A 56,483-nucleotide genomic window follows, 5' to 3' on the forward strand; every position below is an offset into this window, starting at 1 on the left:
CGGAAGCCGGGCGCCTGGTCGGCTATCGCCGCCCGAGGCGCCGGATCGGTCGCTGTCAGGCTTCGGCGTCGTCGACGTCGCGGCGGTGGACCTTCATCCATGCCTCGACGTCCTCGGTCATCCAGACCTTGCCCTGCGCGAGGTCGGCGACGGGCGCGGGGAAGTCCGCCCTGCTCGTGATCTGGTATGCGCGCTGGCGACTCACCCCGCCCAAGCGGACGCGGATCTCGTGCGCACCCATCAGTCGGATCGGCTTAGCTGCCACATGATCGACCGTAGACGCATGACTATTAGTCATGGGTCAACTTGTTAAGAGACACCTAGTTACACGACAACTACGGTGGTCGCATGACTATCCCTCGTAGACGGTGCCAGAGACCGGTGCCGCACGAGCCGTCCCACAGGCGCATGTGGCGCTCACTGTGGCGGCGATGCTCGTGCGGCTTGCCGGCCCCGTGCGTGGACCGGCTGGTCCCGGCACCGCCACTCCCCTACCCACCGAACAGGGCCTCGCCCGCCGGCGGCCGGTCGATCACGGCCGACGCCGCCAGGCACTCGATGCCCACAAGCGCACCGATCCCGGCACCACGGGCGAGTCCCATCCGCCCGGCCCGACCGGGCCACGACACCGCCGCGATCGCCCGGATCAGCCCGATCGCCTACCTCGAAGCGACCAGGGCCGCCTGTACACGAGATTCGGCCTGGCCGATCGTCGACAGCGCCGAGACGCCGAGCGGACGACACCGACTCCACCCGAACACCAGCGGACGAGCCCGCGCACGCGAACCAACCAGGCCGACCGCAGGCCGCGCCGACCTGGCGAAGGGACGCTACCGATCCCACACCAACACCGACAGAGCAGCGTGCACACGCGAACCAATCACGCCGACCGCACGCCACACCGACGTGCCGAGCACACGCCACCGACCCCACTTCGACACCGGCACAGCAGCCCGCGCACGCGACCCGGCGACGCCGATCGACGACACGGCAACGCTGGGTGACAGCACGGCGGGCGGTGCCCACGCCGGGCTCAGCGACCGCTGTCAGGCTGCGAGCGCCGACTCGGCTGGCATCCCGGCCGGGCCGAGCGGCTTCATCCGGGCAAGCGGCATATCGGCACCATCCGCCGGGGTCGGTCCGGGCGGCTACCTCCCATTGCCCAACCCGCACGGGTCCAGAGATGGGCCCAGGCCAGCCGGCTACACCCGAACGCCCGACCCCGGAGACATGGCCGGGCTGAGCAACCACACCCAAACGCACGAGCCCAGAGACGGACACGGACCGCGCGGGCACGCCCAAACACACAAACCCAGAGACAGCCCCGGGCCGAACAACCACACCTGGACACACGAACCCAGAGACCGACTGGGACCGCGCAGGCACACCCAAACACACAAACCCAGAGACAGCCCCGGGCCGAACAACCACACCTGGACACACGAACCCAGAGACGGACCCGGACCACGCAGGCAGGACCGGACCGACTGTGGGGGTGCCGCCGATGTGGACCGGGCAGGGTCGCCTGTGTGGGCCGCGCCTACCGTGCTGCTTTCGCAGGTCGGCCGTGCCGGCGACCTCACTCCGGCCCAGGCTTACCGGGCCAGTCAGGGTCACCGGCGGTGAGCGCTCAGGAGAGAGCCGAGCATCTCGGCGCTCGACCGACGTGGGACTGCCTCGCCTGCGGGCGTCCCTGGCCGTGCGAGCACGCGAAGGAGGAGCTGCTGACCGAGTTTCAGCGGCATCCGTCTAGTTTGACGATCTACATGTCGGCCTACATGTGTGAGGCGATGAACGACCTCATCACCCAGGACGTAGCACCGTCTCCGGATCTCTACGAGCGTTTCCTCTCGTGGGTGCGGCCGAGCCTCACCGGGCTGCCGATCCGGAAACTCTTGGAGGATCAATAGTGGCCATCGAAGTAGCCGATCCCGCCGCCGTGGTTGAGGCCACGCGGGCCGGGGCGGCTCGGTGGGTTGGTGCCCTGGATTCCAGTCGACGTTCGGCATGATCGCTCCCGGATGTCGCAATTAGGGCAGACGGCGGCCGGGACCTCGCAGGGACCGCCGACCGCCGCCGCCTTGCACCACCCGATCGAGCTCGGCCTTCTCAGCGTGGCTGTAGGAGCGTACCGACAATCGAACATACGTACAATGCTATGGAGCATCGTGACCACGTACGGTGTGAGCCATGATCGATCCCTCGGCCGACCGCGCGGTCTTCCGCCAGCTAGCCGATCTTTTGCGCGACCAGATCGAGTCCGGCGGCCTCGCCCCCGGTGAGCCGCTGCCCAGCGAGCTGCGTCTGGCCCAGGAGTACGGCATCAGTCGCACCACCGTGCGCCAGGCCATCGGCCAGCTGCGCACGGAGGGACTCGTCACGGTCGACCGGCCACGTGGGACGTTCGTCCGGGTGCCGGAGCCGACCGAGACAGTGACCCTCGGCCGGGGCGAGCGCGCGGGCGCCCGCATGCCGACCGACGCGGAACGCCGGCAGTACCGCCTGGGCGAGGGCGTCCCGGTGCTGGTCATCACGGCGACCGACGGCACGAAGACGGTGCACCCGGCAGACCGGGTCCAGCTCACCCGCCCCTGATCACCGCCCACTGCCCGCAGCCGTAACGACCCGACACCACACAGATCGACCACGCCGCGCGTGACCACACACCCAAGGTCGACACCCGCCCGCGGCCGCGACGATGGGACACCACCCGGACCGGCCACCCCACGCACGACCAAACACCGAACACCAGCACCTGGCTGAGGCCGCGCCGATCCGCCACCGCGCGAACCAGCCACCCCACGCACGACCAAACACCGAACACCAGCACCCGCTGAGGCCGCAGCCGCGGCCGCGCCGATCCGCCACCGCGCGGATCGGCTGCGCCGCGCATGACCGTGCGCCGAAGGTCGGCGCCGGGCTGCGGTCGCGGAATGCCCACCTACTCGCGGGTGCGGCGGCGGTAGCCGTGATCGACGTCCCAGGACTCGATGACCAGGTGGTCCGCGGGCTCGCCCACGTATGTCAATGCCACCTCCGTGATGTCGACGCGGAAGAACCCCGCGCCGGCGAAGGGCGTGTCCGGCGGTGGCGGGACCTCCACCGCCGTTCCCGCCAGCTTCGCGTCACCCGGCCAACTTTCGGGGTGTTCGGCCGGCGGCTCCAGAGTGGGGCTGTGTATCGCGATCCGGGGGTCACGACGCACGTCCAGCAGCTTCATCGAGCCGCCCATCATGCCGAAGGTGACCTGGCCGTCGTCGAACTTCATCTCGCTTGCGCTGATGCGAGGGGACCCGTCGCGACGCAATGTCGCGATGGTCTTGTTGGTGCCCGCCTCGAACCGCGCCTTGACCTTCGCCGCGAACTCGCCGAAGTCCCTCTCAAGGTCCTGCCAACTCGCCATGCCAAGACCCTAGAAGCCGGGTCCGACGAAAATCAGCCCAACAGCACGACCAGAACCGGCCCAACCCGCGCGTACAGACAACTTCCGTGTCGCTCGCGGCTCGCCGGACCTGGGATTCGAACCGGCGACAAACCGGTTGCGCGGTGCTGCCAGGCCGGACAGCATGGCCGTTCACCCAAGGAGGGCTGCCCATGACGCGGGTGTTCCTGGCGGCGGACGATCTACGCGACCTCGTGGCAGATCAACTGGGCACCGACCGCCGACTCGCAGCCCTGGACCGGCTGACCGGCGGCACCAAGAAGGGCGTCTACCGTCTTCGGCTGGACGACCGAACGACGGTGATCCTCTACGTGTGGGCGGCCGACGAGAACTACCGGCCACCCTCCCCCACGATTCCGGACGACCCGTTCACCGACGCATCCGGCGCGGACCTGTTCGCCGCCGCCCACGCGGCCCTGACCGCCGCAGGCGTGCGCGTCCCGCACCTGCTGATGCTCGACTGCAGCGCGAGATATCTCGGCGCCGACATCGCCCTGGTCGAGGACGTCGGCGGTCTGACCCTCGAGACGCTGATGGAACGCGATCCGGCCGCGGCCGCGGCACCCCTGTCCTCCCTCGGCGACGCACTAAAGCGCATGCACACCACATTCGGCCCGCACCACGGCAAGCTGGCCGCCGTCGAGCAGGGAACGGCCAGGCGCACCGAGGACATCATCGTGGACCGGGCGCTCGGCCACCTCGGCGCGACGGCGGCCCGCGATGACCGGCTCGCCGACGCGGCCGAGCGGATCGCCGCACACATACACCGCCTGCGGGACACGGTCCCGGCACGCGAGGAGTACGCCCTGGTACACGGCGAACTCGGACCGGATCACGTGCTGGTCACACCGTCCGGGGAGGCCGCCGTGATCGATATCGAAGGGCTGGCGTACTTCGACGTCGAGTGGGAGCACGCCTGGCTCGAGATGCGCTTCGGCGACGCGTACCCGGCGCTGGGTTCGGTCGACCTCGACCCGCACCGGCTGGAGCTGTACCGCTACGCGCAGGTGCTGTCGCTGATCGAGGGCCCGCTACGGATCGCGGACACCGACTTCCCGAATCGGCAGTGGATGCTGGACCTGGCCGAGTGGAACATCGCCAAGGCGCTCGACGCGGTCAGAACATGGAGTACTGCTCCACCGACAGCGTGAAGCCGTGCCCGGACGCCGTGTTCTCGCAGCGGATCGCCGCAGGGTCGCTGCCGCAGGTGAAGTCACCGACCCGCACCGCGCTCCCGTACTTCAGCGTCTCCTTCGCACCCATCGCCGTGTCTCCGGTGCAGGTGAACGCCGCCTTCTCCGCCTTGTACACGGAGATTCCGCCGGCCCAGTCCAGCTCGCAGTCGGCCGGCGCCGGCGGGGGCTGCCAGCTTCGCTTCACGATGTCGCAGCGCGCGCCGTCCTTGTCCACGTGGCAGCCGATGTTGCCCGAGGGGGACAGAAAGTCGACCGTCGACAGGGCCGGCGCGTCGCCGAGGCCCGCGTTCGCCGGGGTCGAGGGCGACGGGTCCCGGTGGCTCGTGCACGCCCCGAGCGCCAGTGCCACGACGACCGCCGCACAACCTCGTCCGAAAGCCATCTCCACCCCCGAGCCGCAAAGACGGAATGATAGGAGCGTGGAGCAAACCCGCGGGGCGCACGAGGCGCTTCCGCCTGCCATGCGCCAGGCGGTCGACGACTTCGGCCTGCATCTCGCCCGCGTCGACAACCGCTCGGCGCACACGGTGCGCGCCTATGTCGGCGACGTCGTCTCCCTGCTCGATCACGCCGCCCGGCAGGGTTGCGCCGCGCCCGCGGATCTCGACATCGCCGTGCTGCGGGGCTGGCTCGCGCAGCGGATGGCCGAGGGCGCCGCGCGCAGCTCGCAGGCGCGGCGGGCCGCGGCCGCGCGCACCTTCACCGCCTGGGCGCACCGGTCCGGGCTGGCCCCGGCCGACGTCGGCGCCCCGCTGTCCAGCCCGCGGGCGCATCGCGATCTTCCGTCGGTGTTGCGCGCCGACCAGGCGGCGGACCTGGTCGTCACCACGGGCGACCACCATGCCGTACGCGACCGAGCGGTCCTCGAGCTGCTCTACGCGACCGGGGTACGGGTCAGCGAGCTCTGCGGCCTGGACGTGGCGGACCTGGACGAGGGGCGCCGGGTCGTCCGCGTCTTCGGCAAGGGCGCCAAGGAGCGGGTGGTCCCCTACGGCATCCCCGCGCAGCGGGCGCTCGACGACTGGCTGCTGCGGGGCCGGGCCGCCGTCGCGCACGCCGGCAGCGGTGACGCGCTGTTCCTGGGCGCCCGGGGCGGCAGGCTCCAGCAGACCGTGGTCCGCCGCATCGTCGCCGCCGCGGCGCAGGCCGCCGGGCTGCCGCACACCAGCCCGCACGACCTGCGCCACTCCGCCGCGACGCACCTGCTGGACGGGGGTGCCGACCTGCGCGCCGTGCAGGACCTGCTCGGGCACGCCTCGTTGTCGAGCACCCAGATCTACACCCATGTCTCGACCGAACGCCTGCGCGCCGCCTTCAAACAGGCTCATCCGCGCGCCTGACCACGGCCGAACCGGCGGATCCGGGACCGCGGGCGGATCGACCCGTACGATCAGATCGTGAGCGCCGGAGATCCGCCCCCGCCCATCCCGGGAGCGCGGCTCCTGTTCTCCCTGGATGCGGCCGTCGCCTATCTCAACCACGGCTCGTTCGGTGCCGTCCCGATCGGGGTGCAGCGCGCGCAGCAGCGGCTGCGGGACGAGGCCGACCGCAATCCGATGTCGTTCTTCGGCCATCCCGGGCTGCCCGACCGCATCGTCCACACCCGACGGCACCTGGCCGCCTTTCTCGGCGCCGATCCGGACGGCAGCGCCCTGGTGCCCAACGCCACCGCCGCGGTCTCGCTCGTGCTGCAGTCGGTGCGGCTCACCTCGGGCGACGAGGTGCTGCTCACCGACCACGGCTACGGCTCGAACGGCTTCGCCGTGCGGCGGCAGTGCCGGCGGGACGGCGCCAGCGCGCGGACCATCGCGCTCGCGCTGGACGCGTCCGACGCCGAGGTCGTCGCCCGGGTCCGGGGCGCGCTGCGGCCCGGCAAGACCAAGCTGCTGATCGTCGATCAGCTCACCTCCCCCACCGCCAAGGTGCTTCCGGTGCGGGAGATCGTCGCGGCCGCCCGCGAGCACGACGTACCCGTTCTCGTCGACGCCGCGCACGTGCCGGGCATGCTGCCGGTCGAAGTCGATCGGATCGGGGCCGACTTCTGGGTCGGCAACCTGCACAAGTGGGCGTTCGCACCGAGGGGTACCGCCCTGTTGGCCGTGGCGCCGGCGTGGCGTCGCCGGATCGAGCCGCTCGTCGTCTCGTGGGAGCAGGATTCCGGCTTCCCGCTCGCGGTCGAGTTCCATGGCACCGTGGACTACACGCCGTGGCTGGCCGCCCCGGCGGGGCTGTTCACCCTGCGTACCCTCGGGGTCGAGACCGTGCGCGCGCACAACGCGGCGCTGGCGGCGTACGGGCAGCGGGTTGTCGGTGCGGGCCTCGGCCTCGCGCCCGCCGACCTGCCGGACCCGGGCGCGGCCGAGGCGTCCATGCGGATCGTGCCGCTGCCGACCGGGGTGGCCACGACGCAGCCGGAGGCGAGCGCGCTGCGGCAGCAGATCGCCGACAAGCTGGCCACCGAGGTGGCGATCAACCCGTGGGGCGGCCGCGGCTGGCTGCGGCTGAGCGCACAGGCATACAACCGTCCGGAGGAGTACGACCGGCTCGCCGAGCGCCTGCCCCCGCTGCTCGCCGCCCTGCGCTGAACCAACAGCAGGCACACCCACACGAAGCACAGCAGCCACAGCCCGACCGATCACAACGAGCACAGGCCCACCGATCACAACGGGCACAGGCCCACCGATCACAGCCGGTACACGCGGACCGGTCACAGCGGGCGCAGTCGCACCCGGCCGAGCCCAAGCAGGGTGAGCGGATCAAGGTACTCGTCGCCGCGCCGCAGCCCCCAGTGCAGGCAGGCCGATACCGGGCAGCCCAGGTGCCCGGCAGCGAGATCGCCGATCGCCTGGCCGGTGGCGACGACAGCACCGGGCTGCAGGGCCGGCCGGACGGGCTCATAGGTGGTCCGGAGGCCGCCGGGATGCGCGACGCTGACCACGCCCCGCCCCGCGACGTCACCGGCGAAGACGACCGTCCCCGGCCCTGCGGAGCGCACGACACTGCCCGGCGCCGAGGCCAGGTCGACGCCGCGATGCCCGGACAGCCAGGGCGCCGGCGGCGGATCGAAGCGCCGCACGACCACAGGCCCGTCGACCGGCCAGCCGTATGCCGACCGGGTGGGCAAGGCCGCGCCGGCGAGCACCAGCAAGACCGAAAGCAGGAGATGCATGCCCGGCATCGTTCTCCTCCGGGCACCCGGCCGCGACCCGGCCTGTGGACAACCCGACCGGGACCCGGCCTGTGGACAACCCGGCCGCGACCCGGCCTGTGGATAACCTAGCTGCCGCCGAAGCCCGCCTCATCGGGCAGCGAGATGTCCGGCTTCTCGAGTTCCTCCACGTTGACGTCCTTGAAGGTCATCACGCGGACGTTCTTGACGAAGCGGGCCGGGCGGTACATGTCCCAGACCCAGGCGTCGTGCATCTCGACCTCGAAATACACCTCGCCGTCGGAGTTGCGCACGTGCAGGTCGACCTGGTTCGCCAGATAGAACCGGCGCTCGGTCTCCACCACGTACGAGAACTGTCGGACGATGTCGCGGTACTCCCGGTAGAGCTGCAGCTCCATCTCGGTCTCGTACTTCTCGAGATCCTCTGCGCTCATCGCTTCTCGCCCTCCATGGCCTCATCTTCCCCCACCGGCACCGGCGGCCGAGGCTGCTCGCCCGACGCCACGCCGACGGTACCCTCCGATGCTGGCCAGAGCATCAGCGGCTCGGCGGTGACCGGGGCCGGAATCACCGGCCGGCGCGCGCGGGGCGGCCGGTTGCCGCGCCCGGAGACCGCGGCGACGTTCACGTACGAGAAGCGGTGCTCGACGCAGGGGCCGAGGCGGATCAACGCCGCGCTGTGCTCGTCGGTGATGTAGCCCTTGTGTACCGCGAAGCCGTAGTCCGGGAAGCGGCCGTCCAGCTCGACCATCAGCCGGTCCCTGGTGACCTTGGCGAGCACGCTGGCCGCCGCCACGCAGGCCGCGACCCGGTCGCCCTTCCAGACGGCGAGTCCCGGCGCGCCGAGCCCGTCGACCGGGAAGCCGTCGGTGAGCACGTACTCCGGCCGGGTGGTGAGCGACGCGAGCGCGCGGCGCATCGCGGCCAGGTTGCAGACGTGCAGGCCGCGTCCGTCCACCTCGGCCGGCGGGATGATCACCACGGACCAGGCCAGCGCCCGGGCGACCACCTCGCCGTAGACGCGCTCGCGGGCGGCGGCGGTGAGCAGCTTGGAGTCGGCCAGCTCGTCGATCTCGCCGCGCCGGCCCTCGGGCAGGATGGCCGCGGCGGCCACGAGCGGCCCGGCGCAGGCGCCGCGGCCCGCCTCGTCGGCGCCGGCCACATTGCGGAAGCCGCGGCGCTGCAGCGCACGCTCGAGCGCATAGAGGCCGCCTTCGCGGCGCACCACGGTGCGGGGCGGACTGAGCATCAGCGGACCCCTCGCAGCGGCTCGGCGAGGCCGGCCCCTTCCAGCGGCTCGGCAAGGCCAGCCCCTTCCAGCGGCTCAGCGAGGCCAGCCCCCTCCAGCGGCTCGGCAAGGCCAGCCCCTTCCAGCGGCTCAGCGAGGCCAGCCCCTTCCAGCGGCTCGGCGAGACAGGCCCGGCGCAGCAGGTCGGCAAGGTCGGTGGGGTAGATCAGCTCGTCGGAGGCGTCCAGCTCGGCCGCCGACCACCAGCGGTGATCGGTGATGGTCTGCCGCTCCGACGGGTCGAATCCGCTGGTGTCGACCTGCCACTCCGGCACCCGGAGGACGAAGAAGTCCTGTTCCTGCCTATATTGCCGGTTTTCGTAGCTGAACTCGGTGACCTCGTGGTGCACCGGCTCGCCCAGCTCGGCGGGCTCGACCCGCAGCCCGGTCTCCTCGAACAGCTCCCGGGCCGCGCCCGCCGCGGGCGTCTCGTCCGGGTCGAGGCCCCCGCCCGGCGTGAACCACCACTGCAGGCCGGGGCGGGCCGGGTCGCCGCCGCGCAGCAGCAGCGCGCGGTCGGCGGCGTCGATCAGGAGCACCCGGGCCGCCTGCCGGTCGATGAACGTCACGACCCAAGCCTAAGGCGCCCGTGGTCGATCTTTACCCCGGGTAATGCCTTACTTGGCGGGCGGCGCGTCCGGGATGGCCTCGAACTCCTTGGGCACCGAGAGCCAGGCCGCCCGGCTCACCGGCCAGAAGATCGTGAACGCCCGGCCGACGACCGAGTCGATCTTGACCGTGGCCTCCTGGATGTTGTCGTCGCTCTGCTCCCAGTGTTCCAGCGAGTCGCCGGAGGCGGAGCGGTGGTCGCCCATGACCCAGAGCCGGCCGGGCGGCACGACGACGTCGAACTTCTCGTCCGCGGCCGGGTCCTGCCGGCCGTCCGCGTCCTTGTAGATGTAGGGCTCGTCCAGCGAGACGCCGTTGATGATCAGGCGCTCCTGGTCGTCGCAGCAGACCAGGTGGTCGCCGGGCACGCCGATGACGCGCTTGATGAAGTCCTCGCCCTCGGTGCCGCTCTGCCACTCGGTCGGGGCCTTGAACACCACGATCTCGCCGCGGCGGGGATCCCGGAAGTCGTAGACGAGCTTGTTGACCAGGACCCGGTCCCAGACGTTGAGCGTGTGCTCCATCGACGGCGACGGGATGTAGAAGGTCTGCAGAACGAAGGCGCGCACCAGGACGGCGACGAGGATCGCCACACCCAGCAGGATCGGTAGCTCGCGCCAGAACGACCCACGGCGCTTCTCTTCGGCTTGCTCGTCAATCACGAACGGAGCCTACGTCGCCGCGGCCACAACCACTGACCGGAACGCGCGGATACGCCGACACTTAAGAGGAACGGCAGCACGACGGCCGCGGTGGCCGGATCGGGCTCGCGCAGCGGCCGCCCGGCGACCGGGCCGGCCGCGACGGGGTGCGCCTCACCGTACGCCTTCCAGTTGTCGGGCACGGACAGGCTGGTGAAGTGCTTGGTCGGCCAGACGATAACGAACGCCCGGCCGATGATGTTGTCGATCGGCACCGGACCCTGGCAGCGGGCGTCCTGTGACACCAGCCGGTGGTCGCCCATGACGAACATCTCACCCGCCGGGACGGTCACCTCGGCGAAGCGGCGGCTCGTGCACTGGCGCGGGTTGGGCGGTGCCTCGATGGGCGAGTCCTCGAAGAGGTAGGTCTCGTCGATCGACTCACCGTTGACCGTGATCCGGCCCTGATCGTCGCAGCAGGCGACCTTGTCGCCCGGCAGGCCGATCACCCGTTTGATGAAGTCGCGTTCCCCCGGGCGGCTGACACCGACCAGGTCACCGATGGTCCGGCCGAGCTTGGCGCCGAAGTCGTTGCTCAGCGGCTCGGCCGGCTGCTCGGGCGCCCAGTTGTCGGTGCCGCGGAAGACCACGATCTCGCCGCGCACCGGGTCGCGCATGTCGTAGACGACCTTGTTGACCAGGACGCGGTCCTTGATCTCGAGGGTGGTCTGCATCGAGCCGGAGGGGATGTAGAACGCCTGCACCAGGAACGTACGGATCAGGACGGCGAGGCAGAACGCCACCACGAGCAGCAGCGGCAGCTCCTGCCACAGGGGCATCTCCTTGCGGCGGATCACCCGCCCGCGGCGCCGTCCGGAGGAGGAGGCTCGATACCCCTGCATCGGTTCCACGCTACGCATCTCCCGCCGCCGTCCGGTTGAGCCGCCCCGGATACAGCACTACCGCCCGGGATCCCCCGTGGGAGACCTGTCGGGCGGTAGTGCGAATGGTTCACCAGCGCGGCGAGCGCCGCGGTGGCACTGATTCCCATCCGTCACTGGCGCAAGCGTAATCCGCCGGCGCAGCCAACGTCAGTCCGAGTACATACGGCCCGGACCGCTACGGGGTTCAGCTGACGGTCTGCTTCTCGCGCAGCTCCTTGATCTTGGCCTTCTTGCCGCGGAGCTCGCGCAGGTAGTAGAGCTTGGCGCGACGCACGTCACCGCGGGTGACGACCTCGATGCGGTCGAGCTGGGGGCTGTTGATCGGGTAGGTCCGCTCGACGCCGACGCCGAAGCTGATCTTCCGGACCTTGAAGGTCTCGCGCAGCCCGCCACCCTGGCGGCTGATCACGACGCCCTGGAAGACCTGGACACGGGAGCGGTTGCCCTCGACGACCCGCACGTGCACCTTGACGGTGTCACCAGCCCGGAAGTCAGGAATGTCGGTGCGTCGCGACTGGGCGTCGAGTGCGTCCAGGGTGTTCATCGCTGCATCCTCGTCGTACTCAAAGCGCACCGGGAGTTCGATGCGCGAATGGGTGATTCTGACCGGGGCGAACCCCGCCGGTCCTCGTCCGCCCGCCCACGGCGTGGGGAGCGAACGGCAACCTCACTACTTTGCCACACCCGGAGGTGTGATCGGAAATCCGGCCCCCTCCAGGGCCGCCCGGTCGTGCTTGTCAAGCGACTCCGGCGGATAGGCCGCGAACATGTCCGGGCGCCGGGCGGCGGTACGCAGCAGGGACTCCGTACGCCGCCAGCGCGCGATCCGCCCGTGGTCGCCGGAGCGAAGCACCTCCGGCACCGCGCGGTCCCGCCACGACGCCGGCTTGGTGTACACGGGCGCCTCGAGCAGCCCGGCCGCGTGCGACTCCTCGGTCAGCGAGTCCGCGTTGCCGAGCACTCCCGGCAGCAGGCGGGTGACCGCCTCCATGATCACGATAACCGCGACCTCGCCGCCGAAGAGCACATAATCGCCGAGCGAGACCTCCCGCACCGGCATCCGGGCCGCGGCATCGTCGAGAACCCGCTGGTCAATGCCCTCGTATCGGCCGCAGGCGAAGATCAGGTGTGGCAGCTCGGCCAGCTCGTGCGCGTCCGCCTGGGTGAACGGCCGGCCGACGGGGGTGGGCACCACCAGCTGCGCGTCCGGCGACGCCACGGCGTCGAGCGCCTGTGCCCAGGGCTCCGGGCGCATGACCATGCCCGGGCCGCCGCCGTACGGGGTGTCGTCGACCGTGCGGTGCACGTCGGAGGTCCAGGTGCGCAGGTCGTGCACGGACAGGTCGAGCAGCCCGGTGCCCCGCGCCTTGCCGATCAGCGACAGGTCGAGCGGGGCGAAGTAGTCCGGGAAGATCGAGACGATGTCGACGCGCACAGACGGGCCCTTTTTCTACAGATCGAGCAGGCCCTCGGGCAGGTCGACGATCACCCGGCCGCCGGCCAGGTCGACCGTCGGCACCATCTGGCTGACGAACGGGATGAGCGCCGTGCCGCCGCCGGCCTTCTTGAGCACGATGAGATCGCTGGAGGGCGCGTGGTCGATCCGGTCGATCGTGCCCAGGTCGGTGCCGTCGACCGACACCACGGAGAGCCCGGCCAGCTGGTGGTCGTTGAACTCGTCGGGGTCCTCGGGATCGGGGATCCCGGCGCTGTCGACCTGCAGCAGCACGCCGCGGAGCGCCTCGGCGGTGTTGCGGTCGGGCACGCCCTCGAACTGGGCGATCCCCTTGCCCTGGTGCCAGCGCACCGACTCGAGCACGAGCTTCGCCGGGACCTGGTAGGCGATGCCCGGCACGGCGGCGGCCGCCGGACCGGTGCTCACCCGGCGGTCCCGGGGGACCTCCGTGGTGAACGCCGATCCGGCGGCGAATCTCGCCTCTGGATCATCGGTACGCACTGTCACCAGCACTTCCCCACGGATGCCGTGGGGCTTACCGATCTGACCGACGACCAGCAACATCAGGCGGCAGCTCAGTACGCGTCGACGATGTCGACGCGGATGCCGCGCCCACCGATCGAACCGATGACCTGACGCAGCGCCTTGGCCGTGCGCCCGCCACGCCCGATGACCGTTCCCAGGTCCTCGGGGTGCACGCGCACCTCGAGCCGCTTACCGCGGCGCGAGTCGACCAGTCGGACCCGGACGTCGTCCGGGTTGTCGACGATGCCCTTGACGAGGTGCTCCAGCGCGGGCCGGAGCGCCCCGTCAGTTCCCGTCGGCGCCGGCACCGGCCGGGTCCTCCGCGTGCTCCGCGACGGCCTCGCGGTTCGGCTCGGCGGCCTTGGCGGTCTCCGCCTTCGGCTCGGCCTTGGCCTCAGCCTTCTCGGCCTTCGGCTCGGCCTTGGCCTTCTTGGCCGGCTTGGCCGGGGCGTCCGCGACGCCGGCGGCAGCCTTCGCCTCGGCCTCGTAGGCCGCCGTGCGGCTGACCTTCTCGGCCTTGACGAGCAGCGGCGGCGGGGCCGGCAGGCCCTTGAACTGCTGCCAGTCGCCGGTCTTCTCGAGCAGGCGCTGCACGGCCTCGCTCGGCTGCGCGCCGACCGAGAGCCAGTACTGCACGCGCTCGGACTTCACCTGGATGATCGAAGGATCTTCCTTGGGCTGGTAGATGCCGACGTACTCGATGGCGCGGCCGTCGCGCTTGGTGCGCGAGTCGGCGACGACGATGCGGTACTGCGGGTTGCGGATCTTGCCCATCCGCAGGAGCCGGATCTTTACGGCCACAGTCTTGTTCGCTCCTGTTGCGATGACGACCAGCCCGATCGATCGGGCCGGTGCGTGGTGAGCCGACGGAACCCACGTGGGGATATGGGACCGATGCCTCGAGGACTGGCGAAACGTGAGAGGTAGAGGGCTGCTCACGCACACCGGACCCCACCATTCTGCCAGAGGGGGGAGGGGGATCCCAATCGGGCCTCGGGTTTGGGAGAGATCAAGATCGAAGATCAGGACCATGTCGTGCGTGGTTGCAGGGTTCTGACCGTCGCTCACGCCGAGACCGGGCGCGGGTGGCCAATCGCCTGGCGGCTCATGGGCGGCCACCCGCACCCTGCCAGGTGCGTGATTGGTTGAAGGTCAACTGCGGGGTGCCGCGGGGCGGTCCCAGCCCGGCGGGAGGGTCGTCGGGACCGGCCAGGACGGGTTCGGGTGGTAGTCGGTCCAGGTGCCGTCGAAGGGGAACTCGGCTGCCTCGATCATCTTGATGACTCGGAGGCCCTCGGCGCGGACCGCCTGTTCGTCGCGGACCCAGTAGTGGGTCGGGTAGGCGAGGCGTTCGGTGAACTCGTCCTCGTCCTTCCAGGCCCAGGTGCAGTCCGGGTTCACGACTACGTCGAGGTCCTGGTCGATCACGTCGACGCCGGCGACGTGGCCGTCGTCCCAGCGTAGGGCGCGTTCTTCCAGGTTGACGTACCAGTTGGTGAAGCGGTCCTGGTCGTCGCGGAAGAACCAGATCGAGTGGTCGGCGTTCGGCGGGATGAACTTCAGCAGGCCCGGGCCCTGCCAGGTGCCGGGCACGACCTCGGTCGGGAGGCCGATCCACTCGCCGAACGGCATGTCCCGGATGCCCCGGCCGTCCCGGGCCGCCTCGAACACGACCGCCGAGCCGCGGGCCAGCCAGAGCAGCAGCCCGCGCTCGTCGTCGACGACGACCCGGCAGGGACGCACGGAGGCGAGCCGGGCGCCGTCGACGTTGCGGTAGAGAACCTCGCGGCCCGGGGCGAACGGCACGCTCAGTACGAACGCGCCAGGATCGCGACCAGGTTCGGCTCGTCGTCGGTGTCCGGCATCGACCCGTCCTCGCGGAACAGGCAGCGCACGGTCACCGCCTTGCCGTTCGCCTCGGCCTCGCCGTCCGTGCCGACCGCCGACCACGGCACCCGGGCCCAGCCGGTCTGCGCGGCCTCGATCGCGTCGCCCAGCGTCTTCACGTCGACGGTGTTGGCCTCGCGGAACGCCAGCGCGTCGTCGTACATCCGCTGCTGGTCGGCCTTGAGCGCGCTGACCACGTCGACCGCGACGTCGTCGAGCGCGATCGGCGACTTCGAGCCGTCGACGCGCCGGGCGATCACCGCGTTGCCGGCGGCCAGGTCGCGCGGGCCCACCTCGATGCGTACCGGAATGCCCTGCAGCTCGGCGTCGACCGCCCGGCGGCCGAACGGGATGTCGGCGCGGTCGTCGAGCTTGACCCGTACGCCGGCGGCCTTGAGCTCGTCGTGCAGCCGGGCCGCCGCCTCGGTGACGCCCTCGCCCGCCTTGACCACCATGACCTGCGCCTGGATCGGCGCGATCCGCGGCGGCAGCCGCAGGCCGTTGTCGTCGCCGTGCACCATGATCAGGCCACCCATCATCCGGGTGGAGGTGCCCCACGACGTGGTCCAGGCGTGCTCGACCGTGCCGGCCGACGACGAGTAGGTGATGTCGAACGCCTTGGCGAAGTTCTGCCCGAGCTCGTGCGACGTGCCCATCTGCAGGGCCTTCGTGTCGCCCATCATGGCCTCGACGGTCATGGTGTTGGTGGCCCCGGCGAACCGCTCGCCCTTGGTCTTACGGCCCGGCACGACGGGGATGGCCAACATGTTGACCATGAACTCCTCGTACACGTGCTTGTGGATCTCGCGGGCGTAGCGACGCGCGTCGTCCTCGGTCGCGTGCGCGGTGTGCCCCTCCTGCCAGAGGAACTCGGTGGTCCGCAGGAAGGTGCGCGGCCGCAGCTCCCAGCGCACGATGTTGGCCCACTGGTTCAGCAGCAGCGGCAGGTCACGGTAGGAGTCGACCCACTTGGCCATGAACTCGCCGATGACCGTCTCGCTGGTCGGGCGCACGACGAGCGGCTCGGCCAGCTGCTTGCCGCCCGCATGGGTGACCACGGCGAGCTCCGGGGAGAAGCCCTCCACGTGCTCCGCCTCGCGGCGCAGGTAACTCTCCGGGATGAAGAGCGGGAAGTACGCGTTCTGCGCACCCGCCTCCTTGATCCGGTTGTCCATGTCGGCCTGCATGTGCTCCCAGATGGCATAGCCGACCGGCCGGATCACCATCGTCCCGCGCACCGGGCCGTTGTCGGCCAGCTGAGCCTTGCTGATGATGTCCTGGTACCAGCGGGGAAAGTCCTCCGCACGGGGAGTAAGCACACGAGCCATGAGGAGGGATGGTAGTCGCCCGCACACGAGCGAATCGAAACGACCCTTCATTGCGCGGCCTTTGCGCGACCCGGCAGCGAGGTCCTCCACAGCGTCCGGCCGAGAAAGCCCTGCCACGCCGCCGCCAACGCCCCACACCCCACCCCAGCGACAGACGCCCCGCCGGAGCCGGTACTGCGATGCTCCGCCGACCGCGACCGGCAAGGTGCGTCCGCTTGACCCACCACCCACCCCGGCCCGCCCGACCAAACCCCCTACCGCGCCCACCGCGCGGCAGCCAGACCACCCACCCGCAAGGTCCCCGCACAGCCCACCCAAGCACCCAGCAGCGAGAAACCAAGACCCACCGCAACGGACCCCCATGCAAGGGTGGGGCCGGGGGGGGGGCCCCCCCCCCGGGGCGAAAAAAACCCCCCCCCCCCCCGGGGGGGGCCCCCCCCCCCCCCCCCCCCCCCCGGCCCCACCCGTCCACCGCAACCAAACCACCGAGCCGCAGATCACCCGGCGGGGATCGCACGGCGGCTCGCTCGGCCGCTCGCGGACGAGGTCAGCGGATTACGCGGCCGCGCAGGACGATTCGGCTTGGTGCGCGGACCACCCGTAGGTCGCGGCGCGGATCGGTTTCGTAGACGACCAGGTCGGCCAGGCCGCCCTCGACAAGGCCGGGAAAGCCGAGCCATTCGCGGGCGCGCCAGGAGGCGGCGGCGAGGACGTCGGCGGCTGAGATGCCGGCCTCATGGAGGAGGAGCATCTCGTCGGCGGCCAGGCCGTGGCGGATGCTGCCGCCGGCGTCGGTGCCGACGTAGATGGGAACGCCGGCCTCGTGGGCCGCGGCGACGACGGCCGGGAAGCCGTCGCGTAGGGCGATCATGTGGTCGGCGTAGCCGGGGAACTTGGCCCGGGCCTGGTCGGCGATGCCGCCGAAGGTGCGGATGTTGATCATTGTGGGGACCAGGGCGGTGCCGCGGCGGGCCATCTCGTCGATCAGGTCGAGGGACAGGCCGGTGCCGTGCTCGACCGAGTCGACGCCGGCGCGCACCATCTGCGCGACGCCCTCCTCGGAGAACGTGTGCACGGCCGCTCGGACGCCGGCCGCGTGCGCGGCCTCGACGGCCGCGGCCATGGTGGCCGGGTCCCAGGACGGCGCGAGGTCGCCGACCGACCGGTCGATCCAGTCGCCGACCAGCTTCACCCAGCCGGTTCCGGCCTTGGCCTGGGCGGTGACGGTCGCGACCACGTCCGCGGCGTCGACCTCGATGCCGATGTCGCGCAGGTAGCGCCGGGTGGGTGCGACGTGGCGGCCGGCCCGGACCAGCCGGGGGATGCCGGGCTCGTCGTCGAGCTCGGGATACGGGTAGGGCGACCCCGCGTCACGCAGCGCCAGCACCCCGGCGTCACGGTCGGTGTGCGCGAGCTCCCGGGCCTGGTCCAGGCTCTCGATCGGCTTGGCCCCGTACTGGATGCCGAGGTGGCAGTGCGCGTCGACCAGCCCGGGCACGACGAAACCGCCGTCGCTGATCGTCTCGGCGTCCGCGACCGGCTCGAACGTGACCCGGTCACCGACCAGCCAGAGGTCCCGGACCTCACCGTCGGGCAGCACCGTCCCCCGCACATGCATCGCCATGGGACAGTCCTACCCGATCATCGGCCCGCCTGTCCCGGCGGGCGTCCGAATTCGCGTCAGCGCTTGTCGTCGTCGCGCTTCGGGTTGGTGAGCTTGTTGAAGTCGAGCTTCGGGAGCTTGAAGCCCGGCGGAAGCCCCTGGCCCGGCCCGCCGCCGAGCGCGCCCGGGTCCATGCCCGGCGGGAGCTGCGGCATGCCGCCCGGGAAGCCGCCCGGCATTCCGCCGACCCGCGGCCGGTTGCCGCCCTTGGTGCCCTTGCGCTTGTTCTTCGGGCTCTTGGTGGCCTTGCGCCGGTTGGCGCCCGGCAGGCCCATCATGCCGCCCATCTGCTTCATCATCTTCTGCGCGTCGGCGAAGCGGTTGAGCAGCTGGTTGACGTCCATGACGGTCACGCCGGAGCCGTTGGCGATGCGGGCGCGACGCGAGCCGTTGATGATCTTCGGGTTGGTGCGCTCGCCCGGGGTCATCGAGCGGATGATCGCCGTGACCCGGTCGAAGTGGCTGTCGTCCAGCTCGTCCAGCTGGCCCTTCATCTGGCCCATGCCGGGCATCATCGCCAGCACGTTCGCGATCGGGCCCATCCGCCGGACCGCGATCAGCTGGTCGAGGAAGTCCTCCAGGGTGAACTGCTCGCCACCGAGCAGCTTGGAGGTCATCTTCTCCTTCTGATCCTCGTCGAAGGCCTGTTCGGCCTGCTCGATGAGGGTCAGCACGTCACCCATGCCGAGGATGCGGCTCGCCATCCGGTCGGGGTGGAAGACGTCGAAGTCCTCGAGCTTCTCGCCCGTGGACGCGAAGAGGATCGGCTCGCCGGTGACGTGCCGGACCGACAGCGCCGCGCCGCCGCGGGCGTCGCCGTCCAGCTTGGAGAGGACCACGCCGGTGATGCCGACGCCGTCGCGGAACGCCTCGGCCGTGGTGACCGCGTCCTGGCCGACCATCGCGTCGATGACGAAGATGACCTCGTCGGGGTCGACCGCGTCGCGGATGTCGCGGGCCTGCTGCATCATCTCCGCGTCGATGCCGAGCCGGCCCGCGGTGTCGACGATGACGATGTCCTTCGCCGTGCGCTTGGCGTGCTCGATCGAGTCCTTGGCGACCTGGACCGGGTCGCCGACGCCGTTGCCGGGCGAGGGCGCGTACACGTCGACGCCGGCCCGGGTGCCGAGCACCTGGAGCTGGTTGACCGCGTTCGGGCGCTGCAGGTCGGCCGCGACCAGCAGGACCTGGTGGTTCTGGCCCTTGAGCCAGCGCGACAGCTTGCCGGCCAGCGTCGTCTTACCCGAACCCTGCAGGCCGGCCAGCATGATCACCGTCGGCGGCTGCTTGGCGAACTGCAGCCGCCGGCCCTCGCCGCCGAGGATGGCGATGAGCTCCTCATGAACGATCTTGATGATCTGCTGTGCCGGGTTGAGCGCCGCGGAGACCTCGGCGCCGCGGGCCCGTTCCTTGAGGTTGGCGATGAACGACTTGACCACCGGCAGCGCGACGTCCGCCTCGAGCAGCGCGAGACGGATCTCGCGAGCGGTGGCGTCGATGTCGGCGTCGGTGAGCTTGCCCTTGCCACGGAGCTTGGTGAAGATCCCGGAGAGGCGGTCGCTCAAGGTGTCAAACACGGCGCAACTTCCCGTTGGTCAGAGGTGAGGAGATGACCGCAAGCCTAGCCGCCCGCCGGAACGGTCACCGGTTGCGCATCCGGTACGTCTTCGCCGCCGCCTCGATCCGCCGCTGGTTGCGGGTGCCCGGCGCCAGCGACCGCTTCGCCCGGCCGTACAGGTAGACGCCGCCGCCGACGACGATCGCGCCGACGATCAGGTACGCCAGGGCGCCGACCAGCACGTGCAGCAGGTTCACCGCGATCCAGCCCACCACGATCACGCCGGCGATCGTCGCCACCAGGTACGCGATTGCTTTGCCCATCTCAGCCTCCCGAGGAGAAATTCGCCGCCGTTTCCACCATGCGCCAACGGCGCAAGTGGCGCATCGGGGCGGACCCGTAAGGGGTGCGGAACCCCCGTTCGGCCACGCCACCTGCACAAATCCCGTATACCGCAGATAACAGGCGCCACTTCAGGCCCTTCCCGCGGCTCCGGTGGCGACATGGCACAGATGTCCGAAAAGCCGATATCGACCGCAACCTTCCGATGAATCACGCCGTTGAGGCACGAGGAACCGGGCGGCTGATCAACCGGCTCGACTACATCCGGCGGAAGGACAACGGCGTGTCTCTGCGGCGGATCCTGCGACTGGCACCCTGGGGCGTCCGAGCCCGCATCTTCAACTCCGTGCAGCGGCGGGTCCTACCCCGGCTCGTGCCCGAGCAGCGCCTGCTGCTCGCCCGCCGGATCGTGCCGCTGTCCCGCCCGCCGCGGCTGTCGCTGCTGCGGGTCGCCGAGGGCGCGCGGACCATGCGGGTCCGCACCGGCCGGGGCTGGGTGACGGCCCGCCGGGACGCGACGACCAGCCCGGCCCAGGTACGCCGGCAGAACCTCGACCGCACCATCGCCGCCCTGGAAACGCTCGGCGTCGACTGGTTCCGGGTGCCCGCCCGCTCGTTCCGGCGCACCGCGCTGGCCGTACCGGTGCGGGACCGGGCCGCGGTGGTCCGGATGCTGGAGGACCTGACGTCGGCCGGCACCGGCGTGCTCGAGGTCGTGCGGCCGCACGGCCGCAGCGGCCGGCGGGCCCGGCGCGACGCGAGCATCCTTCGGGTCTGCTGGCCGGTCACCGACCCGGACGGGAACCTGGTGCTCGGCCCCGACCTCGGCTGCGAGCTCGAGTTCTGGCGCGAGCAGGACGGCAACCTGATCGGCCCGCGCAGCAAGGCCGACGTCATCCCGGCCGGCGAGCCGATGGTCAGCGCCCCCGAGTCCGCCTTCGGCCCGTTCTGCGCGCCGGACGAGCCGGCCCGGTACCGGACCCGGGAGCAGTTCACGCTGCCGACCCCGGAGCGGATCAGCTTCCCCATCGACGCCGTGTACACCTGGGTCGACGGCTCAGACCCGGCCTGGCAGGCCCGCAAGAAGACCGCGCTGGCCGCCAACACCTGGCTGGACGAGGCGAGCCGGCTCTCCGCCAACGACTCCCGGTACGCCTCCCGCGACGAGCTCCGCTACTCGCTGCGCGCCCTGCACTGCTTCGCCCCGTGGGTGCGGCACATCTTCCTGGTCACCGACGACCAGGTGCCGGCCTGGCTGGACACCGAGCACCCGCGGCTGACCGTCGTCAGCCACCGCGAGATCTTCGGCAGCACCGGCCGGCTGCCGACCTTCAACTCGCAGGCCATCGAGTCGCGGCTGCACCGCATTCCGGGCCTGAGCGAGCACTTCCTCTACCTCAACGACGACGTCTTCCTGGGCCGCCCGGCCGCGCCGGAGATGTTCTTCACCTCCGGCGGGCTGACCCGCTTCTTCCCGTCCCCCGCGCGCGTCGACTCCGCGCCGCGCACGCCCGGCGACCCGCCCGCCGACTCGGCCGGGAAGAACAACCGGGAGCTGATCAAGGCGGCGTTCGGGCGGGTGCTGACCCGCAAGATGATGCACACGCCGCACCCGTCGCGGCGCAGCGTCATCGAGGAGATCGAGAACCGGTTCGCCGAGCACGTCGACGCCACCGCGTCGCACCAGTTCCGCCACCCCGACGACATCTCGCTGCTCTCGTCGCTGCAGCAGTACTACGCGTACCTGACCGGCCGGGGCGTCTCGGGGCCGATCGCGTACCGGTACAACGACCTGGCGGATCCGGCGACGCCGTTCAAGCTCGCCGAGCTGCTGCGCAAGCGCAACCTCGACGCGTTCTGCCTCAACGACACCGACACCACCGGCGGCGCCGCGGCCGAGCAGGCGGCGCTGCTCGGCGACTTCCTCCCCGCGTACCTGCCGTTCGTCTCGCCGTACGAGCTGGCCGTGCCGCGGCCCGCCACCGCGCCGCCCGCCCAGCCGACGGCGCAGGCCCGGCAGATCGGCCGGCAGGCCGGGCCGGGCACGCCCGCGGCCGGCGTCGCCGTGCCCGTCCTGGCCGCCGGCGCGGGCACGGGCGAACCGACCTCCACCAACACGCCCGTCGCCTGACGCGCACCGGAACAACCTGCGCTGTATTAAGGAGAGAACCCCTTGAGCTACGACGTCGTCATTCTCGGCCTGGGATACGTTGGCCTGCCGCTCGCGCAGCAGGCCATCCGGGCCGGCATGTCCGTCCTCGGCTTCGACGTCAACGCCGCGGTGGTCGACGCACTCGGCGCGGGCCGCTCCCACGTGGACGACCTGTCCGACGCCGACGTCGCCGAGATGATCGCCGGCGGCTTCCGGACCACCACCGACGAGACCCGGATCGCCACGGCCGACACCGCGGTGATCTGCGTGCCGACGCCGCTCTCCGAGGGCGACGGCCCGGACCTGCGGGCCGTGACCGCCGCGACCGCGGCCATCGGGCGCAACCTGCGCCCGGGCATGCTGGTGGTGCTCGAGTCCACCACCTACCCGGGCACGACCGACGACGTGGTCCGCCCGGTGCTGGAGGAGCACTCCGGCCTGGTCGCCGGCCGCGACTTCAGCCTGGCGTTCTCGCCCGAGCGGATCGACCCGGGCAACGAGCGGTTCGGCGCGCACAACACCCCGAAGGTCGTCGGCGGCTACACCCCGGCCTGCGCCGACCGGGTCGCCGCGTTCTACGGGCGGTTCGTCGAGACCGTGGTGCGCACCCGCGGCACCCGGGAGGCGGAGACCGCGAAGCTGCTGGAGAACACCTACCGGCACGTGAACATCGCGCTGGTCAACGAGATGGCCCGGTTCTGCCACGAGCTCGACATCGACCTCTGGGACGTCATCAACGCAGCGTCGACCAAGCCGTTCGGCTTCCAGGCGTTCTACCCCGGCCCGGGCGTCGGCGGGCACTGCATCCCGATCGACCCGAACTACCTGAGCCACAACGTGCGCAGCAAGCTCGGCTACCCGTTCCGCTTCGTCGAGCTGGCCCAGGAGATCAACGCGACGATGCCGGCGTACGTGGCCCGGCGGGCGCAGAACCTGCTCAACGCCGACGGGCAGGCCGTGCACGGCGCCTCGGTGCTGCTGCTCGGGGTCACCTACAAGCCGAACATCGCCGACCAGCGTGAGTCGCCGGCGACGCCGCTCGCCCGCCACCTCGCCGCGCTCGGCGCGACGCTGACCTACCACGACCCGCACGTGGGCACCTGGAGCGCCGGCGGCGTCGAGGTGCCGCGCACCGACGACCTCGAGGGCTCCGCCGCGGCCGCCGACCTGGTCATCCTCGTCCAGCACCACCGCGAGTACGACGCCGACCACCTGGCCGGGATCGCCAAGCGCTTCTTCGACACCCGGGGCGTGACCCGCGGCGACGCGGCACACCGGCTGTGACCGACACGAGCGTCGCGGCCGCCACGCCGGCACCTCGCGCCCGGCCCGGCCACGCCGCGCCGGGGCCGGGCGTCACCCGGGCGGCCGCGCCTGAGCGGCACCGGCGCGACATCGAGGGGCTGCGGGCGGTCGCGGTGCTGCTCGTGGTCGCGTACCACTGCGGGGTCCCGTACCTGACCGGCGGCTATGTCGGCGTCGACGTGTTCTTCGTCATCTCCGGCTTCCTCATCACCGGGCTGCTGCTGCGCGAGGCCGGGCGTACCGGCCGGGTCTCGATCCGGCGCTTCTACGCCCGCCGCGCGCTGCGGCTGCTGCCCGCCTCGACCGTCGTGGTCGTGGTGACGATGGCGGCCGCGGCGCTGTGGCTGCCGCCGCTGCGGCTGACCGCGATCCTCTCGGACGCGCTGCACACCACGATCTACTCGATGAACTGGCGGCTGGCCGCCGTCGGCACGGACTACCTGAACGCGGACGCGGAGCCGTCGCCGCTGCAGCACTTCTGGTCCCTCGCCGTCGAGGAGCAGTTCTACCTGGTCTGGCCGCTGCTGCTGCTCGTCGTCGTGCGCCGCGGCGGCCGCGGGCTCGGCACGGTCCTGGCCGTGCTGACGGCCGGCTCGCTGCTGCTGTCGGTCTGGCAGACCCGGCACAACGCCGGCTGGGCCTACTTCGGCGCGCACACCCGCGCCTGGGAGCTGGGCGTCGGCGCCCTGCTCGCGGTCGGCGCGGCCCACCTGGGCCGGATCGGGCCCCGGGTGTCCCGGGCGCTGACCGGGTGCGGGCTCGCCGCGATCGTGATCTCGGCGTTCGGGTACACCGCGTCGACGCCGTTCCCCGGGTACGCGGCGCTGCTGCCGGTGCTCGGCGCCGCGGCGATCATCGCCGGCGGCTGCGCGACTCGGCCGGATCAGCCGGGGCTGCTGGGGCTGCCCGCGCTGCAGGGCATCGGCCGGCTCTCGTACTCCTGGTACCTCTGGCACTGGCCGGCGCTGCTCATCGCCCCGTACGCGCTCGGCCACCCGCTCGCCACCTGGGAGAACGTGGCGGTCGCGCTCGGCGCGCTGCTGCTCGCCGGCCTCACCTACGCGTGCGTGGAGAACCCGGTGCGGCACCTGGCCGCCCTGCGCGACCGGCCCTGGCGCGGAATCGGCGTCGGCGCCGCGCTCTCGCTGGTGGCGGCCGGGCTCTGCGCGCTGATCGCCTTCACCGCGGGGCACGCGAGCGGGATCAGCACCTACAAGGCGGCGCCGCTGACCGACGCGGGCGGGCTGGGGCAGAGCCTCGCGGCCGCCGTCGCCATGCCCGCCGTGCCGCGCAACCTCACGCCGCGGCTGGCGAAGGCGGCCGACGACAAGCCGCGGATCTACCGGGAGAGGTGCTCCGGCGCGTTCGACGACGCCGAGGTCAAAACACCCTGCGCGTACGGCGACCTGGCCTCGCCCACCACCGTGGTGCTGTTCGGCGACTCGCACGCCGGGCACTGGTTCCCGGCGATGGAGGCCATCGCCAAGCGGCGCGGCTGGAAGCTCGTCATGGTCACCAAGAGCGCCTGCTCGGCCGCGGACACCCTCATCTACGAGGACGCGCTCAAGCGCGAGTTCACCGAGTGCGTCCAGTGGCGCAGGGCCGCCTGGCAGCACATCCGCTCGCTGGAGCCGGCGATCGTCGTCATGGCCTCGACCGCGCCGAGCGCCGAGGCGCTCAAGGTGACCGGCACGCAGGACCAGGCCTGGGTGGACGCGTGGAAGCGGTCCGTGGCCGCGGTGTCCGGGCCGGGCACCAGGGTCTATTTCATCAACGACACGCCCTGGCAGGCCGGTTCGATGCCCAACTGCCTCTCCGCGCACCTCGACGATCCGCTGGTCTGCGCCCGCAGCCGCAAGGCCGCGGTCAACGTCCCGCAGCGGCGCCGGCTGGTGATGACCGCGGTCCGGGCGCAGGGCGCGACGGTCATCGACCCGCTGCCGTGGTTCTGCACCGCGAGCCGGTGCCCCGGCATCGTCGGCAACATCCTGGTCTACAAGGACCAGCACCACATGACCACGGCGTACAGCAGGTTCCTCGCGCCGCTGCTCTCCGCGCGACTGAAACCCTGACCCCACCCGCCCCACCGGCCGGCACGCGAGCGCGTGCCGGCCGGTCTGTCTGTCCATCGGCCGGGGGACGACAACCGGTCTGCAACCCCGCAGACTCTGTTGGGTGCGCAAGCGCGGCCGAATCTTTGGGGCATGAAAACCGCGGTGGTACTGGTTGCGCTGCTCAGCGGCCTGCTGACGGGAACCCCCCAGGCGCATGCGCGGGCATCGCCGACGACGCAGGCGCCGACGGGGACCGAGGTTCTGCCGGAGACTACGACGGAGGCACAGGGACCGCCGACCGTGGAGGTGTTCACCTTCAACGTCTGCGGCAACATCTGCCGGCGCGGTGAGGTGGGCCTCACCGCGCAGAATGTCGCCGACCAGATCCGCCGCCGGGAGACATCGGTGGCCATGCTGCAGGAGCTCTGCTACTCGCAGTACCTCGGCATCCGCCGGCTCCTCGTCAAGCGCGGCTACTCGGCCGTGTTCGCCCGCGCCACCACCGGCGGCAAGTGCGACAACGACGACCGCCGGCACGGGCGCGGCTTCGGGGTGGCGATCGTCGCCCGCGGCACCCTGTACGGCAAGGTGGTGCGCCGGCTGCCCAGCCCGCACCGGGCGAGGCAGGAGCCGCGCGTGGCGCTCGGCGCCCGGGTGCGCATCGCCGGGCGCCCCGTGCTCGCGGTGACCACGCACACCGCGCCGAGCGGGCCCAACCTGGCGCTGCAGCTGGCCTCGGTCCAGCGCTGGCTGGAGCCGATCGCGGCCGCCCAGCCGGTGATCTTCGGCGGGGATCTCAACTCGCAGCCGAGCAGCCTCGGCCTGGCGCCCTTCGCCACGTTGTTCCAGGAGGCGGACGGGCGGGCGGAGCCGCTGCCCACGTTCATCCCGAGGGGGTTGAAGATCGACTACCTCTTCGGCAGCCGGGGATTCCTGACTCCGCGCAGGGCGGCCACGGCCTGCGGTGACCTGTCCGATCACTGCCTGTACGTCGGCAGCTTCGTCATCCCCGACCCCGCCGGCCTCAGACTGTGACCGCCGCGGCGGTACGTGAGTACGACAGCACCGTGTGCCGCCCCAGCAGCCGCTGCTCCTCGGTCAGGCCCGGCACCTCGCTGATCCAGCGCTGCACCGCCTCCCGCTCCTGCTGACGGTTGGTGTCGTCGAGGATCACCGTCGCCGTGCCGGCGAGCCGCCCGGCGAGCACCGACAGGGCCGGGTACCGCGCGTCCGGGCCGGTGGCGGCCGGTGGGCCGTCGATCAGCAGCAGGTCGATGTCGCGCAGATCGGCCAGCTGCTCGACGTCGTACCACTGGTAGGGCTTGCCGCCCGCGGTCAGCTCCCGCAGCGGCGCCTCCCGCACCTGCACCACGTCGTCGAGCTCGTGCGCCGCGATCAGCGCCCGGGTCTGGCGCGCGTAGCCGGGGTCGTGGTCGATGGAGACGAGCTTGCCGCCGTACTCGGCCAGGGCGTAGCCGAGCCAGACCGTCGAGGTGCCGCTGCCGAGCTCGAGGACCAGCCGGGGCTGCCGGAGCCGGACCAGGTAGAGCAGGTCGAGCAGGTCCGTCGGGTTCAGCGCGAAGTCGCCCGAGGACGGCATCGGCGCGCGCGGCGTGCTCTGCCGGAACAGCTGGAACATCGCCTCGATCTCGCGACTCTGCGCGCGCAGCAGCAGGTCCGTGCCGTGCCCGCTCTGCCGCAGCCCGCGGGTGATGGTCCGGGTCAGGTCCTGGTGCCGGTCGCCGGCGGCGACCCGCTCCTTCTCCACGGTGGCGACGACCCGCCGCTGCAGCTGCTCCATGATCAGGCGCAGCTCGCGGTTCGCGTTCTGGTTGGCCCGGTACACCCCGCTGATCCAGCGGGACAGGTGCAGGATGCCCAGCAGCACACCGAGCAGCAGGCCACCCAGCAGCGACAGGGCGAGGCCCTGGTGTCCCGTGGCGGCCGCCGCCCACACGCCGAGGCAGCACGCCGAGAGAATCGTGAGGATCACCGTCTGCGGGCGCGTCAGGCTGCGCACCCGTACCGCCAGCCGACCGACGAACCGGACCAGGCTGTTCATTCAGACCTCCAGAATCGGGCGCGCCACCGGGCGCGGCTCAACACCATCGCCTAACGCACGCGGTGACACCGCCGTTACGGCCGCGGTCAGCGCGCGGTGCCGGTGGTGGCGTGCGGCGCCGAGCGCTGTGCCGGTGCCGCCGGGCGTGGCGCCGTGACGATCCCGGCGATGCGGTCGACGAAGAGCTGCGGATGATGCGCCTTGGCGACCACCGCCCGGGCCCGCTCGCTCTGCTCGGCGAACAGCTCCCGGTCGCGGCGGTAGCGGCGGATGGTCGCCGCGAGCTGCTCCGGCGCGCAGTAGACCGCGGCGTCGCCGAAGACGGCGGCGTGCCGTTCGGGCATCACCACCACGCAGCCGAGCGACGCCGCCTCCAGCGCCGGACGCGAGAACGTCTCGATCCGGTCCGGGCTGGGAAAGTGCAGATAGAAGTCGAGCTGGTGAACGAACGTGCGCAGGTCCAGGTCGGCGGCCTCGAAGACCAGGTGGTTGCGCGGGCCGCCGAGCCGGTACCCGGTACGCGGCCAGTCGGGCAGCCGCAGCCGCACGTCCCAGTCCTTCAGCGTCTGATAGACGACCAGCGCCGACCGCGCGTCCCGCGGCCACACGCCCTCGTCGCTGAGGTCGGTGCCGATCACGCTCGGCCCGGCCGGGGACCTCCGGCTCGCGCACCACCGTTCGCCGTCCACGACCACCGGCAGGTCGTACGGCGTCAGCTCGACGTTCTCCGCCCGCAGCACCACCCGGATCTGCGGATCCTGCGGGCACCACACCGGCTCGGTACCGAACAGCCGGAACGCGGCCCGGGAGCAGTCCTCGGGCGAGTAGCGCCGGGCGGTGTCCCCCAGCCGCCCGGGCGCCTCGTCGGCCACCACCATGACGTGCCGGGTGCGCAGCAGGCACGGATCGCCGGGCGGGAACTGCAGCGTCGCGGCCTGGCGCACGATGACGAGCTCGGCGCGGTTCTCGTCGCCCGGCAGCACCTGGTCGATCCGGCCGTCGTTGACGAGCTGCTGCACCGGCCCGCAGAGCGGCCACCGGAGCCGGGCCGGCGGCCGCAGCGACTCGAACTGCATGATCCCGACGCGCAGCCCGCGCGCGACCAGCGCCCGGATCTCCTCCAGCGCCGACTGCTGGGTGCCCTGCAGGAAGCGCCAGTCGGCGACCATCACGACGTCGTACCCGGGCCGGTCGGCCTGCTCGCCCCGGGCCAGCCGCAGGTGGTCGGGCACGGCGAAGGGTCGCCCGGCGCCGTCCCGCGGCCGGTACGGCTCGGCGGACCGGGCCGCGATCCGCGAGTGCCACCGCAGGTAGGCCGAGGCGTACGCGGTCCGCGCCGGGTGCATCCAGTACGCGCCGATCTCGGCGCGCGACAGCGAGCCGAGCGACCGCCGGATCAGCGCCAGCGGCGCCGAGTCTTCCAGGTGCAGCACGGCCGACTCGCCGAAGACGGCACGCATCCGGCCGATGTACTCCGAGTCGGCGGCCTTGCGTACCGGGTCGAAGTAGCCGATCCGGTCCATCACCTGCGCCCGGCGGAACAACAGCGAGGACGGATTGAACCGGCTCCGCCGCACACCCGGGCGGGTGACCAGCAGGTCCTCGGTGACACCGACCCCGTCGGAGGCGGTCGCGACCAGCCGGCGGTCCTCCAGCAGCGGCCGGACCTGCAGTTCGAGCCGGCGCGGATGGGACCAGTCGTCGGAGTCCTGGAACGCCACGAACTCGCCCTCGGCCGCGTCCATGCCGGCGTTGCGGGCCTCGTAGGTGCCCCGGTTGACCGGCTGGCGGACCAGCAGGATCCGGCCGCCCAGCGCGACGGCCCGGGCCAGCACCGGCTCGAACTCCGGCGGCGAGGCGTCGTCGACGATGATCACCTCGACGTTGCGCCAGCTCTGGTCGAGGATCGAGCGCACCGCGGTGATCAGGCCCTCGTCGGGGCGGAACGCGGTCACGATCACCGAGATCCGCTCCGGCTCCTCGACTCCGGGCACCGCGCACGCGACGGTCAGCCGGTCGAACGGCACGACGCCCTCGTTGTGCGCGAGCGCGAGCGGCGGGTCGGGCAGCATCGTCCGGAACGCGGTGAGCCACGGGATGACCGGCTCGTCGCCCGCGAACGGGTTCGCCAGGTCCAGCTCGAGATCGGCCCGCACGCCATCGCTCACCTGCCGGTACGCCCGCAGCAGCGCCCGCGCGTGGTCGGCGCCCTGCCAGGCGAAGGCGAGCTGCGCGTGCAGGCCCTGATGCGCCGACGGCAGCGCGTCCGGGCCGAGCGCGACCCGGATCAGGTCGTAGAGGGCCAGCGCGTCGGTCCGGTCCTCGGGCAGCATCTCCTGCTGCGCCAGGACCTGCGCCAGCCCGGCGAGCACCGTCGGCTTGACGTCGCGCCGGCGCCGGCGCAGCCACCGGCTGTCGCCGGCGCGGGCGGCGTCGATCAGCTCGGCGTAGGAACCGCTCTCCTTCAGGCCGGAGCGCGCCAGCAGCCGGCGCGCGTCGAGCGACCTGATCCGGATCGCCGTGGGCGGCAGCGCCGACCTCACGTGGTACTGGGCGATTCGCAGGTAGTCGTCAAGCAGACCGGGTGTCTCCCCCATGCGGCAACAGACCTCTTCACGTACGCCCTGGATGTCGATAAGGCCAACGTCAACAGAGCGATCGAGGTGACGGTCGCGCCGCCGCGTCGTCTCAGACCGCGGCGAGCACGGCCGCCTCGACCCGTTCCCGGGCCGCCGGGTCGCTCCAGGCACCGACGAGGTAGAACGCGTCGACCACGTCGCCGCCGAGCGTGGAGATGCGGGCCGCGCGCACGTCGGCGCCGGCCTCGTCGAGCGCGGTCGCCACCCGGAAGAGCAGGCCCGAGGAGTCGGCCGCGCGCAGCTCCAGCACGGCCGCGTCGGTGGCGGCACCGCCGTGCCAGACCACCCGGGGCGCGGCGCCACCGCGGGCCGACATCGCCCGGGCGCGCAGCCGCTGGGTCACCGAGACGTCGCCGGCGGCCACCCGGCGCAGGTCCGCGGCGAGCGCCACCGGGTCGGCCGGCGAGCCGTACCGGGGCTGGGTCAGGAACTCCACGATCGCCCGGCCGTCCACGGTGGAGACGTCGGCCGCGAGCACGTCGAGGCGGTGCAGGGCCAGGCACGCGGCCACCGAGCCGAGCAGGCCCCGGCGGTCGGCCGCGGCGACCGCGACCCGGTCGCCGTCCAGGTGTACGGCGGGCAGGCCACCGGCGAGCAGCTCCGGGTCCGGTTCGGGCGGGGCCGGCAGCGCGCCGCCGTCCAGCGCGGTGTGCACCCGCCGGACCAGCTCGGCGATCAGCCGGCCCTTCCAGTCCGACCAGGCGGCCGGGCCGGTGGCGTGCGAGTCCGCGCGGGCGATGGCGTGCAGCAGGTCCAGGGTCGCCGGGTCGCCGACGGCCTCGGCGACGGTGGTGATGGTGACCGGGTCGCTGAGGTCCCGGCGGGTGGCGACGTCGGGCAGCAGCAGGTGCAGCCGGACCAGCTTCTCCACGGTGGCCACGTCCGCGGGCGGCAGGCCGATCCGGGTGGCGACCTCGGCGCCGATCGGCGCGCCGACGATGCTGTGGTCGCCGGGCAGACCCTTGCCGATGTCGTGCAGGAAGGCGCCGATGAGCAGCAGGTCGGGCCGGTACACCTCGCGGGTGAACGCGGTCGCCTCGTACGCGGCCTGCACCAGGTGCCGGTCCAAGGTGAACCGGTGGATCGGGTGGTGCTGCGGGAGGCTGCGCAGCCGGGCCCACTCGGGCAGCCACGCGTCGATCAGGCCGTACCGGTCGCACGCCTCCCAGGTGGGCAGCAGCCCCGGGCCGGAGCCGAGCAGGGAGACCAGGGCGGCGCGGGCCGCGGGTGGCCACGGCATCGGCAGCGGCGGGCAGAAGGCGGCCAGCCACTCGCAGGTGGCGCGGGCGATGGGCAGCCGGACGGTCGCGGCCGCGGCCGCGACCCGCAGCGACAGGGTCGGGTCGGGCACCGGCCCGATGGCAGTGCGGGCGAGCACGAGCTCGCCGTCCTGCTCGACCACGTCGCGGGCGACCGGGCGCCGGGACGGCCGTGCCGGGGTGCCGCGGCGGCGGCCGCTGCGCAGCCGGTCGGCGGCCCGCCAGGCGTCGTCCAGCGCGTGCGCGATGGTCCGGGCGTCGCCGGAGACCCGGCGCAGCAAGGCATCGCCGTCGTCGACATCGAGCAGCTCCGCGACCGCCGCGCGTTCCTGCGCGACGAGGCGGTCCACCCGGCGGCCGACGGCCAGGTGCAGCGCGTCGCGGGTGTCGAGCAGCCGCAGGTTCGCGGCGCGGACCGCGGGGCGCATCGTGTCGGCGACGCCGGCCCGGCCGATACCGCGCAGGATGGTGAGGTCGCGCAGGCCGCCGGCGGCCTCCTTGAGGTCGCCCTCGAGCAGGAACGCGAGCTCGCCGTGGGTCGCCCAGCGGGCCGCGGTGAGCTCCTTGAGCTGCGGCAGCAGGCGTACGGCGGTGCGCCGCCACTGGTCGGAGGCGGCGGCGATGAGCTCGGCGGAGAGCGCCGCGTCGCCGGCGACGTGCCGGGCGTCGAGCAGGCCGAGCGCGACCTTGACGTCGTCGTGCGCGACGGAGAGCGCCTCCGGCAGGGTACGCACGGAGTGGTCCAGCCCCAGCCGGGCGTCCCAGATCGGATACCAGAGCGCGGAGGCGATGCGGTCGATGCCGGCCGTGCCGTTGTGCAGCAGCACCAGGTCGAGGTCGCTGTGCGGCGCGCAGTCCCGCCGGCCGAGCCCGCCGACCGCGATCAGGCTGACGCCGGGCAGGTGGCCGGGGAACATGGTGGCCAGCCACGCGTCGAGCGCCGTCGCCCGCTCGGCCCGGGCGGCGGCGCCGAGGTGGTGGCGCAGCGTGTCCAGTGAGCCGCCGGACGGTACCGCTGGCGGCGCCGACGGCTCACTGACCACGTATGACAATTCGATTCCCTCTTGGTTGTCGGATGTCCTGCTACAGCGCGTCGAGGCCGCGTTCGCCGGTGCGGACCCGGACCACGTCCTCAACGGCCGTGACCCAGACCTTGCCGTCACCGATCTTGCCCGTCCGCGCCGAGGTGATGACGGCGTCGACGACCTTCTCGACGTCGATCTCGTCGGTCAGCACCTCAACCTTGATCTTCGGCAGGAACTCCACCGTGTACTCGGCACCCCGGTACACCTCGGTGTGGCCCTTCTGCCGTCCGTAGCCCTGTACCTCGCTCACGGTCAGGCCCGCCACGCCGAGTGCGTGCAGGGCCTCCTTCACCGCGTCGAGCTGGTACGGCTTGATGACCGCTGTCACCAGCTTCATGCTCAGTCCTTCCATCGCAGCCATCAGGGGAAATTAACCGGCGACCTTTTCACTGACGGGAGCGGTCCCGTCAGTGCTGCCCGACTGCTTGATGCCGGCCATCGCGAAGGCGCCGCCCGAGCCAGTGGTGGGCGACAGGTCGTACGCGCTCTCGGCGTGCTCGGCGACGTCGATGCCCGCCACCTCGGTCTCGCCGTCGACCCGGAAGACCTTGACGGCCTTGAGGATCAGCGCGAGAACGATCGCGATGCCGAGCGAGTAGACGGTGACCACGGCGCTGCCGGCGAACTGGCGCCACAGCTGGTCCACGCCACCGCCGTAGAACAGGCTCTCGCGGGCGGCGACGGCGTTGACCTGGGTGGTGGCGAAGAAGCCGATGCCCAGGGAGCCGATCCAACCGCCGACGAAGTGGACGCCGACCACGTCGAGCGAGTCGTCGTAGCCGAACTTGTACTTCAGGCTGACCGCCAGGGCGCAGACGGCGCCGGCGATGATGCCGAGCAGCGCCGCCGGCAGCGGTGCGATGAAGCCACAGGCCGGGGTGATGGCGACCAGGCCGGCGACCGCGCCGGAGGAGGCACCGACCAGGGTCGGCTTGCCGTCGCGGAGCCACTCCACGATGATCCAGCCGAGCAGCGCGGCGGCCGTGGCGACCTGGGTGTTGACGAACGCGACAGCGGTGATGCTGTCGACGGTCAGCTCCGAGCCGGCGTTGAACCCGAACCAGCCGAACCAGAGCAGGCCGGCGCCGAGCGCGACGAACGGCACGCTGTGCGGCTTCATGGCCTCGCGGGGCCAGCCGACGCGCTTGCCGAGCACGAGCGCGACACCGAGCGCCGCGGCGCCGGCGTTGATGTGCACCGCGGTGCCGCCGGCGAAGTCGAGCGCGCCGAGCTTCGCGCCGATCCAGCCGCCGCCCCAGACCCAGTGCGCGACCGGGACGTAGACCAGGGTGAACCAGCCGGCGGCGAAGAGGAGCCAGCCGCCGAACTTGAGGCGGTCCGAGAGCGAGCCGCTGATCAGCGCGACGGTGATGATGGCGAACATCATCTGGAAGACCATGAAGGCGTAGGTCGGGATGCCGGTGCCGGCGCCCGCGACCATCCACTCCTCACCGATCCAGCTGGTGCCGGTGCCGAAGTACTGGCTGAAGCTGCCGATGAAGTTGTTCGCACCGGCGCTGCCGTTGGTGCCGAAGGAAAGGCTGAAGCCGTACAGCACCCACAGGACGGAGACGAGCCCGATACTCGAGAAGCTCATCATCATCATGTTCAGGGCGCCCTTGGACCGGTTGAGGCCACCGTAGAACAGCGCCAGGCCGGGAGTCATAAGCAGTACGAGCGCAGACGACAGGAGCAACCAGGCCGTATTGCCGGTGTTGATCTCCACGCTGCCTCCTCTCGGATTAAGGTGTCCTTCTGCACCGGCCCGCGGCGGGAACCGTCGGATGAGATGCAGCCTCGGCCACCGGGCTGCGTCGCCCTGTTGGCCGGTTCGGGCGGAAGCCTTTCGTTCTGCTGTTTCGCACACGGTCTACGCGCGATTTCCGACGCGTGACGGAGTGTTTCGTACGTGTGAAGAAACTCTCACAGCAGGCGGAGCAAACCAGCGCAAATCAGGGTAATAACCTTCAGGACGCCGTGATCTTGAAATACAACAGCCTTTTCCCGTACGGCGCCGGCCGCCGACAACCGCAACACCGGCGACCTATGTCCGGGCGGATGGCCAGTCGCCGGTCCAGGCCGAGGCGCGGCCGCCGGACCAGGCAATTAGGGACGATCCGCGGGCCGGCACGGGATCCCGCGGCCGATCATGCAGGTGCCCGCCGCGGTGTGCGGGAGGACGACGTCGTTGCGGTTGTGCGGCCCTCGCGCCGTACCGGAAAAGGGTTACCGCAGTGCGTACTCGAGCGTGTGGCGTTCGTAATCCAGTAGCCGGAGGTCGCGCATCGGGCGGCGTAGGTGGCCCTTGTGCACTATGCGCACGAAGGCCGGGTCGCCGGCCGCGGCCATCCGCCGGATGCCCTCCACGTGGTCGACGATCCGCCGGCGGATGGTGCGGACCAGCCGGTGCCGGTCCCGCGGGATCAGGCCGTAGGCGTCCGCGAACAGGCGCAGTCGACGCGGGCGGTTCGGCCGCTTCCAGCCCAGCGTGTAGGAGTCGCGGTCGCTGAACAGCGGCACCCAGGTCCAGGCCGCATAGGCCACGTCGTAGATGCGCGCGCCGGGCGACGCGAGATCGAAGTCGATCAACGCCAGCGTGCCGTCGGGTCGCCAGACCACGTTGTGCGGGGCCGCGTCGTGGTGGCAGATCACCTCGGTGTCCGGCGGCGGCGGGCCGAACGAGCGCCAGACCGCGCCGGGCGGCGGCTGGAAGCCGTACTGCGCGTCGTGGAACATGCGCAGCATCGTCGCGACCGTGACCAGCGCCTCCTCGGTCGTCCAGTGCGGCGCGAGCGGGTACTCGCCGCACTCGCCGTCCAGGTACGACAGCACCTCACGGCCGCGCTCGTCCATGCCCAGCGCGTGCGGTGACCCGGTGAAACCGACCCGTTGCAGATGGTTGAGCAGCGAGTGCACCGCCGGCGTCCACGGGCCGGCGTTGCGGCGCACGGTGTCGCCGACCTTGGAGACGGTGCTGACGTTGCCACCATGTAACGGGATCTCGCGGCGGGAGTCCTGAAGCTCGTGCTCCTGCGTCACCCACGGCCTCCCCTTGACGCGCCCCCGCGGTCGGGGTCCATCGCCCCCGAGCCTACGCGTCGGTGCCAAGCAGAGCCTCGACGAACGCGGCGGGATCGAACGGCGCCAGGTCGTCCGGGCCCTCGCCCAGGCCCACCAGTTTGACCGGAATCCCCAGCTTGTTCTGCACGGCGATGACGATTCCGCCCTTCGCGGTGCCGTCCAGTTTGGTGAGCACGACCCCCGTGACATCCACCACGTCGGTGAAGACCCGGGCCTGTTCCAGGCCGTTCTGCCCGGTGGTGGCGTCGAGCACGAGCAGCGTCTCGTCGACCGGCCCGTGCTTCTCCACGACCCGCTTGACCTTGCCGAGCTCGTCCATCAGCCCGATCTTGTTCTGCAGCCGGCCCGCCGTGTCGATGAGCACGGTGTCGACGCCGGTGTCGATGCCGCGCTTGACCGCGTCGAACGCCACGCTGGCGGGGTCGCCGCCCTCGGGGCCGCGGACCGTCTCGGCGCCGACCCGCTCGCCCCACGTGATGAGCTGCTCGGTCGCCGCGGCCCGGAACGTGTCGGCCGCGCCGAGCAGCACGGTACGGCCGTCGGCGATCAGGACCCGGGCCACCTTGCCGCAGGTGGTGGTCTTGCCGGCGCCGTTGACGCCGACCACCAGCATGACCGCCGGCCGCCCGTCGTGCGGCGTCGTCTTGAGCGTGCGGTCCATCCCGGGGTCCAGCGCCGCGGTCAACTCCTCGGCGAGCTGGGCGCGCACCTCGGACACCGTCCGGGTGCCGAGCACCCGGACCCGCTCGCGCAGCCGCTCGACCAGGGCGTGGGTCGCCTCGACGCCGACGTCGGCGGAGATCAGGCTGTCCTCGATCTCCTCCCAGGCGTCGTCGTCCAGGTGATCGCGGGAGAGCACGCTGAGCAGGCCGCGGCCGAGGACGCTCTGCGAACGGCTGAGCCGGGCCCGCAGCCGCACCAGGCGGCCCGCGGTGGGCTCCGGCGTCTCGATGACCGGCTTCGCCTCCACCGGCGGGGCCGTCTCCACCGGCGGCGCCTCGGCAACCGGCGCCTCGGCCGGCTTCGTGATCAGCGGCGGCAGCTCCTCGGCCGGGGGCGGCGGGGGCAGCTCGCGCCGGCGCAGCCGGGGCACGACCAGACCGATGGCGCCGACCACCAGCACAAGCAGCAGGATCAGGGAGGCGACCACGTATTCCATTCCGAAATCCTGACAGATGTCCCGCGGGCGCGTGGGAGCACCCGGCACCCGCTGGCGCAAAGCCGGGCCGCTCGGCAGGATAGGGATCATGTCGCGCCACCCGGTTGCCCGTTGACCGCCCATCTGCTGATCGGCCCCGTGCTACGCCGCGTGGCGGGCGACCGGGCGACGATCTGGGTGGAGACGACCGCGCCGGCCGTCGTCCGCGTGCGGGTCGCCGGCGGGGGCGCCGGCTCCGCGACCACCTTCACCGCGTACGGGCACCACTACGCGATCGTCGTGGTCGAGGGCCTGGTCCCCGACTCCGCGAGCGAATATGAGGTGTCGCTCGACGACCGAGCCGTGTGGCCGCTGCCCGACTCGCCGTACCCGCCGAGCCTGATCGTGACCCGGCCCGCCGACGACGCGCACCGGACCGTCAGCCTGACCTTCGGCTCCTGCCGCGAGGCGACCGCGCACGCCACCGGCCGCCGGCTGCCGCCCGACGCGCTGGACGCGTACTCCCGGCGGCTGATGACCGACCCGCGCGACCCGGAGCTGCGCCCCGACCTGATCGTGCTCCTCGGCGACCAGGTGTACGCCGACAACACCTCGGCGAAGGTCCGGCGCTTCCTGCGCGGGCGGCGCGCGTCCGGCCACCGCGGCCCGGAGGACCAGGTCGTCTCGTTCGACGAGTACACCCGGCTCTACCTGGAGTCCTGGCGCGACCCCGAGGTGCGCTGGCTGCTGGCCACCGTGCCGAGCGTGATGATCTTCGACGACCACGAGATCATCGACGACTGGAACACCTCGGCGTCCTGGCGCAGGGACATGTCGGCGCAGGACTGGTGGCTCGAGCGGATCTCCAGCGGCCTGGCGTCGTACTGGGTCTACCAGCACCTGGGCAATCTGAGCCCGGACGAGCTCGCCGCGGACCCACTGCTCGCCGAGATCACCTCGGTCGACGACGCGACGGCGGTGCTGCGCGACTTCGGCATCTCCGTCGACTCACCCTCCTCGGCGGAGAACACCGACCGGCCGTACCAGTGGAGCTTCGCGCTCGACATCGGGCGGACCCGGGTGGTCATGCTCGACAACCGGTGCAACCGGGTGCTGACCACGGGCGGGCGCGAGATGCTGCCCGCGGCGGAGTGGGCGTGGTTCGTGGACCAGGCGCACGGCGACTACGACCACCTGGTGGTCGGCTCGTCCCTGCCGTGGCTGCTGCCGCCCGCCATCCACCACCTCGAGGCCTGGAACGAGCGCCTCGCCGACTCGCACGGGCAGCGCCGCGCCGTCTTCGCGGAGAAGGTCCGCCGCACGTTCGACCTGGAGCACTGGGCGGCCTTCACCCGCTCCTTCGACGCGCTGACCGAGCTGTTCCGGCGCATCGGCGAGGGCGGGACCGGCGCGCCGGGGCACCGGGTCGGCGCGGGCGGCGCCTATTCCGCGCCGGCCTCGATCAGCGTGCTGTCCGGGGACGTGCACCACTCGTACGTGGCCCGGGCGGACCTGGGGCCGGCCACGGCGACCCCGGTGCATCAGCTGACCTGCTCGCCGATCCACAACCAGGTGCCGGCGTTCATGCGCCCGGCGATGCGTTTCAGCTGGTCACGGGCGGCGGCCCGGGCCGTGCGCGGACTGGCCCGGTCCGCCGGGGTGGCCCGGCCGACGGTGCGGTGGAAGCGGCTGGCCGGCCCGTACTTCGGCAACGCGGTGAGCACGCTGCGGCACGCGGGGAAGCAGGCGGACGTCCGCATCGAGGAGACGGACCGGGACGGCGAGCTGACCACCCGCGCCGACGTCCCGCTCCAGGACGCCTGACCAGCAGATCAATTGATCAATTTGGTTACTTCGATGCTCTGTTGTGCTGTACGTACAGCCCGATGCCACAACCTTTCCCGGGACGGTGGTGACCTTGGGTCTGCCATCAGTATGATTCGAGTATGACAAGGCGGATTACCGTGAGTCTTCCCGACGACGTAGCCCAGTACCTCGACAAGTACCCGAACAGTTCAGCGGTGGTGACGGAGGCCGTTCGGGCCCGCATGCAGCGCGGCGCCGCCACGGCAGCGGCGCTGCGCGCGGCCGGCTTCCACCTCACCGACGAGGGGATCGACGCCGCACTCGGCACCCTCCCCAAGTTCACCGACGAGCAGCGAGCCGAATTCCGGCAGTGGCACGAGGACAAGGCCGCCGAGCGGCTGGGGGACGCGCGATGACCTCTCCCCTGACCGACGAGCCGCGCACCATCCAGGCAGTGTTGGACCGTTCGGCGCTGCAGTCTTACGCCAAGGGACATCTCCACGTCGGCGAGCTACTCATCGACGTGGCGGCTGACGAAGCGTTCATCGGGGTCCCCGCCGTGGCCTTACTGGAGGCCTACGGGACGGTCATCGGCAACAAGCACGCCACCGCGCTGCTGAAGCTCATCCTGACACTGCCTGGCATCGCGGTCATCGACCTCGATGCCGAAGCAGCCGAGATCGTCGCCGATGAGGTTCAACCGGCTGGAGGCGACCTCGCCCGGTCCCATGCAGTCTCGGCCGCGAAGGAGCATGAGGCCTGGTATCTCACCACCGAGCCAACCGAGGTGGCGGAACTGCTGCCTCCGGGTCAGGTGCACGTGATCCCTCGCGAGGACGCGTGACCGGCTGAAAGTGTCGTAGGGGCGGTCCAGGATTGCTCCATGACTGCCTGGACCGCCGCCACAGCGCGGCTGAGTGAGCGACCTCCGATCGGGTGCCGGTGGGCCCGCCTGCACCCGATCGACCGCCATGACGAATTCACCGACGGTCACGGCGGCGCCTGATGGCGGAGGACGTCTGGCGCCTGCACGCCGTCGCGGACGACGCCCTGCTCGGCGAGCTCAAGGTCTACGACCACGACTGGCCCTGGCTCAACGCCAGGCTGGCCGCCACGCCTGCCTTCGCGGCGCTGAGACCGCTGTTCGACGAGGAGGCGCGGCTGGCGGCATCCGACGACTTCGGGGACGTCTGGGAGACGGCATACGCCCGAGTGCGGGCCGCCACGTACCTCGTCGCCCCCGACGGCGCCCGGATGCCTGAGTTCCTGTTGCACATCGACGGCGACGAGGCCTGGTGGCGATACAGCGACGAGCCGTTCGACGACGAGTGAGGGTCACGCCCGGGGTAGCTTGGCGGCGCCCTGGTCCTGGAGGGTGAAGGTGGTCGCCAGGCTGGAGTCGTCGATCTCCTCCGCCACCAGCCCGGTCGCGCCCAGCGGGTGCCACTGCAGGAAGGCGGCCCGGTTGCGCACGGCGTAGGTGGTGCGGCCCTCGTCGTCCTGGCCCGCCGCCTCGAAGGTGAAGAGCTGCGTCGGCTCTCCCGCGTCGCACGCGGCGGTGACCACGGTGAGCGGGCCGGCGCCGGCGGCGCGCACCTGCAGGCAGAGAGGCTCGCCGCCGCCGCGCAGGGTGCCGGTCTTGATGAGACGTTCCGGGGCGCCGGCGCCCTTGGGCACCGGCACGAAGAGCGCCCGGTCGGTGTAGTCGTCCGTCACCTGCAGCCGGCCGCCGCCGGTGACGGCGAGCACCGAGTCCGGCAGCTCCGTCTCGTTGAGCCGGGGCAGGAAGAAGACCTGCCGCTTGCCGTCCAGGTAGCCGGCGGGCGCCGGCGCCTCCCCGAGACCGGAGGTGGCGCTGGCCGTCGGCCCGGGTGAACCGGCGGCCGAGGCCGCGTCCGACGGCGCCGTGGCGGCCGAGGACGGGAGGGTGCGCGAGCCTGAGGAGGGAGGGGCCGCCGAGGAGCCGTCGTCCGCGGAGCAGCCCTGCAGCGCGAGGGCCAGAACGGCCGCCCCGAGCAGAGTCTTACGCATCGACATCCTCTCAGCCGCGGCCAGCCTACGTCGTCGATCGACGGGCAGCCGCAACGACCAGGCTGCGACGCCGCTCAGGCCGGAACCGCTCAGGCCGCGATCGCGAGCGCCTTGCGGAGGTAGGCCAGGTCGTGCGCGCCGGACCAGCGGTAGGCGGGCATCTTGCGCGCGCGGGCGCCACGGACCGCGCGGTCGTCGTCGTCGACGAAGAGCACCCACGGCGGCTCCACGCCGAGCGCCGCACAGGCCTGGTCGAAGTACTCAGGCGCCGGCTTGTGGACCTTCAGCTCCCAGGAGCTGACGATCGCGTCGAACTCGTCGGTCAAGGCGAGCCGGTCGAGATCGGCGCGGAGCAGGTCGGTGGCGTTGGTGGCCAGGCCGACCGGGAGCCCGGCGGCCCGCACCTCCTGGACGAACGCGAGCGCCTCGGGGTCGACGGTGCCGCGGTGCCGCTGCCACTCGGTCACCGCCGCCTGCGCGTCCGCCTCCGGCAGTGGCAGCCGGGACGCGACCAGGTGCATCCACTCGGCGTCGGTGATCTCGCCGGACACGGCGGCCCGCAGCAGTTCCCAGGCCATGGCCGTGTTCATCAGCGTGCCGGGCGGAAGGCCGTGCGTCCGCTCGACCGTCGCGGGTACCTCGGGGTCCCACCGGCGCAGCACGCCGTCCAGGTCGATGAGCAGCGCCCGGGCGGGCTGGCGTTGCAGCGGGCCGCGGGTCTTCGGGTGGTTCTCCGCCGCGGGCAAGCTCAGTCCTCCGGTTCGCGGTTCAGCCGCTGGCTGATCACCTGGGTGACGCCGGCGCGCATCGTGACGCCGTAGAGGGCGTCGGCGACCTCCATCGTGCGCTTCTGGTGCGTGATGATGAGCAGCTGGCTCTTCTCCCGCAGCTGCTGGAACAGGGTAATCAACCGGCCCAGGTTGACGTCGTCGAGGGCGGCCTCGACCTCGTCCATGATGTAGAAGGGGCTGGGGCGGGCCCGGAAGATCGCGCAGAGCATCGCCACCGCGGTCAGCGAACGCTCGCCGCCGGAGAGCAGCGACAGCCGCTTGATCTTCTTGCCCGGCGGCCGGGCCTCGACCTCGACGCCGGTGGTCAGCATGTCCTCGGGGTCGGTGAGCACCAGCCGGCCCTCGCCGCCCGGGAAGAGCACCTGGAAGACGGTCTGGAACTCGCGCGCGGTGTCCTCGAACGCCGACGTGAAGACCTCGAGGATCCGGTCGTCGACGTCCTTGACGACGGTGAGCAGGTCCTTGCGGGTGGCCTTGAGGTCCTCGAGCTGGTCGGAGAGGAACTTGAAGCGCTCCTCCAGGGCGGCGAACTCCTCGAGCGCGAGCGGGTTGACCTTGCCGAGCAGGGCCAGGTCGCGCTCGGCCTTGTTGGCCCGCTTCTCCTGGGTCGGCCGGTGGAACGGCACCGGCTCGGGCGCGTCCTTGCCGTCCTTCTCCGCCAGCGCGACCTCGGCCTGGGTCGGCGGGACCAGCTGGTCCGGGCCGTACTCGGCGACGAGGGTGTCGACGTCGAGCGAGAAGTCCTCGGCCGCCTTCGCCTCGAGCTGCTCGATGCGCATCCGCTGCTCGGCCCGGGCCACCTCGTCGCGGTGCACCTCGCTGGTGAGCCGCTCGAGCTCGGCCGCCAGGCGCTTCGCGCTTGCGCGTACCTCCTGCAGCTGCGCCTCGCGGGCGGTCCGCGCCCGGGCCAGCTCGTCGCGGGTCTCGAGCGCCGCCGCCAGCGAGACCACGACCCGGGACATCGCGGCCGCCGCGCCCAGCGCGACCGCCTTCGCGATCTCGGCGCCGCGGGCGCGGGCCGCGCGGCGGGCCGCGGCGCGCTCGCGGGCCTGGCGTTCCGCGTTGGCCTGGCGCATCAGCGAGTCCGCGCGGCCGGCGATCGAGGAGACCCGCTCCTCGGCCGTGCGCACCGCGAGCCGGACCTCCATCTCGTTCTGCCGTGCCTGCGGCACCAGCGCCGACAGGGTGTCGCGCTCCTCGGTGGAGGGTTCCTCGTCGATCGGCGTGGACTCGGCGAGGCGCAGCCGCTCCTCCAGCTCGGCGAGCCCGGCAAGGTCGCGGTCCCGGTTGCCCTCGGCCTTCTGCCGCGACGCGCCGAGGCGCTCCGACTCGGCCTTGGCCGAGCGGGCGGCCGCGCCGAGCTCGGCGAGCCGGCGGGCGGCGGCGTTGCGCTCGCCCTCGGCGGCCCGCTTGGCGGCGGCGGCGACGTTGACGGTCTCCTTGTGCTCGGCCACCTCGGCGCGGGCGTCGGCGAGCTGTGACTTCAGCTCCCCGATGGACTGCTCGGCGGTCTCCCGGTTGGCCCGGGCCTCGTCGACGGCGGCCTGCACCTCGATGTAGCTGGTGGCCTTGCCGGAGCCGCCGGCCGCGGCGTGCGCGCCGAGCACGTCGCCGTCGGGGGTGACCGCGCGCAGCTCGGCGTTCTGCGCCACCAGGCGGGTGGCGGCGGCGAGGTCGGTCACCAGGACGACGTCGCGCAGGGCGCGGTTGAGCGCGGGGCGGATCGTGTCGGGACAGCCGATGACGTCGGGCGCCCAGATCGCGTCGGCGGGCAGCTCGGGCCGCAGGGAGTCGAGCGAGCCCCGCATGCCCGGCGCGGCGGGGCCGCCGACGATGAGCGCGGCGCGGCCGGCATCAGCGATCTTGAGCGTACGCATGGCCTCGACGGCCTCGTCGATCCCGGAGAGCGCGACCGCGTCGGCGAGCGCGCCCAGGGCGGCCGCGAGGGCCGCCTCGTGCCCGGGCCGGACGGTGAGCATCGAGGCGAGGCTGCCGAGCAGGCCGGGCACCTGGCCGGCCTTGCCGAGCAGCGCGCCGGCGCCGTCCTTGCGCTTGAGGCCGAGGGCGAGCGCCTCCTCGCGGGCCTTCCAGCTCGCGGCGTCCTTCTCGGCGGTGCGCTCGGCGTCGGACAGCTCCTTGACGACGGCGGCGGCCCGGTCGTGCGCGGCGACGGCCTCGGCGTGGCGCTCGTCCAACTCGGCGTTGTCGCGGTCGGCCTCGGTGGACTCCGCGGCGACCGCGTCGACCTCGGCCTGCGCGGCCGCGGCCCGCATGAGCGCGTCGTTGTGCGCGACGGCGAGCCGCTCGATCTCCTCGGCGGCACTCCCGGTACGCGCGCGAGCCGCGTTCACGTTGCCGGTGAGCTTGGCCAGGCCCTCGCGGCGGTCCGCGATCGCCTTGGCGGCCGCGCGCAGGGCGCCCTCGGCCTGCAACAGCTGGCGCTCCAGCTCCTGGCGGTGCTCGACGGCCTCGGCCAGGCGCATCTGGTCCTCGGTGAGGGCCTCGCGCAGCTCCTCCTCCTGCTCGCGGACCCGCTCGGCCTCGGCGACCAGCTGGTCCGGGTCCCGGCCCGGCCGCTCGTCGTCCGGCGCCGCGGCGAGGTGGCGCAGCCGCTCGCTGGCCAGCTGCTCGGTGGACCGGAAGCGTTCCTGCAGCGCGGAGAGCTTGTACCAGGTGTCCTGGGCGGCCGCGAGCAGCGGCGCGTCCTCCGCGTGCGCGGCCTCGAGGTCGGCGAGCCAGCGCTGTACCTCGTGGTTCTCCTCCTCGACCTGCCGGCGGCGGTCGCGCATCGCCGACTCGTCGGCGATCTCCTTGTCCAGGGTGGTCCGCAATGTGTGCAGGTCGTCGGCGAGCAGCCGCAGCCGGGCGTCGCGCAGGTCGGACTGGATGCCGGCCGCGCGGCGGGCGACCTCGGCCTGCTTGCCCAGCGGCTTGAGCTGGCGGCGCAGCTCGGCGGTGAGGTCGTTGAGCCGGTTCAGGTTGGTCTGCATCGCGTCGAGCTTGCGGATCGCCTTCTCTTTGCGCTTGCGATGCTTGAGGACGCCGGCGGCCTCCTCGATGAAGGCGCGGCGGTCCTCGGGCTTGGCGTGCAGCATCGCGTCGAGCCGGCCCTGGCCGACGATGATGTGCATCTCGCGGCCGATGCCGGAGTCGCTGAGCAGCTCCTGGATGTCGAGCAGGCGGCACGAGCTGCCGTTGATCTCGTATTCGCTCTCGCCGGAGCGGAACATCCGGCGGGTGATCGACACCTCGGTGTAGTCGATGGGCAGGGCGCCGTCGCCGTTGTCGATCGTGAGGGTCACCTCGGCGCGGCCCAGCGGCGCTCGGCCGGCGGTGCCGGCGAAGATGACGTCCTCCATCTTGCCGCCGCGCAGCGCCTTGGCGCCCTGCTCGCCGAGCACCCACGCGATGGCGTCGACGACGTTGGACTTGCCGGAGCCGTTCGGACCCACCACACAGGTGATGCCCGGCTCCAGCCGCAGCGTCGTTGCGGAGGCGAAGGACTTGAAGCCCTTGACCGTCAGGCTCTTGAGGTGCACGGATCTCCGGGGGTCGGCGGATGTCTGCTCGTCAGGAGGTTACCCGCAGGTGCGCGCCTTGTCCGCGCACGCCGCGCGTCCCGGAACGTGCCCTTCTCTTACGAGTCAGCGCCGTTTGTCCGATTACCCGAGGAGTGATTGACGTGTCGAATGAGTCCGCGGGCAAAAAGATGCGCGCCGCCACTGAGGGTGGAGGCGCGCTTCGCGGGGTGCGTCACGTGATGCGAGGGGATCTTGGGCACCGGTTCGCGGCGCCCGGTGAAGCTCAGGTCAGCGCCGGCTCGGTCAGCCGCAGAAGATCGTCTGCCTCTGCGGCGGCGGCCGCGAGACGATCATTCTCCGCCCGGAGGCGGGTGATCTCGAACTCCAGAGCCTGCACCCTGGAACGCAGTCGGGTGACCTCGTCGAGCATGCGCCGGTCGGGCGCCGCACCTACGTGGCCGTAGAGGGCCTTCGCCATTTCGTCTCCTTGTAAAGCGCTGCCGGAAAGGCCGGCCAAACGCGCGCCCAGTGGTACCGCACACGTCATGCTCACGGACACGCGTGAGCACAAACTCCTGCACCCCGGAACGTGCTGTGGATGCAAATTGATCCGCATCCAAGACTCGACTGGACGCAGATGGGCGCGACTGGCGACTTCTCCATGGTGCGCCGATACCCACGCTCCGTCAAGCCATGCGCACCGCGTCAGCCCCGCCCGACAAGTGAATCACGCCACCCCCGCCGCCCTGTCCAGGAACTACTACTTTCCCGGCCCGGCGGCGGCCATGCGGACGACTGCTTTCCGTTACCCGCCGAAGCCCCTAGATCACCCGGAGCGGGGTTCAACTTTCGGGCATTCCAGCCTGAAAATAGCTCAAAAACAGACAAACAGTGCGAACTACTGTCGCCTGCGCGACAGCATCCCGTTACTTTTGCCCGCTGTGTCGTTGCAGCCATCGTGATATCGCCCCCGTCGCGTCTGTGGAGCTGACCGCATGCGCATCTGTCTGCTAACTGGGGGCGGCTACCCGTTCCGCCGGGACGCCCTCGGCGGCTGGTGCCGCACGCTCGTCGACGGCCTGGGCCGCTTCACCTTCGAGCTGCTGACGGTCACCGACCGTGAGCCACCGGGCGGGCCGGCGTTCCCGCTGCCCCGGCACGTCGCGTCGGCCAAGGCCTACGCGCTGACCCGAGAGTCCCGGCGCCGCGACGGCGGCGACGACCACGCCACCGCCGCGGCGAACCTGCTCTGCCGGGGCCTGCTCGCCGAGCCGGAGCCGGAGCTCGCCGACGCGCTGTTCGCCAAGGGCCTGCTCGGGCTCTCCGTACTGACCGAGGCCACCGACCAGCCACTGAACGGCGTGCCGCTGACCGACGTGCTGCTGGACTCGTGGCGGGCCGGGCGGCTGTCGGCGAGCGAGGAGCGGCTGCCCCGGCTCAGCCTGCGGGACGCCCGGACCGCCGCGACCCTGCTGCGCAACGCGGCCCGGGCGCTGTCGGTGCCGGTGCCCGCGGTCGACCTGGTGCACTGCGTCGGCGGGACCACGCCGCTGCTCGCCGCCCTGGCCGGGCGCTGGCGCACCGGCACCCCGCTGCTGCTGACCGAGGCGCGGGCACCCGTCGCCCGGCCCCGGGCCGGCGAGGAGCGGCTCTCCCCCGCCGTGCGCACGGTGCTGCGCCGGTTCCGCCGGGCGGTCGCCCGCACCGGGTACGCCGAGGCCGGGCTGATCGCGCCGCTGAGCGCGTACCACCACTCGTGGGCGCTCGGGCACGGCGCCGAGCCCGGGCGGCTGGTGCCGGTGCCCGCGGGCGTCGACCCGGCCGACTTCCCGTGCGCGCCGGAGTCGCGCACCCAGCCGGCCATCGTGTGGGCCGGCAACGGTGGGCCGGACAGCGGCCTGCGCCCGCTGCTCGACGCGTTCACCGCGGTCGCCGCCGCCGTGCCCGGCACCGTCCTGCACCTGGTGGGCGTCGCGCCCGCACACGAGGACCATTGCGCCGAGCAGGTCGAGCGGACCGGGCTGGGCCGGGCGATCCGGCTGCACCCGCTGCCCGCCGACCCGAGCGACCGGTACGCGGCCGGCCACCTCGTGGTGCACGTCCCGGGACCGGCCGACCCGCCGTACCGGCTCATCGAGGCGATGATGTCCGGCCGCGCCGTGGTCGGCGTCGACGTCGGCCCGGTCGCGGAGACCCTCGGCGACGCGGGCGTCCTCGTGCCGGCCGACGACCCGGCCGCGCTCGCCGCCGCGTGCGTGAGCCTGCTGAACGCGCCGGCCCGCCGCCGCGCCCTCGGCGATGCCGCCCGGCGCCGGGCGCTCGCGTACTTCACCGCCGACCGGGTCGTCCGGGTGTACGGCGCGCTGTACACCGATCTCGCCGGGCCGCCGCTCGCCACCGCGTACGAGCTGGCCCTGGCCGTGACCGCGCCGCGCGCGGCGCAGCCGGCCAGCCTGCGCTGGCTCGCCGAGGCCCGGGAGGACCGATGACCGCCCTGGCCCGGCGCCGCACCCGGCGGGCGCCCTCGCTGACCGCGACGCTGCTGCTGCGCTGCGCGCTCTACCTGGGACCGCTGAGTGTCGCGATCGCCGCGTTCCGGCCGCTCGCCGGCGCCGCCTGGCAGGTGCCGACCGGCACGCTGCTGCTCGGCTGGGGCGTCGCGCAGGCCCTCGCGGGTGCCGGCGCCGCCGTCACCCGGCGGCGCGGACCGGGCGCGGCGGCCCGGCTCGTCGGCTGCGGCAACGCCTGCGCGGCCGCCGCGTGGTGCGCGTTCGTCCTGCTCGCGCCGGCGGCGGTCGGCGGCGGCAGCCCGGCGGGTGCGCTGGCGATCGGCGTGTGCGGCCTGGCCACCCTGGCCACCGTCACCGCCGCGCTGGTCACCCACGCCGAACTCGCGGTGATCCGGTGGAGCCTGCCGTGCTGGCTGCTCGCCGCGGTCTCCGTCGCCGGCGCGATCGGCGACACCCTGGCCGCCCGGGTACCCGTCACGCTGCTGCTGCCCGTCGCGATCGCGCTGGCCGCGCTGAAGGCCTTCCGGCCCGCCTTCGGGCCCGCCGCCTCGTTCCGCCTGCGCGCGGCCGACCTGCACGGCGCCGCCGGGCGGCTGGTGCTCGGCGTCGGCCAGGCCGGCTGCGCCGTGCTGCTCTGGCGGGCCGGGCCGCCCGCCGCGACCTCGCCCGCCGTGCTGCCGCTGCTCGCCGCCGTCCCGGTGCTCGAGGCGCTGATCGGCTGGCACCGGCGGCAGGTCGAGGCCGGGCTGGACGTCGCCGACAGCGACGAGGACTACCGCGAGCACGTCGGCGGCGTGAACCTGGTGACCATCGCCGCGCTGCTGCCCCCGCTCGCCGCCGGCCTCGCGCTGGCGCTCGGCGCGTACCGGCTGCCGGTCGGCCTCGAGGGCGCCCGGGCGGGCGTGCTCGCCTTCGCCGGCGGGATCCTGCTCAGCGGCCTGCTCGCCGTGACCCTGCTGCTCGCGGCCCGGGACGCCACCGTCGTCGCGGCCGCGCTCGCCGTCGCGCCGCCGCTGGCGGCGGTCGCGACCCCGCTGGTACCGGCGCTGCCGCCGGATCCCTTGCCCACCGTCGTCGCCATCCTGGCGGCGACCCACCTCGTCGGCCTGCTGACCGTCGCACGAACCGACGCAGACCCCCGGAGGATGTAGTGAAGACGTTGTTCCCCCCGTACGCGCAGCCGTCGCCCGAGCTGGCCCTGGACGCCGACACCTGGGTGGTGCAGGAGCGGCCGGGCCCGCGCCGCTCCGCACACCAGGTGCTGGGCCGGGTCGACCTGGACTGGGGCGGGCGCTCGCTCGCCGACGTGCTCGCCGATGTGGACGCCTGGCGTGAGGACGGCGCCGAGGGCCTCTTCCTGGACCGGGCGCCCGCCGGGTCGGGCGGGGTCGGCCCGGTCGCGCTGACCGTCCGGCTCGCCGCCCGGCGCGGGCTGCACCGGGTGGTGCTCAACCCGGGCGTGCCGACGCACCCGCTCTACCGCGACCTCGGCGTGCGGATCTGCACGTTCGACGGGCCGTGGTCGGCGTACCAGGGCTGGGACGGCGACGGCGGGCGGACCGGCGACGGCCACCTCGTGCACAGCGTGCCGACGTCGCTGATCACCGCCGCGCGGCGGCTGATGGGCCGCCGGGGCGCCGGCTTCGGGCTCGCCACCGACGCCGGACCGCTGCTCAGCGCAGCGGTTGCCGGGGCCGTGGCTGACAGCGCGGACAGCTGTAGGACGAGCGGTTCATGAACTGCTCGCGGCGCATGATCGTGCCGCAGCGGTGGCACGGCTGCCCCTCCCGCCCGTACGCGTTCAGCGCCCGGTCGAAGTACCCGCTCTCGCCGTTCACGTTCACGTAGAGGGCGTCGAAGCTGGTTCCGCCCGCCACCAGCGCCTCGCCGAGCACGTCCCGCACGTGTGCGAGCAGCCGGCGCGCGGCGGGCCGGGTCAGCGCGTCCGTCGCGCGGGCGCCGTGCAGCTGCGAGCGCCACAGCGCCTCGTCCGCGTAGATGTTGCCGACCCCCGAGATCAGGGTCTGGTCGAGCAGCGCACGTTTGACCTCGGTGTGCCGCCGGCGCAGCGAGGCAACGAAGAGCTCGTCGTCGAAGAGCGGATCCATCGGGTCGCGGGCGATGTGCGCGATCTCGCGCGGCAGCTCGGCGCCGTCCTCGGAGACCGACAGCCCGCCGAACGTCCGCTGGTCGACGAAGCGCAGCTGCGGGCCCGCGTCGGCGAACGTGATCCGGACCCGCAGGTGCGTCTCGTCCGGCGCGGTGTCCGGCTGCATCAGCAGCTGCCCGCTCATGCCGAGATGGGCGATGATCGCGTCGCCGGAGTCGAGCGGCAGCCACAGGTACTTGCCGCGGCGGGCGACGTCGAGGACCGTCCGGCCCTTCAGGACGGCGGCGAAGTGCACGTCGCCGGGCAGGTGGCGGCGGATCGCCCGGGGATGGCGCACCTCGACGGTGTCGATGCGCCGGCCGGTCACCCACTTGGCCAGCCCTTGGCGGACGGTCTCGACCTCGGGAAGCTCGGGCACGACGGTTCCTTAGGGTTCCGGTCAGATCGTGTATGGCCAGACGGCGACCAGGTAGGCGCCGTACCAGAGGCCGAACGCCGCCCAGCCGGCGATGGCCAGGACCGCGACCCGGGGACGGGCGCGGGCCGCGGCGACGACGGCCGGCAGCAGCGTCAACAGTACGGGCAGCAGCAGCCGCGGCTTGGAGTGGTAGTAGCCGGCCTGCCCGTACACCAGCACCATGGCGACGACGCCGTACACCGCGAGCGGCAGCCACGGCCGACCGGCCAGCGACACTCCGGCCGCCGCCAGCGCGGCGAGCAGGATCAGCGCGACGCTCACCGGCACCCAACCCTCGCCGGTGGTCAGCGTCCGGGCCAGGAAGTCGATCGTGCTCGCACCGAGGTCGAACGAGGTGCCCCAGCCCGCCGTCTGAATCCGGAACCAGGCCTCGGCGTCGCCGACCCGCCACGCCACCCAGCCCAGGTAGGCGGGCACTCCGGCCAGCGCGACGGCGGCCGCGGCCAGCGGGGGCCACCGCCGCGCCGGGTCGCGGCGGACCGCGATGATCGCGGCGACCGCCAGGCCGACCGCGGCGGCGGCGCCGGTCGGGCGGGTCAGCGCGGCGCAGAGGCCGAGCAGGCCCGCCGCCCACCAGACCTGGCGGTGCGCGGCGACGAACATCCCGGCGACCAGGGCCAGGAAGAGGCTCTCCGAGTACGCCATCGAGAGCACCACTGACATCGGGGCGCTGCAGCAGATCGCGACCAGCGCCCAGCCGGCGCGGCGGCGGTACAGGCTGGTGCCGAGCAGGTGCAGGGCGATCGCGGCGCCGACCGAGGCGAGCCAGCTCACCGCGAGCGCCGCGCTGCCCGGATCGAGGGCGAGCGCGGACAGGCCGCGGATCAGCATCGGGTAGAGCGGGAAGAACGCCAGCTCGTTGCCCTGCAGCGTGCCGTCGGCGGCGTAGGTGTATCCGGACGGGTAGCCCTCGGCGACCCGCAGGAACCATCCGCCGTCCCAGATCAGCAGGTTGCCGCGCAGCCCGGCGGGCTCCGCGGTGGCACGGTCGAGCCCGACCAGCATCAGCAGCTGGACGACCCGGGTCAGCGCGAGGATGCCGACCGCGATGCCGACGCCGCGCCACCGGCCGGCCTTGTCCCACAGCCCCTCGACGACGGCGGGCGCCTCGGCGCTCACCTCTTCAGCCGTCACGCTCACCGGCCGGCGGCCTCGGGCAGCTCGGTGTGCCCGCCGCCGGCGACCTCGGGCAGCTCGGTGTGGCCGCCGCCGGTGGCCTCGGGCAGCTCGGTGTGGCCGCCGCCGGCGACCGCGGGCGGCGGGGTGTCCGCGTCGGCCCGCTCGGTGAGCACCCGCCAGGCCGCGGCCGCGGCCCGCTGCTCGGCCTGCTTCTTGCTGCGCCCGTCCGAGCCGCCGTAGCGCTCGCCGGCCACCACCACCCAGGCGGTGAACGTCTTCGCGTGGTCCGGGCCGGCGTCGTCGATCACGTAGTCGGGCACGCCGAGGCCGAGCGCCGCGGTCAGCTCCTGCAGGCTCGTCTTCCAGTCCAGCGCCGCGCCCCGGCCGGCGGACTCGGCCATCAGCGGGTCGAACAGCCGGTGGATCACCTCGCCGGCCACGTCGAGGCCGTGCTCCAGGTAGATCGCGCCGAGCAGGGCCTCCAGGGTGTCCGCCAGGATGCTGGCCTTGTCCCGGCCGCCGGTCGTCTCCTCGCCCTTGCCGAGCAGCAGGTGCGGGCCGAGACCCGCCGGGCCGAGGGTGCGGGCGACGTCGGCCAGCGCGTGCATGTTGACCACGCTGGCGCGCAGCTTCGCCAGCTGCCCCTCGGGCAGGTCGGGGTGGTTGTGGAAGAGCGCCGAGGTGATCACCACGCCCAGCACCGAGTCGCCGAGGAACTCCAGGCGCTCGTTGGTCGGCAGGCCGCCGTTCTCGTACGCGTACGAGCGGTGGGTGAGTGCGCGCTCGAGCAGGCCGGGCTCGATGGGGATGCCGAACGCCTCCTCCAGCGGCTCGGTGGAGGGCCGGCGGCGCTTGTCACTACTGCTCATGAACCACCTCTGGGGTCGTCGTGCGCTGCTGGCTGTGGCTGGATCAGGTCGGCGATGGCCGGCACCGCGGCGCGGCGGTGCAGGGCGGCGGCGAGGGCGATGCCGGCGGCGATGTCGTCCCCGCTCGCGGCGCCGTGGCAGACCACGACGGTGCCGCCGACGCCGAGCAGGATGGCGGCCCGGGGCGGCACCTCACCCGGGTTCGGGGGCCGGACCAGCGCGTACGCGGTCTCGAGGCCCTTGAGCAGGACGTTGCCGGTGAAGCCGTCGGTCACCACGACGTCGGCGTTCGCGCCGATCACCACGTCGTTGCCCTCGACGAGGCCGGAGTAGCGGGCGCCGGCGGGCAGGTCGAGCGCGGCCAGCACCCCGGGCGCCGAGCGGCGCAGCCGATCGCCCTTGCCGCGCTCGGTGCCGATGGTGAGCAGGCCGACCCGCGGCGCCGCGAGGTCGTGCGCGACGGCGGCGTACGCGGCGCCGAGCCGCGCGTGCATGGCGAGGGTGTTCCCGTCGGGGTCGACGGAGGCGCCGACGTCGAGCAGGACGAGCCGGCCGGCGGCGGTGGGCAGCACGGCGGCGAGCGCGGGGCGGCGCACGCCGGACCAGCGGCCGAGCGCCAGCGCGGCGGAGCTGACGGTGGCGCCGGTGTTGCCGGCGGAGACGACCGCGTCGGCGCGGCCCTGCGCGACGGCGAGCACGGCCGTCCGCACGCCGGACTCGACCCGGTTGACGTCCGGTTCCGGGTTATCCGGACGGCGCGGCCCGGCGGGCCAGGTGAGGACGCGCACCCGGGACCTTTCGGCCGGGTCGAGGGCGCCGAGAATCGCGTCGGAAGCCTCGAGCGGGCCGACGAGAAGCAGCTGGAGGGCCGGATCGGCCTGGCAGGCACGCAGAGCGCCGTCAACCACGACGGCGGGAGCATGGTCCCCGCCGAGGAGGTCGACGGCGATCCGCGCGGTGCCCGACTCCGGTGCAGCGTCGGCCGATATGTGTCGGCCGGACTGCTCCGGAGCCTGGGCACCGGACGTTCGCCGTCGCTCAGGTGCGAACCGCCCGAGAATCGGGCGTATCACCGAGTGGTGCTCAGACCTCGAGGACCTGACGGCCGTTGTAGGTGCCGCAGACCGAGCAGGCGGTGTGCGGCAGCTTCGGCGACTTGCACTGGGGGCAGGCCACGGTCGAGACCGCGGTCGCCTTCCAGTTCGCCCGGCGGGACCGGGTGTTGCTGCGCGACATCTTGCGCTTGGGGACGGCCACGGTACCTACTCCTCAGTTTTCGACAGATTGCGCAAAGCGGCCCAGCGGGGATCGACTTCCTCGTGGCTGTGATCGGCCGGGAGGTCGTCGAGATGCACCCCGCACTCGGGGCACAACCCTGGGCAGTCCGGCCGGCAGACCGGATTGGGCGGCAGCGTCAACACCACCGCGTCACGTACCGCCGGCTCCAGGTCGAGCAGGTCGCCCTGCATCCGGCCCACCTCGTCCTCGTCCGTCGTCTCCTCCGTGGTGCTGTCCACGTACGCGAACAGCTCCGCGATCTCGACGTCGAACTTGGTGGAGATCTCGTTGAGGCAGCGACCGCACTCGCCGGAGAGCGAGCCGCGGGCCCTGCCGCTGACGTAGACGCCCTCGGAGACCGACGTAAGGCTCAGATCGAGCTCGACGTCGGAGCCCGCGGGCACCGAGATCAACTCCAGGCCGAGGTCCGTCGGTGCCGGCACCACCCTGTTCAGGGCACGCGTCGCCCCGGGCTGGCGCGGGAGTTTCGTCGTATCGACGACCAGCGGCTGCCTGGGATCGAGGTGGTTCTGCGTGTGCTTGGGCATCATGAACTCTCAGCCTGTAGGTAGGCCGACAGGAAAGGTTACCTGAGCAGCGTGCTCAGCGTCGAATCGGGTGGAGCCTCAGAACGGCAGCGGACGCTCGTGATCTTCGCCCTGGAACGTTCCGATCTCGCGCAGCGCGTGCATCTTGTCGCGCCCCCGCTCTATCGACCCGAGTGCCCTGGTCAGGAACTGTTCGAAGTTGGCGAGCGCGGTGTCGACGTAGTCGTCGACCTCCTCGCGCAGCCGCTGCGCCTCGGCCCGCGCCTCGGCGATGATCCGGGCGCCCTCGTGCTCGGCGGAGACGGTGATCTCATTGACGGAGACCAGCCGGGCGTGCTCGGTCTCACCCTCGCCGATGATCCGGTCCGCCTCGCGCTTGCCCGCGTCGATGATCTTGTCGCGCTCCTCGAGCAGGGCGCCGGCCCGGCGCAGGTCGCCCGGCAGCTCGGCGCGCAGCTCGTCCAGGATCGCGACCATCTCACCGCGGTCGAACATGAAGTTGGTCCGGGACATCGGCACCGAGCGTGCCGTCTCCACCATGGAGATGATCTCGTCGATGCGGTCGAGCGGATCCACGGCCCTCACTCCTGTCAATTCGCACTCACGCTGAGTGGTGCGATCACGTTACTGCCGCACCCGACGAAGAAGCCGCAAAGGGCACGCCGTCAGTTTTGCTTCAGTCGGGTCACCAGGCGCTCGCCGACGAAGTCGGGTACGTAGGGCGACGCGTCCCCGCCCCACTTGACCACGTCCTTGACCAGACTGGAAGACAGGAACGAGTACAGCGGGTTGGTCGGCATGAACAACGTCTCCACGCCGGAGAGCCCGATGTTCATCTGAGCCATCTGCAACTCGTAGTCGAAGTCGCTGACGGCGCGCAGGCCCTTGATGACCACGGCGGCGCCCTGCGCCCGGCAGAAGTCGACGAGCAGGCCGTGGAACGACTCGACCCGGATGTTGCCGTACGAGGCCGTGGCCTGGCCCAGCATCTCGATCCGCTCCTCGATCGCGAAGAGGCCGGACTTCGAATGGTTGATCAGTACGCCGACGATGACCTCATCGAAGAGCCGGCTCGCCCGGCCGATGATGTCCAGGTGACCGTTGGTGACCGGGTCGAAGGACCCGGGACAGACCGCGCGTCTCATGATCGGCGACCGTACCAAAGTGTGGTCTCGCCGTAGCGCCGACTGCGTTCCTCGGTGATGCCGTCCACCCACTTCAGCGGCTCTCCGCGCACGGCGGTCCGGGTCGAGCGCTCGAACGTCACCACGGCGTCCTCGGCGAGCCAGCCGCCCGCGACCAGCGCCCACTGCACCTCGGCCACCTCGTCGTCGTCGACCGCGTACGGCGGGTCGGCGAAGACGATGTCGAACGGCCCGCCGTCGGGCGGCCCGGCGAGCACCTGGGCGACCTTGCCGGTGATCAGCCGGGCGGAGTCGCCGACCCGCAGCGTGACTATGTTGTCCCGGATCGCCCGGGATGCCCGGGCATCGGCCTCCACTAGCAGGGCATGGGAAGCGCCCCGCGACAGGGCCTCGAGCCCGACCGCCCCCGAACCGGCATAAAGATCGGCGAAGCGGGCGCCGTCCAGATCGGTCATGGCGGTGAGGGCGCTGAAGTAGGCCTCGCGCACCCGGTCGGAGGTCGGCCGGGTCTGCGCTCCGGGCGGAGCGGCCAGTCGTCGACCGCCGTGCGCTCCGGCGATGATCCTGGTCATGCGGCCTCTGTGGGGTCTTCAGGTAGCACAGTGTGACGCTACGCCACAGGTACCGACCGACCACTGCGGAGTGAACTTTTCCCCTCCGCGGGGATCGACTCGATCACACATCGCATCGATGCCGGTGCAGCGGGTGCAGTGAAAATCTCGAATATGCATCAACCCGATTAGCGCGCCCTGCGGCATTACTTAAATTCACCGACTTGGCTATGGTCGGTCGGCCGCCGACGAAACGCTGTCGGCTCGACGATGCGGGGAGGCGTCGTCGCTGGCTTCGCCGCCCTCGTGGTGCGGCGATTGCCGCCTGCCTTCCCGCGCCGTTACCCCTCGATCCAAACAGGAGTAGGCGTGAACCTGAAGTTCCCTCTGCGCCGCACGGCGGCCGTCGCCGCAGGCGCGCTCATCGGTCTGACGGGCGTCGTGGCCCTCGCCGGTCCCGCCAGCGCCCACCACCCGGTCATCGTCGGCGGCACGTCGTGCGTGAACGAAGACGGCACCTGGCAGGTGGAGTGGAAGATCGTGAACAGCGAGAACGACCTCGCCGGCACGATCACGAACGTCGAGCTCACCCCCGCCACCACCAAGATCTACGGCATCGGCCCCGAGACCCCGCTGCCGATCCTCGGGCAGGGCTCCATCACCGCCGTGCAGTCGTCGCTGCAGGCCACCGACACCGCGGCGAACATCAAGGTCACCGCCGAGTGGCTGCGCAACGGCGAGACCGTGACGTCCTCTCGCACCTCCGAGGTTCCGGTCACCAAGTCGGACGAGGTGTGCAAGGAGACGACGAACCCGACGCCGTCCCCGACCGTGACCCCGTCGACGACACCGTCGGCGACCCCCTCGGCGACCCCGTCGACGACTCCGTCGGCAACCCCGTCG

Annotated in this window: 56 protein-coding genes (1 of these 56 running past the window's edge); 17 read left to right on the top strand and 39 right to left on the bottom strand. The window is 72.2% G+C overall.

Going from position 1 to position 56,483, the window contains the following annotated elements:
• Window positions 1–55: 55 nt before the first annotated feature.
• Window positions 56–241: a DNA-binding protein gene (locus ACIBSW_RS01520; protein WP_184998646.1), complete on the bottom strand. Its 186-nt coding sequence runs from the start codon at window positions 239–241 to the stop codon at window positions 56–58.
• Window positions 242–1,622: 1,381 nt separating this feature from the next.
• On the opposite strand from ACIBSW_RS01520, the gene ACIBSW_RS01525 reads away from it, so the two are divergent.
• Both ACIBSW_RS01525 and ACIBSW_RS01530 read left to right on the top strand, forming a co-directional pair.
• Window positions 1,623–1,910 carry a hypothetical protein gene (locus ACIBSW_RS01525; RefSeq protein WP_354719533.1) on the top strand — a complete coding sequence of 96 codons (288 nt, stop codon included), beginning with the start codon at window positions 1,623–1,625 and terminating at the stop codon, window positions 1,908–1,910.
• 280 nt (window positions 1,911–2,190) lie between these two features.
• Window positions 2,191–2,595, top strand: a complete 405-nt coding sequence (locus ACIBSW_RS01530) for a winged helix-turn-helix domain-containing protein (RefSeq protein ID WP_354719535.1) — start codon at window positions 2,191–2,193, stop codon at window positions 2,593–2,595.
• A gap of 346 nt (window positions 2,596–2,941) precedes the next feature.
• Here ACIBSW_RS01530 and ACIBSW_RS01535 read toward each other — a convergent pair whose 3' ends face one another.
• Window positions 2,942–3,403 (bottom strand): pyridoxamine 5'-phosphate oxidase family protein, encoded by a 462-nt coding sequence (locus ACIBSW_RS01535; protein WP_354719536.1) that lies wholly within the window; start codon window positions 3,401–3,403, stop codon window positions 2,942–2,944.
• A 191-nt stretch (window positions 3,404–3,594) separates the two neighbouring features.
• Here ACIBSW_RS01535 and ACIBSW_RS01540 point away from each other — a divergent pair, with 191 nt between their 5' ends.
• Entirely contained in the window at window positions 3,595–4,593 is a 999-nt protein-coding gene (locus ACIBSW_RS01540; protein WP_354719538.1) for a phosphotransferase, read from the top strand.
• Here ACIBSW_RS01540 and ACIBSW_RS01545 read toward each other — a convergent pair.
• Window positions 4,559–5,020 carry a DUF6636 domain-containing protein gene (locus tag ACIBSW_RS01545; RefSeq protein WP_354719540.1) on the bottom strand — a complete coding sequence of 154 codons (462 nt, stop codon included), beginning with the start codon at window positions 5,018–5,020 and terminating at the stop codon, window positions 4,559–4,561. The two genes, ACIBSW_RS01540 and ACIBSW_RS01545, sit on opposite strands and share 35 nt — an antisense overlap.
• Before the next feature lie 79 nt (window positions 5,021–5,099).
• Between ACIBSW_RS01545 and ACIBSW_RS01550 the strand changes: the two genes are divergently transcribed.
• Both ACIBSW_RS01550 and ACIBSW_RS01555 read left to right on the top strand, forming a co-directional pair.
• Window positions 5,100–5,978, top strand: a complete 879-nt coding sequence (locus tag ACIBSW_RS01550; protein WP_354719569.1) for a tyrosine recombinase XerC — start codon at window positions 5,100–5,102, stop codon at window positions 5,976–5,978.
• 57 nt (window positions 5,979–6,035) lie between these two features.
• Window positions 6,036–7,223, top strand: a complete 1,188-nt coding sequence (locus tag ACIBSW_RS01555; RefSeq protein WP_354719542.1) for an aminotransferase class V-fold PLP-dependent enzyme — start codon at window positions 6,036–6,038, stop codon at window positions 7,221–7,223.
• A 122-nt stretch (window positions 7,224–7,345) separates the two neighbouring features.
• On the opposite strand, the gene ACIBSW_RS01560 is transcribed toward ACIBSW_RS01555, so the two are convergent.
• The 16 genes from ACIBSW_RS01560 to ACIBSW_RS01635 all read right to left on the bottom strand — a co-directional run bounded on the left by ACIBSW_RS01560 (window position 7,346) and on the right by ACIBSW_RS01635 (window position 20,029).
• Window positions 7,346–7,807: a M23 family metallopeptidase gene (locus ACIBSW_RS01560; protein WP_354719544.1), complete on the bottom strand. Its 462-nt coding sequence runs from the start codon at window positions 7,805–7,807 to the stop codon at window positions 7,346–7,348.
• Between the two features lie 107 nt (window positions 7,808–7,914).
• Window positions 7,915–8,241, bottom strand: a complete 327-nt coding sequence (locus ACIBSW_RS01565) for a DUF2469 domain-containing protein (RefSeq protein ID WP_023561849.1) — start codon at window positions 8,239–8,241, stop codon at window positions 7,915–7,917.
• Window positions 8,238–9,056, bottom strand: coding sequence for a ribonuclease HII (locus ACIBSW_RS01570; protein ID WP_354719546.1), 819 nt, complete (start codon window positions 9,054–9,056; stop codon window positions 8,238–8,240). The genes ACIBSW_RS01565 and ACIBSW_RS01570 overlap by 4 nt, the downstream gene beginning before the upstream one ends.
• Complete coding sequence (locus ACIBSW_RS01575; RefSeq protein WP_354719548.1) at window positions 9,056–9,664, bottom strand: NUDIX domain-containing protein; 609 nt, start codon at window positions 9,662–9,664, stop codon at window positions 9,056–9,058. The genes ACIBSW_RS01570 and ACIBSW_RS01575 overlap by 1 nt, the downstream gene beginning before the upstream one ends.
• A 48-nt stretch (window positions 9,665–9,712) precedes the next feature.
• Window positions 9,713–10,366, bottom strand: a complete 654-nt coding sequence (gene lepB / locus ACIBSW_RS01580) for a signal peptidase I (protein WP_354719550.1) — start codon at window positions 10,364–10,366, stop codon at window positions 9,713–9,715.
• Window positions 10,363–11,247, bottom strand: a complete 885-nt coding sequence (gene lepB, locus ACIBSW_RS01585) for a signal peptidase I (RefSeq protein WP_354719552.1) — start codon at window positions 11,245–11,247, stop codon at window positions 10,363–10,365. The genes lepB (ACIBSW_RS01580) and lepB (ACIBSW_RS01585) overlap by 4 nt, the downstream gene beginning before the upstream one ends.
• 226 nt (window positions 11,248–11,473) lie before the next feature.
• Window positions 11,474–11,833: a 50S ribosomal protein L19 gene (gene rplS, locus ACIBSW_RS01590; protein ID WP_023561854.1), complete on the bottom strand. Its 360-nt coding sequence runs from the start codon at window positions 11,831–11,833 to the stop codon at window positions 11,474–11,476.
• Window positions 11,834–11,959: 126 nt separating this feature from the next.
• A complete protein-coding gene (gene trmD / locus ACIBSW_RS01595) occupies window positions 11,960–12,724 on the bottom strand; it encodes a tRNA (guanosine(37)-N1)-methyltransferase TrmD (protein WP_354719554.1) in 765 nt (254 codons plus the stop codon).
• Window positions 12,725–12,739: 15 nt separating this feature from the next.
• Window positions 12,740–13,306: a ribosome maturation factor RimM gene (gene rimM, locus ACIBSW_RS01600; RefSeq protein ID WP_354719571.1), complete on the bottom strand. Its 567-nt coding sequence runs from the start codon at window positions 13,304–13,306 to the stop codon at window positions 12,740–12,742.
• 14 nt (window positions 13,307–13,320) lie between these two features.
• Window positions 13,321–13,578, bottom strand: coding sequence for an RNA-binding protein (locus ACIBSW_RS01605; RefSeq protein WP_184990105.1), 258 nt, complete (start codon window positions 13,576–13,578; stop codon window positions 13,321–13,323).
• Window positions 13,556–14,071 carry a 30S ribosomal protein S16 gene (rpsP, locus tag ACIBSW_RS01610; RefSeq protein WP_354719556.1) on the bottom strand — a complete coding sequence of 172 codons (516 nt, stop codon included), beginning with the start codon at window positions 14,069–14,071 and terminating at the stop codon, window positions 13,556–13,558. Before rpsP ends, ACIBSW_RS01605 begins: the two co-directional genes overlap by 23 nt.
• A gap of 351 nt (window positions 14,072–14,422) precedes the next feature.
• Entirely contained in the window at window positions 14,423–15,076 is a 654-nt protein-coding gene (locus ACIBSW_RS01615; protein WP_354719558.1) for a DUF402 domain-containing protein, read from the bottom strand.
• Window positions 15,077–15,078: 2 nt separating this feature from the next.
• On the bottom strand, window positions 15,079–16,485 hold the full coding sequence (gene proS / locus ACIBSW_RS01620) for a proline--tRNA ligase (protein WP_354719559.1): 1,407 nt from the start codon (window positions 16,483–16,485) through the stop codon (window positions 15,079–15,081).
• A 547-nt stretch (window positions 16,486–17,032) separates the two neighbouring features.
• Entirely contained in the window at window positions 17,033–18,109 is a 1,077-nt protein-coding gene (locus ACIBSW_RS01625; RefSeq protein WP_354730400.1) for an amidohydrolase family protein, read from the bottom strand.
• A gap of 56 nt (window positions 18,110–18,165) precedes the next feature.
• Complete coding sequence (gene ffh / locus ACIBSW_RS01630) at window positions 18,166–19,725, bottom strand: signal recognition particle protein (protein ID WP_354730398.1); 1,560 nt, start codon at window positions 19,723–19,725, stop codon at window positions 18,166–18,168.
• 64 nt (window positions 19,726–19,789) lie between these two features.
• The gene (locus tag ACIBSW_RS01635; RefSeq protein WP_354730396.1) at window positions 19,790–20,029 is read right to left on the bottom strand and encodes a hypothetical protein; all 240 of its coding nucleotides are present in this window, start codon (window positions 20,027–20,029) and stop codon (window positions 19,790–19,792) included.
• 224 nt (window positions 20,030–20,253) lie between these two features.
• Between ACIBSW_RS01635 and ACIBSW_RS01640 the strand changes: the two genes are divergently transcribed.
• The 4 genes from ACIBSW_RS01640 (at window position 20,254) to ACIBSW_RS01655 (ending at window position 26,594) form a co-directional block, all read left to right on the top strand.
• Window positions 20,254–22,179, top strand: a complete 1,926-nt coding sequence (locus tag ACIBSW_RS01640) for a stealth family protein (RefSeq protein WP_354730394.1) — start codon at window positions 20,254–20,256, stop codon at window positions 22,177–22,179.
• Between the two features lie 42 nt (window positions 22,180–22,221).
• Window positions 22,222–23,484 (top strand): nucleotide sugar dehydrogenase, encoded by a 1,263-nt coding sequence (locus ACIBSW_RS01645; RefSeq protein ID WP_354730393.1) that lies wholly within the window; start codon window positions 22,222–22,224, stop codon window positions 23,482–23,484.
• Window positions 23,481–25,577 (top strand): acyltransferase family protein, encoded by a 2,097-nt coding sequence (locus ACIBSW_RS01650; RefSeq protein WP_354730391.1) that lies wholly within the window; start codon window positions 23,481–23,483, stop codon window positions 25,575–25,577. Before ACIBSW_RS01645 ends, ACIBSW_RS01650 begins: the two co-directional genes overlap by 4 nt.
• 132 nt (window positions 25,578–25,709) lie before the next feature.
• Complete coding sequence (locus tag ACIBSW_RS01655; protein ID WP_404799188.1) at window positions 25,710–26,594, top strand: endonuclease/exonuclease/phosphatase family protein; 885 nt, start codon at window positions 25,710–25,712, stop codon at window positions 26,592–26,594.
• Here the strand turns inward: ACIBSW_RS01655 and ACIBSW_RS01660 are convergent.
• The 7 genes from ACIBSW_RS01660 to ftsY form a co-directional block, all read right to left on the bottom strand.
• Window positions 26,584–27,621, bottom strand: coding sequence for a class I SAM-dependent methyltransferase (locus ACIBSW_RS01660; RefSeq protein WP_354726434.1), 1,038 nt, complete (start codon window positions 27,619–27,621; stop codon window positions 26,584–26,586). The genes ACIBSW_RS01655 and ACIBSW_RS01660 overlap by 11 nt on opposite strands.
• An 86-nt stretch (window positions 27,622–27,707) precedes the next feature.
• Entirely contained in the window at window positions 27,708–30,218 is a 2,511-nt protein-coding gene (locus ACIBSW_RS01665; RefSeq protein ID WP_354726432.1) for a glycosyltransferase, read from the bottom strand.
• 91 nt (window positions 30,219–30,309) lie between these two features.
• Window positions 30,310–32,514 (bottom strand): [protein-PII] uridylyltransferase, encoded by a 2,205-nt coding sequence (locus tag ACIBSW_RS01670; RefSeq protein WP_354726444.1) that lies wholly within the window; start codon window positions 32,512–32,514, stop codon window positions 30,310–30,312.
• 88 nt (window positions 32,515–32,602) lie between these two features.
• Window positions 32,603–32,941 (bottom strand): P-II family nitrogen regulator, encoded by a 339-nt coding sequence (locus ACIBSW_RS01675; protein WP_184998642.1) that lies wholly within the window; start codon window positions 32,939–32,941, stop codon window positions 32,603–32,605.
• Between the two features lie 33 nt (window positions 32,942–32,974).
• A complete protein-coding gene (locus tag ACIBSW_RS01680) occupies window positions 32,975–34,330 on the bottom strand; it encodes an ammonium transporter (protein ID WP_354726430.1) in 1,356 nt (451 codons plus the stop codon).
• A 500-nt stretch (window positions 34,331–34,830) separates the two neighbouring features.
• The gene (locus ACIBSW_RS01685) at window positions 34,831–35,643 is read right to left on the bottom strand and encodes an aminoglycoside phosphotransferase family protein (protein WP_184990084.1); all 813 of its coding nucleotides are present in this window, start codon (window positions 35,641–35,643) and stop codon (window positions 34,831–34,833) included.
• 52 nt (window positions 35,644–35,695) lie between these two features.
• The gene (gene ftsY / locus ACIBSW_RS01690; RefSeq protein ID WP_354726428.1) at window positions 35,696–36,844 is read right to left on the bottom strand and encodes a signal recognition particle-docking protein FtsY; all 1,149 of its coding nucleotides are present in this window, start codon (window positions 36,842–36,844) and stop codon (window positions 35,696–35,698) included.
• Window positions 36,845–36,955: 111 nt separating this feature from the next.
• Here ftsY and ACIBSW_RS01695 point away from each other — a divergent pair, with 111 nt between their 5' ends.
• From ACIBSW_RS01695 to ACIBSW_RS01710, 4 genes are all read left to right on the top strand, one after another.
• Window positions 36,956–38,647, top strand: a complete 1,692-nt coding sequence (locus ACIBSW_RS01695; protein ID WP_354726426.1) for an alkaline phosphatase D family protein — start codon at window positions 36,956–36,958, stop codon at window positions 38,645–38,647.
• Window positions 38,648–38,787: 140 nt separating this feature from the next.
• Window positions 38,788–39,045 carry a hypothetical protein gene (locus tag ACIBSW_RS01700; RefSeq protein WP_354726424.1) on the top strand — a complete coding sequence of 86 codons (258 nt, stop codon included), beginning with the start codon at window positions 38,788–38,790 and terminating at the stop codon, window positions 39,043–39,045.
• Window positions 39,042–39,473 (top strand): hypothetical protein, encoded by a 432-nt coding sequence (locus tag ACIBSW_RS01705; protein WP_354726422.1) that lies wholly within the window; start codon window positions 39,042–39,044, stop codon window positions 39,471–39,473. Before ACIBSW_RS01700 ends, ACIBSW_RS01705 begins: the two co-directional genes overlap by 4 nt.
• Before the next feature lie 161 nt (window positions 39,474–39,634).
• Entirely contained in the window at window positions 39,635–39,961 is a 327-nt protein-coding gene (locus tag ACIBSW_RS01710; RefSeq protein WP_354726420.1) for a hypothetical protein, read from the top strand.
• 3 nt (window positions 39,962–39,964) lie between these two features.
• On the opposite strand, the gene ACIBSW_RS01715 is transcribed toward ACIBSW_RS01710, so the two are convergent.
• From ACIBSW_RS01715 to ACIBSW_RS01730, 4 genes are all read right to left on the bottom strand, one after another.
• Window positions 39,965–40,660 (bottom strand): hypothetical protein, encoded by a 696-nt coding sequence (locus ACIBSW_RS01715; protein WP_354726418.1) that lies wholly within the window; start codon window positions 40,658–40,660, stop codon window positions 39,965–39,967.
• A gap of 89 nt (window positions 40,661–40,749) precedes the next feature.
• On the bottom strand, window positions 40,750–41,367 hold the full coding sequence (locus ACIBSW_RS01720; RefSeq protein WP_354726443.1) for an HAD-IA family hydrolase: 618 nt from the start codon (window positions 41,365–41,367) through the stop codon (window positions 40,750–40,752).
• A 41-nt stretch (window positions 41,368–41,408) separates the two neighbouring features.
• Entirely contained in the window at window positions 41,409–44,990 is a 3,582-nt protein-coding gene (gene smc, locus ACIBSW_RS01725; RefSeq protein ID WP_354726416.1) for a chromosome segregation protein SMC, read from the bottom strand.
• A gap of 265 nt (window positions 44,991–45,255) precedes the next feature.
• Window positions 45,256–45,450, bottom strand: coding sequence for a hypothetical protein (locus ACIBSW_RS01730; RefSeq protein WP_354726414.1), 195 nt, complete (start codon window positions 45,448–45,450; stop codon window positions 45,256–45,258).
• Window positions 45,451–45,967: 517 nt separating this feature from the next.
• Between ACIBSW_RS01730 and ACIBSW_RS01735 the strand changes: the two genes are divergently transcribed.
• The 3 genes from ACIBSW_RS01735 to ACIBSW_RS01745 are packed head-to-tail and all read left to right on the top strand — an operon-like array spanning window position 45,968 to window position 49,220.
• The gene (locus tag ACIBSW_RS01735) at window positions 45,968–47,461 is read left to right on the top strand and encodes a glycosyltransferase (RefSeq protein ID WP_354726412.1); all 1,494 of its coding nucleotides are present in this window, start codon (window positions 45,968–45,970) and stop codon (window positions 47,459–47,461) included.
• Window positions 47,458–48,633: a hypothetical protein gene (locus ACIBSW_RS01740; RefSeq protein WP_354726410.1), complete on the top strand. Its 1,176-nt coding sequence runs from the start codon at window positions 47,458–47,460 to the stop codon at window positions 48,631–48,633. Before ACIBSW_RS01735 ends, ACIBSW_RS01740 begins: the two co-directional genes overlap by 4 nt.
• The gene (locus ACIBSW_RS01745; protein ID WP_354726408.1) at window positions 48,633–49,220 is read left to right on the top strand and encodes a spherulation-specific family 4 protein; all 588 of its coding nucleotides are present in this window, start codon (window positions 48,633–48,635) and stop codon (window positions 49,218–49,220) included. Before ACIBSW_RS01740 ends, ACIBSW_RS01745 begins: the two co-directional genes overlap by 1 nt.
• Here the strand turns inward: ACIBSW_RS01745 and mutM are convergent.
• The 9 genes from mutM to rsmD form a co-directional block, all read right to left on the bottom strand.
• The gene (gene mutM, locus ACIBSW_RS01750) at window positions 49,156–50,010 is read right to left on the bottom strand and encodes a bifunctional DNA-formamidopyrimidine glycosylase/DNA-(apurinic or apyrimidinic site) lyase (protein ID WP_354726406.1); all 855 of its coding nucleotides are present in this window, start codon (window positions 50,008–50,010) and stop codon (window positions 49,156–49,158) included. The two genes, ACIBSW_RS01745 and mutM, sit on opposite strands and share 65 nt — an antisense overlap.
• Before the next feature lie 21 nt (window positions 50,011–50,031).
• Window positions 50,032–51,210, bottom strand: a complete 1,179-nt coding sequence (locus tag ACIBSW_RS01755; protein WP_354726404.1) for a hypothetical protein — start codon at window positions 51,208–51,210, stop codon at window positions 50,032–50,034.
• A complete protein-coding gene (gene rnc / locus ACIBSW_RS01760; RefSeq protein ID WP_354726402.1) occupies window positions 51,207–52,058 on the bottom strand; it encodes a ribonuclease III in 852 nt (283 codons plus the stop codon). Before rnc ends, ACIBSW_RS01755 begins: the two co-directional genes overlap by 4 nt.
• Entirely contained in the window at window positions 52,055–53,047 is a 993-nt protein-coding gene (locus tag ACIBSW_RS01765) for a phosphate acyltransferase PlsX (RefSeq protein WP_354726441.1), read from the bottom strand. The genes rnc and ACIBSW_RS01765 overlap by 4 nt, the downstream gene beginning before the upstream one ends.
• A gap of 94 nt (window positions 53,048–53,141) precedes the next feature.
• Window positions 53,142–53,315: a 50S ribosomal protein L32 gene (gene rpmF / locus ACIBSW_RS01770; RefSeq protein ID WP_014694262.1), complete on the bottom strand. Its 174-nt coding sequence runs from the start codon at window positions 53,313–53,315 to the stop codon at window positions 53,142–53,144.
• Between the two features lie 5 nt (window positions 53,316–53,320).
• Complete coding sequence (locus tag ACIBSW_RS01775; RefSeq protein WP_354726439.1) at window positions 53,321–53,884, bottom strand: DUF177 domain-containing protein; 564 nt, start codon at window positions 53,882–53,884, stop codon at window positions 53,321–53,323.
• Window positions 53,885–53,962: 78 nt separating this feature from the next.
• On the bottom strand, window positions 53,963–54,460 hold the full coding sequence (locus tag ACIBSW_RS01780; protein WP_184990054.1) for a hypothetical protein: 498 nt from the start codon (window positions 54,458–54,460) through the stop codon (window positions 53,963–53,965).
• Window positions 54,461–54,549: 89 nt separating this feature from the next.
• Window positions 54,550–55,029, bottom strand: a complete 480-nt coding sequence (coaD, locus tag ACIBSW_RS01785) for a pantetheine-phosphate adenylyltransferase (RefSeq protein ID WP_354726399.1) — start codon at window positions 55,027–55,029, stop codon at window positions 54,550–54,552.
• On the bottom strand, window positions 55,026–55,601 hold the full coding sequence (rsmD, locus tag ACIBSW_RS01790) for a 16S rRNA (guanine(966)-N(2))-methyltransferase RsmD (protein ID WP_354726397.1): 576 nt from the start codon (window positions 55,599–55,601) through the stop codon (window positions 55,026–55,028). The genes coaD and rsmD overlap by 4 nt, the downstream gene beginning before the upstream one ends.
• A gap of 348 nt (window positions 55,602–55,949) precedes the next feature.
• On the opposite strand from rsmD, the gene ACIBSW_RS01795 reads away from it, so the two are divergent.
• Window positions 55,950–56,483 carry the 5' portion of an LPXTG cell wall anchor domain-containing protein gene (locus ACIBSW_RS01795; protein WP_354726395.1) on the top strand. The gene runs 441 nt beyond the window's last position, so 534 of the gene's 975 nt are visible here — the first part of the coding sequence; it begins with the start codon at window positions 55,950–55,952; the stop codon falls past the right edge of the window.

It is taken from the genome of Actinoplanes sp. NPDC049668 (assembly GCF_044465445.1).
Taxonomy (GTDB): domain Bacteria; phylum Actinomycetota; class Actinomycetes; order Mycobacteriales; family Micromonosporaceae; genus Actinoplanes.

What these genes read in the sequence shown, in the direction of transcription:
- ACIBSW_RS01520 (WP_184998646.1), bottom strand. Translation starts at nt 241, where the DNA reads ATGGGTGCGCACGAGATCCGCGTCCGCTTGGGCGGGGTGAGTCGCCAG.
- ACIBSW_RS01530 (WP_354719535.1), top strand. Translation starts at nt 2,191, where the DNA reads ATGATCGATCCCTCGGCCGACCGCGCGGTCTTCCGCCAGCTAGCCGAT.
- ACIBSW_RS01535 (WP_354719536.1), bottom strand. Translation starts at nt 3,403, where the DNA reads ATGGCGAGTTGGCAGGACCTTGAGAGGGACTTCGGCGAGTTCGCGGCG.
- ACIBSW_RS01540 (WP_354719538.1), top strand. Translation starts at nt 3,595, where the DNA reads ATGACGCGGGTGTTCCTGGCGGCGGACGATCTACGCGACCTCGTGGCA.
- ACIBSW_RS01545 (WP_354719540.1), bottom strand. Translation starts at nt 5,020, where the DNA reads ATGGCTTTCGGACGAGGTTGTGCGGCGGTCGTCGTGGCACTGGCGCTC.
- ACIBSW_RS01550 (WP_354719569.1), top strand. Translation starts at nt 5,100, where the DNA reads ATGCGCCAGGCGGTCGACGACTTCGGCCTGCATCTCGCCCGCGTCGAC.
- ACIBSW_RS01560 (WP_354719544.1), bottom strand. Translation starts at nt 7,807, where the DNA reads ATGCATCTCCTGCTTTCGGTCTTGCTGGTGCTCGCCGGCGCGGCCTTG.
- ACIBSW_RS01565 (WP_023561849.1), bottom strand. Translation starts at nt 8,241, where the DNA reads ATGAGCGCAGAGGATCTCGAGAAGTACGAGACCGAGATGGAGCTGCAG.
- ACIBSW_RS01570 (WP_354719546.1), bottom strand. Translation starts at nt 9,056, where the DNA reads ATGCTCAGTCCGCCCCGCACCGTGGTGCGCCGCGAAGGCGGCCTCTAT.
- lepB (WP_354719552.1), bottom strand. Translation starts at nt 11,247, where the DNA reads ATGCAGGGGTATCGAGCCTCCTCCTCCGGACGGCGCCGCGGGCGGGTG.
- rplS (WP_023561854.1), bottom strand. Translation starts at nt 11,833, where the DNA reads ATGAACACCCTGGACGCACTCGACGCCCAGTCGCGACGCACCGACATT.
- proS (WP_354719559.1), bottom strand. Translation starts at nt 16,485, where the DNA reads ATGGCTCGTGTGCTTACTCCCCGTGCGGAGGACTTTCCCCGCTGGTAC.
- ACIBSW_RS01625 (WP_354730400.1), bottom strand. Translation starts at nt 18,109, where the DNA reads ATGGCGATGCATGTGCGGGGGACGGTGCTGCCCGACGGTGAGGTCCGG.
- ACIBSW_RS01635 (WP_354730396.1), bottom strand. Translation starts at nt 20,029, where the DNA reads ATGGGCAAAGCAATCGCGTACCTGGTGGCGACGATCGCCGGCGTGATC.
- ACIBSW_RS01640 (WP_354730394.1), top strand. Translation starts at nt 20,254, where the DNA reads ATGAATCACGCCGTTGAGGCACGAGGAACCGGGCGGCTGATCAACCGG.
- ACIBSW_RS01655 (WP_404799188.1), top strand. Translation starts at nt 25,710, where the DNA reads ATGAAAACCGCGGTGGTACTGGTTGCGCTGCTCAGCGGCCTGCTGACG.
- ACIBSW_RS01660 (WP_354726434.1), bottom strand. Translation starts at nt 27,621, where the DNA reads ATGAACAGCCTGGTCCGGTTCGTCGGTCGGCTGGCGGTACGGGTGCGC.
- ACIBSW_RS01665 (WP_354726432.1), bottom strand. Translation starts at nt 30,218, where the DNA reads ATGGGGGAGACACCCGGTCTGCTTGACGACTACCTGCGAATCGCCCAG.
- ACIBSW_RS01675 (WP_184998642.1), bottom strand. Translation starts at nt 32,941, where the DNA reads ATGAAGCTGGTGACAGCGGTCATCAAGCCGTACCAGCTCGACGCGGTG.
- ftsY (WP_354726428.1), bottom strand. Translation starts at nt 36,844, where the DNA reads ATGGAATACGTGGTCGCCTCCCTGATCCTGCTGCTTGTGCTGGTGGTC.
- ACIBSW_RS01705 (WP_354726422.1), top strand. Translation starts at nt 39,042, where the DNA reads ATGACCTCTCCCCTGACCGACGAGCCGCGCACCATCCAGGCAGTGTTG.
- ACIBSW_RS01710 (WP_354726420.1), top strand. Translation starts at nt 39,635, where the DNA reads ATGGCGGAGGACGTCTGGCGCCTGCACGCCGTCGCGGACGACGCCCTG.
- ACIBSW_RS01715 (WP_354726418.1), bottom strand. Translation starts at nt 40,660, where the DNA reads ATGCGTAAGACTCTGCTCGGGGCGGCCGTTCTGGCCCTCGCGCTGCAG.
- ACIBSW_RS01730 (WP_354726414.1), bottom strand. Translation starts at nt 45,450, where the DNA reads ATGGCGAAGGCCCTCTACGGCCACGTAGGTGCGGCGCCCGACCGGCGC.
- ACIBSW_RS01735 (WP_354726412.1), top strand. Translation starts at nt 45,968, where the DNA reads ATGCGCATCTGTCTGCTAACTGGGGGCGGCTACCCGTTCCGCCGGGAC.
- ACIBSW_RS01740 (WP_354726410.1), top strand. Translation starts at nt 47,458, where the DNA reads ATGACCGCCCTGGCCCGGCGCCGCACCCGGCGGGCGCCCTCGCTGACC.
- rnc (WP_354726402.1), bottom strand. Translation starts at nt 52,058, where the DNA reads ATGAGCAGTAGTGACAAGCGCCGCCGGCCCTCCACCGAGCCGCTGGAG.
- ACIBSW_RS01775 (WP_354726439.1), bottom strand. Translation starts at nt 53,884, where the DNA reads ATGCCCAAGCACACGCAGAACCACCTCGATCCCAGGCAGCCGCTGGTC.
- coaD (WP_354726399.1), bottom strand. Translation starts at nt 55,029, where the DNA reads ATGAGACGCGCGGTCTGTCCCGGGTCCTTCGACCCGGTCACCAACGGT.
- rsmD (WP_354726397.1), bottom strand. Translation starts at nt 55,601, where the DNA reads ATGACCAGGATCATCGCCGGAGCGCACGGCGGTCGACGACTGGCCGCT.